This is a genomic window from Methylobacterium sp. NPDC080182, from assembly GCF_050281105.1.
In the GTDB taxonomy this organism is placed as follows: Bacteria; Pseudomonadota; Alphaproteobacteria; order Rhizobiales; family Beijerinckiaceae; genus Methylobacterium.
Genome location: NZ_JBNNWO010000013.1, coordinates 113,077 through 168,395, shown reverse-complemented (window position 1 = coordinate 168,395; position 55,319 = coordinate 113,077). Strand labels below are relative to the sequence as shown.

The following is a 55,319-nucleotide window of genomic DNA, read 5'->3' as shown; positions in this document are numbered from 1 at the left end:
TCCCCCTGAAAGCAGGCGATTCGTGCCGATCGATCGGCACAGAGCTGCTAGCACACCCGAGCTTTGGGGCGTTTGTTCGGCCGCACGTGCCGGCTTGACGTGAGGTGCTCCGCCGCACCAAACCCGGGGGCGAGCCGGAGGGCGAGCGAGAGGAGCGGCGACCGTCATGGTGACACGGGGCTTCGTCGGACGCAGGCAGCCGCCCGAGACCGGCGCGCGCCTGCCGCCGGGTCAGTATCTCACCGACGATTTCCCGATCCTCCAGATCGGCCCCAACCCGACCGTCGACATGGCCACGTGGCGCTTCACGCTGCGCGAGGGGTCCCGGCCGATCAAGGCTTGGAGCTGGGCGGAGTTCGAGGCGCTGCCCCGCACCACCTGGCGCGGCGACATCCACTGCGTCACCAAGTGGTCGAAGTTCGACACGACCTGGGAGGGCGTCAGCTTCGACGACATCCTGGCCGATGCCGGGATCACGGCACCGACCGGCTACCTCCTGGCGGAATCCCACGACGACTACACCACGAATGTGCCGGTGGCCGACCTCGTGGGCGGTCGCGCCCTGGTGGCGACGCGCTACGAGGGCCAGCCGATCCATCCGGATCACGGCGGCCCGGCGCGGCTCTTCGTGCCGCACCTCTATTTCTGGAAGAGCGCCAAGTGGGTGAAGGGCCTGCGGTTCACTCAGACCGACACGGCCGGTTTCTGGGAGCTGCGCGGCTACCACATGTACGGGGATCCCTGGCGTGAGCAGCGCTACATCGGTGACTGAGGCGGTTCCTGAAGTGGTGACTGGCGCAGTGACGGACACAGTGACGGACACAGTGACTGACCCGGCGTTCGAGCCCATCGTCTTCCGCTGGCACGAGGCGGAGATCACCGCGATCGCGCCGGTCACGCCGCACGTGAAGAGCGTCCGGCTGCGCTGCGGCCTCGCCGAGTCCTACCGGGCCGGGCAGCACGTCGATGTCCGGCTCACCGCCGAGGACGGCTACCAGGCGCAGCGCAGCTACTCCGTCGCCTCGGCGCAGGACGGCAGCGGCACCCTGGAGCTGATGATCGAGGCCCTGCCGGACGGCGAGGTGTCCGGCTGGTTCTCGCACTGCGCCGAGGTCGGCGACCGGGTCGAGCTGCGCGGGCCGATCGGCGGCTCGTTCTCCTGGGACGGGTCTGACGGCGGGCCGCTGCTCCTGGGCGGCGGTGGGTCCGGCGTGGTGCCGCTCCTGGCGATGCTGCGGCGGCGGGCGCAGCACTGGCGGGCGATCCCGGCGGCGCTGATCTACTCGGCCCGCACCCGCGCGGAGGCGATCGCGGTCGCCGAGCTGGAGCGACTCGCCGAGACGGATCCCAACTTCTCCCTGCATCTCGCCACGACCCGCGAGCCCGGCGGCAAGCGGATCGACGCGCCCCTCGTCGCCGACGCGCTGGCGCGGATCGGGGCGCCCGGGAAGGTGTTCCTCTGCGGCTCGAACCGGTTCGTGGCCGCGGCCTCGGACCTGATCCTGGCGCAGGGCGTCGCGCCGGGCCTGATCCGCACCGAGCGCTTCGGCGCCTGAACGAGGCCTGGCGCTTTCCGGTCGAGGATCTCGGCTCTGTCGTCGTTGCGAGCGGAGCGACGCAATCCGGAGTGCGCCACGTTCTCCAACGTCGCGCCGCCCCGGGTCGCTTCGCTGCGCTCGCGATGACGGAGCGGGTTGCATCGGCCGAAGCGTTCCGCCGGAAGCCGAATCAGGGGCTGAAGATCAGCACGAGGTAGACGAAGAACAGCACGAGGTGCACCGCGCCCTCCAGCACGGTGGTGCGCGAGCCCGAGAAGGTCTGGGCGCTGAGGATCAGCGTCACGGCCAGCAGGGTCATCTCGGTCGGCTTGAGGCCGAGCACCACGGTCTGGCCGGTGAGCAGCCCGATGGTCAGGATCGCCGGCACGGTGAGGCCGACCGTGGAGGTGGCCGCCCCCAGGCACAGGTTGATCGCCCGCTGGAGCTCGTTGCGGGCCACCGCCTTGAGCGCCGAGATCCCCTCCGGCGTGAACACGATGGCGGCGATCAGCACGCCGCCCAGCGCCGTCGGCGCGCCGAGCGCCGCGATGCCGTGGTCGAGGATCACCGCGAGGCTCTTGGCCAGGATCACGATCGGCAGGACGTTGGCGAGCAGCAGGCCGACATGCTTGGCGACGCTGCCGCCCGAGACCGGATCCGCGCCGTGCGGCGGCTCCGTCGCCTCGGGGATCTCCGCGTCGATGAAGAACTCGCTGTGGCGCCCGGTCTGGATCAGCAGGAACACGCCGTAGAGGGCGAGGGTGAACACCGAGAACGTGACCGCCTGAAGCGTCGTCAGGGTCCCGTCGCTGGTGGAGCTGGTGAAGTTGGGGATGATCAGCGCGATGGTGGTGAGCGGGATGATCACCGCCATGAAGGCCGAGGCGCCCTGGAGGTTGTAGCGCTGCTGGTGGTGACGCAGGCCGCCGACCAGGAGGCCCAGCCCGACCACGCCGTTCAGCACGATCATCAGCACCGCGAACATCGTGTCGCGACCGAGGGTCGGCGCGTCCTTGGCCGACAGCATCACGGCGGAGATCAGCGCCACCTCGATGATGACGATGGCCAGCGTCAGGACCAGCGTCCCGAGGGGCTCGCCGAGGCGGTGTGCCAGCTCCTCGGCCTCGTGCACCACGCCGAAGGCGGCCCAGACGATCACGGCGAGCAGCCACGCGAACAGGCCCCCCGCGAACAGGGGCTGCGACAGGTCTCCGAGCCAGTCCTTGCCGAACCACGTGAAGGCGAGAACCGTCGCCCAGGCTACCGCCACCCGCAGGGCTGCCATCATGATGAACGTGTACTCCGCTCGGTTCGCGTCGGGCCTCGACGTGCGCGATTCACGGGAGCCTTAGCAGGTCGTCGGACCAGTGTCGGCGTCGACGGCCGATCGGCCGCGGGTCCATTCGCGCGCCGATGAGGCGGGCCGGATCCCGGATCGAGCGCGCGCAACCGCCCCATGCTGCGACGGGAGTGGTCAGTCGGCCCGGTTGGCGTTACCTTCCAGGCACCCGAATAAAGTCCGGCGCCTGATTCCCCCGCCGCGCGATGGCGCGCTGCCGGGCGCGGCACGGCCGTTGAGAGTTCCCGAAGCTTGCCTTTCCCGACCCTGCCCGCCCCCCTCGCGCGGGCCCTGAGCGACCGCGGCTACGCCGACCCAACGCCGGTCCAGGCCGCCGTGCTGGAAGCCGCCGCCGGCTCCCGCGACCTCCTCGTCTCGGCCCAGACCGGGTCCGGCAAGACCGTGGCCTACGGCCTCGCCATGGCCAGCATGCTGATCGGGGAGGCCGAGCATCTGCCGCCCCCGGCGGCGCCCCTCGCCCTCGTGATCGCCCCGACCCGGGAACTCGCCCTGCAGGTCCAGCGGGAGCTGTCCTGGCTCTATGGGCCGGCCGGAGGCCGTGTCGCGGCCTGCGTCGGCGGCATGGATCCGCGCCGGGAGAGCCGGATGCTCGCGGACGGCACCCACATCGTGGTCGGGACGCCGGGCCGCCTGCGCGACCACCTCGAGCGCCGCAACCTCGACCCGACGGCGCTGCGCGCCGTGGTCCTCGACGAGGCGGACGAGATGCTCGATCTCGGCTTCCGCGAGGACATCGAGTTCATCCTCTCGGCGACGCCCGCGGAGCGGGCCACCTACCTGTTCTCCGCGACCCTGCCGAAGGCGATCGAGACGCTGGCCGAGCGCTACCAGCGCGGGGCCCTCCGGCTCGCGATCAAGGGCGAGACCAAGGGCCACGCCGACATCGCCTACCGGGCGGTGCGGATCATGCCGCGGGAGACCGAGCACGTGGTGCTCAACCTCCTGCGCGAGGCCGACGCCGCCACCGCGATCGTCTTCTGCAACACCCGCAACGCCGTCCGGCACCTCCAGGCCAGCCTGACCGAGCGGGGCTTCTCGGTGGTGGCACTCTCGGGCGAGCTGGGGCAGGGCGAGCGCAACGCCGCGCTCCAGGCCCTGCGCGATGGCCGCGCCCGCGTCTGCGTCGCCACCGACGTGGCCGCCCGCGGCATCGACCTGCCGTCGCTCAGCCTCGTCATCCACGCGGATCTCCCGCACGACGCCGAGGTGCTCCAGCACCGCAGCGGCCGCACCGGCCGTGCCGGCCGCAAGGGCACCTCGGTGCTGCTGATCCCCAATTCCCGGCGGCGCCGGGCCGAGCAGATGTTCGCCATCGCCAAGGTGAGCCCCGAATGGTCGGGGCCGCCCTCGGCCGACGAGATCCGCCGGCTCGACGGCGAGCGCATGCTGTCCGACCCGCTCTTCGCCGAGCCGCCGGCCGAGGAGGACGTCGCGCTGGCCGAGACGCTGCTCGCCGGCAAGAGCCCCGAGGAGCTCGCCGCGCTCCTGGCCCGCGTGTACCGCACCCGCCTGCCGGCCCCCGAGGAGGTCAGCGATCCGGGCGAGGGCCGCGCGCCCCGCGGCGAGCGGCCGCCCTACGACCCGATGGACCCGGAGCGGATCGCCGCCATGGGCCCGGCGGTCTGGTTCCGGCTGAACCTCGGCCGCCGCGACAACGCCGACCCGCGCCGGCTGCTGCCGATGCTGACCCGTCGGGGCGGGATCGGACGCCAGGAGATCGGCGCCATCCGGATCTTCGACCGCGAGACCAAGTTCGAGGTGCGTGGCAATGCGGCGGCGCGCTTCGCCGAATCCTTCGCCCGCAACGGCTCGCCGGAGATCCAGGTCGAGGCGCTCGCGGGCGATGGGGCGCCGGCCGAGCGCCGGGGCCCGCCCGCCGGACCGAAGGGATTCGCGAGCCCGCGGGCCGGCAAGCACCAGCGCAAGGCCGAGCGCACCGGGCCGAAGGGCGAAAAGGCCGGGCGCCAGACGGGCCGGGCCTGAGCGCCGGGCCCGATAACCGTGCGGCCCCGCTATCGGGGCCGCCGCGGCGGATCAGAAGACGTTCTTGACGGCGTCACCGAGGGCGTCGACGCTCTCCTTCAGCTTCCGCCCGGCCGGCGCCAGGGACGGGAGCTTGATGCCGAGCACCTCGGTATCCTCAGCCTCGGCGGGCTCCGCCTGGGCAACGGTCGCGGTGGCGGCGCCCTTCGCCTTGTCGGCGGTCCGCGTCGGCGCGGGTGTTTGGCGGGTCGCCGCCTTGGGCGCGGGCTTCTCGGGGCGCTCGATCTTCTCGGCGCGCTCCGTCCTATCCGATTTCCCGGAGCGCTCCGTCTTCTCGGCCCGCTCCTTCTTCTCGGGACGCTCGGCCTTTTCCGCGCGCTCCGTGCTCTCCGCCACCGGCTTCGGCGCGGCCGGCTCGACGAGCTCGCGGGCCCGGACCGTCTCGGAGGCGCGGGGCGTCTGAAGCGCGGCCGTGCGGACCGGCGCCAGAGGCGCGACTTCCCGCGCGGCCGCGACCGGCGTGACGGGCGTCGGAACCGGGATGCGCTGCGTCGGCGCGACGGGGGCGGCGGCGACCTTCGCGGGCTGCGGGGCCGCCGGCCGCGGGGTGGTGGGCGCGGGCGGCGTCGGCGCGGGCGTGATCGCCGCGAACGCCTCCGGCAGCGACACCATCCTGAGCGCCGGTGTCTCCGGCTTGGCGGGCTGCGCCGGGGCGGCCGCCGCCTGGACGGAGCCCTTGATGGCGGGCAGCCCGTCCTTCAGCTCCGGCCAGTCCGCGGCCTGCCGGGACGCGACGATCTTCACGGGGGTCGGCGCCGCGAGGCCGGCCATCACCGTCGAGGCGGCGACGCCGAAGCCGACCAGCGCGCTCGCGCCGGCCACGCTGAACAGCGCGACCTTGAGGTTCAGCGACGGCCCGGGCTTGGCCGACGGCGTCCGGTCAGGCCGGGTCTCGGACGGGTCGAGGTTGAGATCGATCATAGGCCGGGGTCTCTGACACGATACACGCCGCGCGCGACCGGGCTCCCCTTCACCGGCCGCCACGCTCCGAGGATTCGAAGGTGGTTCGACTCTGGTGGCGATAGAGGAGCTGCAATACGGCGCAATGATGTCGGTCCGAATTGCCTGCCCAGCCAGTCCTGGCGCGGCTATCCACAAGATTACGCTACGCCGCTTAAGAATCGGTGTTCGCCCCGTCCGCTGCACTGGGGGCGGGGCGGCCTGAGCGCGTCCGGGTCGCCACTCCGCCGGCCGCCCGCGGCGGGCGCCATGGACTTCGCCGGCGCGGTCGCTATGCGTCAGCGCGTGGATACCCGCCCGAACCTGTCCCCGCGTACCGAGACGGCCGAAGCGCCGGACGCTCCCCGGCTCCGCCGCTGGCCCTGGTCGGCGTGGTCCACCCGCGCGCGGCTCGTCGCGGTGGTCCTGCTGATCGACGCCTTCGCGGCCGTGATCTCCTGCGCGGTCATCGTCCTGAACGCCCGGTCGGCCGTGCGCGTCGAGACCCGCGCGTCGCTCGCGACCGTCGAGTCGCTGGTGGCCGACACGATCCGCCTGTCCGACACGGCCGCGCCCGACACGCTGCTCCAGACCCTCGACCTGCGCTTCAAGGTCCTCCGGCACGTCCGGGTCGCTGTGCTCGACGCGGACGGCGACGAGGTCGGCCGGCCGCTGCCGCCGCCGCGCGCCGACCGGGAGGCGCCGCGCTGGTTCGCCGACCTGATCATGCCGCCGATCGAGCGCCACGCCCTTCCGATCGTTGTCAACGGGCGCCGGCTCGGCACGGCGCAGATCACCACGCAGCCGATGGACGAGATCGACGAGATCTGGGGCTACGCGCGGGCGCTCTCGCTGACCACCCTGGCGATCAACGCCGCGATGCTGATCGCGCTCTACATCGCGCTGGGCCGGATCCTCGCGCCGCTGCGGCGGCTCGGCGCCGGCCTGACCCAGCTGGAGCACCACGACTACACCGCCCGCCTGGAGCCGCCCGGCGCCCGGGAGCTGGCCGTGATCGCCGAGCGGTTCAACAAGGTCGCCGAGGCCCTGGGCGAGGTCCGGGCCGCCAACGGCCGCCTCAACCGCCAGCTCCTGACCGCGCAGGACGACGAGCGCCGCCGGACGGCCCTGGAGCTGCACGACGAGTTCGGTCCGTGCCTGTTCGCCCTGGAGGCCAACGCCGCCTCGATCGGCCGCATCGCCTCCGGCACGGCCGAGCCGAGCCGCGAGAAGCTCGCCGCCCGGGCGGCCGAGATCAGCGCGATCGTCGGGCAGGTCCAGACCGTCAACCGGGAGCTCCTGAACCGCCTGCGGCCGCACGGCCTCGGGCAGGCGCCCCTGGCGACCTGCCTCGACCTGCTCCTGCGCGGCTTCGGGCAGCGCCATCCCGGCATCACCTTCGCGGGCCGCTTCGACGGGCTGGCCCGGGGCTACGGCGACCTCGTGGACCTCACGGTGTTCCGCTGCGTGCAGGAGAGCGCCACCAACGCCGTGCGGCACGGCGCCGCGACCCGGGTGGAGGCCGAGGCGACCGAGACCGGCGGCCGGATCGACCTCACCATCCGCGACAACGGCACCGGAATCCCGCCGGAACACGGCACCGGGCTCGGTCTGTCGGGGATGCGCGAGCGCGTGGAGGCCCTCGACGGCACCTTCGCCCTTGACAATGCCGGCCCCGGGGCGATCGTCCGGATCACGATCCCCGTTCCGCCTGACCGGGGCGACGAGAACAACACCGCGCCGAGCGCATGAACGCCATCGCATCCCAGATCGACGCCGCCGCCACGCGCCTGCCGGTTCTCGTCATCGATGATCACCCCATCGTCCTGCAGGGCTGTCGACGCGTGCTGGAGGATTCCGGCGTTGAGACCATCGCGGAGGCGACGACAGTCGTCGGCGGCTACCGGATCTTCCACCGGCTCCGCCCGCCGGTCGTGATCTGCGACCTGACCTTCCAGGGCAGTGGCATGGCCGGGCTCGGCCTGATCCGGCGGATCCGGGCGGTCGCGCCCGAGACGCGCATCCTGGTCTTCAGCATGCACAACGACCCGGTGATCGTCGCCCGCGCCCTCGAGGCGGGGGCCCTGGGCTACGTCCTCAAGGACCACGCCTCGGCCGAGCTGTTCGAGGCCTTCGCCAAGGTCCGCGTCGGCGAGGTCTACCTCGATCGGCGCCTCGCCACCGAGGTGGCGATGCTGCGCGCCGACGCCCGCCGCGCGCCGGAATCGCAGCTGACCCCCCGCGAGCAGCAGATCCTGGCGCGCCTCGCGCAGGGCCGCTCCTACGGAGCCATCGCGGCCGACCTGTCGGTGAGCTACAAGACCGTGACGAACGCCTGCTCGCAGATGCGCCAGAAGCTCGGCGTGCGCACCCTCGCCGAGCTGATCCACGTCGCCGTCACCCACGCGCAGCGGCAGGGCTAAGCCGTGGCATCCTTCGGACCTGACGACGCCTTCTCCCCGGAGGCCTGGGCGCGCAACGCCGCCGCCTACGAGACCATCCGGTCGATGCCGTTCAACGCCGAGCTTGCCGCCGGCACGCTGCCGCAAGACCGGTTCCGGCACTACATCGTGCAGGACGCGCACTACCTGATCGGCTTCGGCCGGGCGCTGAGCCTCGCCGCCGCGAAGGCGCCGGATCCGGACACGATCGTGCAGTTCTCCCGCGCCGCGCAGGAGGCGATCGTGGTCGAGCGCGCCCTCCACGGCGGCTTCTTCCGCGACTACGGCATCGGGCCGGACACCTTCGCGGCCACGCCCCTGACGCCGGCCTGCGACCACTACGTCAGCTACCTCACGGCCACCGCCTACGCCGAGCCCTACGCGGTCCTCTGCGCGGCCCTGCTGCCCTGCTTCTGGATCTACAAGGCGGTCGGCGACGACATCTTCGCCCGCGCGGCGCCCGACAACCCGTATCGCGCCTGGATCGACACCTACGCGGGCGACGATTTCGCCGCGGCGGTCGCGACCATGATCGCCGCCACGGACCGCGCGGCGTGGGACGCGTCGGAGGCCGAGCGCGCGCGGATGCACCGGGCGTTCACGCAGGCCACCCGGCTCGAGTGGCAGTTCTGGGACAGCGCCTACCGCGACGCGGCCTGGGCCCTGTGACCCGCCCGGCGCGCCCGTGACCGCGCCGGACGCCAGCCGCCGCGATCTCGTCGCCGCCGCGCTCGCCGCCACCCTGGTCGCGCCGCTTTGTCCGGCCCTGGCCGCCGCCGCCGGCGATCCGGCGCCGATCCCGCCGGACCGCCCCGCCCGGATCGCCATGCTGGTCTATCCGGGCCTCACCGCGCTCGATCTCGTGGGACCGCAGACCTTCCTCGCCGGCCTCGCCCCCGGCAGCCTCCACCTCGTCGGCGCGGAGCCCGGGCCGGTGACGAGCGACACCGGCCTCGTCCTGGTGGCGACCCACGGCTTCGCGACCTGCCCGGCGGACCTCGACGTCCTGTTCGTCCCCGGAGGCGACGGCACCCCCGCACAGATGGGCGACGCTGCGCTCCTCGCCTTCCTGCGCGACCGCGCCGCGCGGGCCGGCTGGATCGCCAGCGTCTGCACCGGATCGCTGATCCTCGGCGCGGCGGGCCTGCTGCGCGGCTACCGCGCGACGTCCCACTGGAGCGTGCGCGACGCGGTGCTGCCGCTCCTGGGCGCCCGTCCGGTGGCCGAGCGCGTCGTCTTCGACCGCGACCGCGTCACCGCGGCCGGGGTCTCGGCGGGGCTCGATCTCGGGCTGGCGCTCGCCGCGCGCCTGCGCGGGGATACCTACGCCCGCACCGCGCAGCTCGTCGCCGAGTACGCCCCGGCGCCGCCCTTCCGCGCCGGCACGCCCGCCGAGGCCGAGCCCGCGACCGTCCGGGCGGCCGAGGCGATCCTCGCGCCGCTGGTGACGGGGGCGGAGGCCGCAGCGCGCCGGTGAGCGCCGCGCCGGCGATGCAACCGGGCCACGGTCCGGCGCGACGTGCGGCGGCGTGCTTGACGGCGCGCCGCCGGGGCCCGAACTGTTGCGGTGCACGATCCCCCGGAGCCGCCATGTCCCTGATCGCACGCCTGCGCGCCTACGCGGCCGAGGCTCTCGGCGTCGGCACGCAGGAGACCGTGGACGAGACGCATCTCGCGGCCACCGCGCTCCTCGTCCACGTCGCCCGCGTCGACGGCATCCTGGCGCCGGCCGAGAGCGAGCGCCTCTCGCGCCTCGTGCAGGGCCACTACGCCGACGGTCCGGACGCCGCGCGGGCGCTGATCGAGCGCGCCGCCGCCATGGATTCGGAGGTGCGCGACGTGGCGAGCCTCGTGGAGATGATCCCGCACGAGGCCGACCGGTCCGAGCGCGAGGAGCTGCTGACCATGGCGTGGTCGGTCGCGGCGGCGGACGGCAACGTCGACGAGTTCGAGGAGGCGCTGGTCGAGCGCCTCGGCCGCCTGCTCGGCTTCGACGAGGCCGCCATTGCGGCGGCCCGCCGCAGCGGACAGCAGGGCGTCGCGGCCGCGTAGTCCCGGCAGCCCGCGATGATCGCCAGCCTGGCCCTGATCCTGCTCGCGCAGCTGCTGGGCGAAGCCCTCGCGCGCGGCGCGGGCGTCCCGATCCCGGGGCCGGTGATCGGCATGGGCCTGATGTTCGCGTTCCTGCTGCTGCGCGACAATGCCCGCCTCGGCCTACCGCGCGTGCTGCCGAAGCCGCTGACCGACGGGACGCTCGAGACGACCGCGCGCGGGCTGCTGATGAACCTGTCGCTCCTGTTCGTCCCCGCGGGCGTCGGCGTCGTCGGCCGCCTCGACCTGCTGCGGGCGCAAGGCGCCAAACTGGCCCTCGTGCTGGTCGTCTCGACCGCCCTGTCGCTGCTGGTCACCGTCCTGGTGTTCCGCGCCGTCGCCGCGCTGGTCGAGCGGCGCGGGACCGACGGGGAGCCCTGACGGGTGGCCGGCGAGTTCTCGCTCTGGGTCTACCTCGCCAAGACGCCGCTCCTGTGGCTGACGGTGACGCTGACCGCCTACGTCCTGGCGGACCGGATCGCCGCCGTGACCGGCCGGCACCCGATCGCCAACCCCGTGCTCATCACCGTCGTCCTGGTGGGGGCGGTCCTGGCCGTCACCGGCACGCCCTACGGGGCCTATTTCGAGGGCGCGCAGTTCGTCCACTTCCTGCTCGGGCCCGCCACCGTGGTGCTGGCGATGCCGCTCTACGAGCGGCGGGCGACCGTCCTGCGCGCCCTCGCGCCGATGCTGGCGGCCCTCGCCGCCGGCTCGGCCACCACCCTCGCCGTGGTGATCGGCCTCGCGCGCCTCCTCGACATCCCGCAGCCGATCCTCGTCTCGCTGGCCCCGAAATCCGTGACCTCTGGCGTCGCGATGGGCATCGCGGAGGCGCTCGGCGGCGACCCGACGCTCACGGCGATCCTGGTGATCCTCACCGGCATCATCGGGGCGATCCTCGTGACGCCGATGATGAACCTCCTGCGGATCCGCGACATGCGCGCCCGCGGCTTCGCCGCAGGGCTCGCGGCCCACGGCATCGGGACGGCACGCGCCTTCCAGGTCAGCGAGGTCGCCGGCACCTTCGCGGGCATCGCCATGGGGCTCAACGCCTTCCTGACGGCGATCCTCGCGCCCCTGGCGCTGCACCTGCTGTTCTGAGCACCTGCTGTTCTGTGGCCTCAGGCGTCCAGCCGGTCGGCCACCGCCTCGGCGAGCGACAGGCTGGAGGTCAGGCCGGGGCTCTCGATCCCGAACAGGTGCACGATCCCCGGCAGGCCGTGCTCGGCCGGCCCGTCGATCCGGAAGTCGGCCGCCGCCTCGCCGGGCCCGGTCAGCTTCGGCCGCAGGCCCGCGTAGTCCGGGTACAGCGCTCCGTCGGGCAGGCCGGGCCAGTAGCGCCGGATCGCGCCGTAGAAGGCCTCGGCGCGCGCGGGATCGACCCGGTAGTCGAACCCGTCGACCCACTCGACGTCAGGCCCGAAGCGGGTGCGGCCGGCGAGGTCGAGGGTGAGATGGATGCCGAGGCCGCCGTCGATCCGCGGCGCCGGGTAGATCAGCCGCGAGAAGGCCGGCTTGCCGGTGCAGCCGAAGTAGTTGCCGCGGGCGAGGCGCAGCGTCGGGACGCGCTCGGCCGGGTAGCCCTCCGTGCCGGCGGCCAGGGCCGGGGCGCCGAAGCTCGCGGCGTTGACCACCGCGTCGAAGGCCATCGTGCCGGGCTCGGCGCCGCCGAACGCGGCCTGCCACTGCCCGTCCCGCCGCGTCAGGCCCTCGACCGGGGTGCGCAGGGCGAGCGCGCCGCCGTGATCCTCGATCGCCCCGAGCAGGGCGAGCATCAGCGCGTGGCTGTCGACGACGCCGGTGCGTGGCGAGTGCAGCGCCACCGTGCAGGCGAGATTCGGCTCCAGCTGCCGGGCGGCGCGTCCGTCGAGGAGTTCGAGGCCCGGGACGCCGTTGGCCTCGCCCTGGCGTCGGATCGCCGCGATCTTCTCGGCCTCCGCGTCGTCGGAGGCGACGATCAGCTTGCCGCACGCGCGATGCGGGACGCCGTGACTCGCGCAAAAGTTGTATAGGCGCCGGGCGCCCTCGACGCAGTGGTGCGCGCGCTCGGATCCGCCCGGGTAGTACATGCCGGCGTGGATCACTTCCGAGCTGCGGGACGAGACCCCCGTTCCGAAGGCGTCCTCGGCTTCCGCCACGATGACGGCATGCCCGCGCAGCGCGAGTGCCCGCCCGATGGCGAGTCCGACGACGCCGGCTCCGACGACCAGGGCCTCCATGTCTTCGCGTTCTCCAACGCGCCCGGTTGGGCAGGTGAGTCCTCAATACCGCACTTGAGCCGGAACAACGACGCGCCCGTTGATTCGTCGTTGACCCTAAATCTCAATCCTAAGTAGAAATATCGGCGCGATAAATGCGCGGCTCGGTTGTAGCGGAGGCGGACTGGCCCATAATGAGGCCATCCGCCGCCTCCGGCCGAGGCCGAGAACGTCTCAGGGACATGCACCGGCCGTCGGCGGCGAAGAGCCCGACGGAAACCGACGAGAGCCACATCCGAAACACGTAGAATCGAGGTGACGACCATGCAGATGACATCGCCGAGCGTCGAACTCGCCGCAAAGATCCTGAGCGCCTACGTCACGCGCAACAGTGTCCCGGCGGGAACGCTGCCCGACCTGCTCTCCGAGGTACACCGCTCGATCACCGCCCTGGACCAGCCCGCGGAGCCGCAGGTCCGGCGGCCGACCGAGGCGCAGATCCGGGCCTCGATCCGGCCGGACACGCTCATCAGCTTCGAGGACGGCAAACCCTACAAGGCCCTGCGGCGTCACCTGACGATGCGCGGCCTCACGCCCGAGGCCTACAAGGCCAAGTGGGGCCTGCCCGTCGATTACCCGCTGGTCTCGGCGGTCTACAGCGCCCGCCGCTCGACGATCTCCCGCCAGATCGGCGAGGGCCAGCGCCTGCGGATGCAGCAGGCCGCGGAGTAAATGGGCGTCGGTCGCCGGCGCGCGAGCCCGGCGACCGGTCCTTACGGCCAGCCCGGGTTCTGCGCCTCGGCGGCGGCGGTCGCCACTTCCTGGATCAGCAGGGCCACGAGCCCGGACCATCCGGTCTGGTGCGACGCGCCGACCCCGCGGCCGCTGTCCCCGTGGTAGTACTCGTAGAACAGGACGAGGTCGCGGAAATGCGGATCCTCCTGCTCGATCCGGCTGTCGCCGTAGACCGGCCTGCGCCCGTCCGGGCGGCGGGTCGAGAGGCTGATCAGCCGCCGTGACAGGTGGGCGGCGATCTCCCGGAGCGCGTAGGTCCGGCCCGACCCGGTCGGCGCTTCGACCCTGAAATCCGGGCCGTAATAGTCGTGGAAGCGGTTCAGCCCGGCGATGAGCAAGTAGTTGACCGGCATCCACACCGGTCCCCGCCAGTTCGAGTTGCCGCCGAACAGCCGCGAGCGCGACTCGGCGGGCTCGTAGGCGAGCCCCAGGTCCCGCCCGTCCCAGGCGAAGCAGAACGGCTCGTCCGCGTAGACGCGGGACACGGCACGCAGCCCGTAATCCGAGAGGAACTCGTTCGGGTCGAGGGCGCGGTGGAGCAGCGCCTTCAGCCGGTGCCCGCGCAGCAGCGACAGCAGCGCCGTCTGGCCCTCGCCGGGCTCGTTCCAGCGCGAGACCAGGGTCGCGAGGTCCGGGCGGTTCTTGAGGAAGAACACCATTCGGCTGCGCAGGGACGGCAGCCGCGCGAGGTCGCACTCGTTGATCACCGCCACCGCGAAGATCGGGATCAGGCCGACCATGGTCCGGGCGCGGATCGGGAGGCGCTGTCCGTCGCGCGTCTCGATGACGTCGTAGAAGAAGCCGTCCGGCTCGTCCCACACGCCCGCGCCCGTGGCGCCGGCGATGAGGAGGAAGTGCTCGAAGAACTTCTCCGCCATGTCCTCGAAGGTCGGGTCGTCGAGCGCCAGCTCGATGGCGATCCGCATCAGGTTCAGCGCGTAGGTCGCCATCCAGGCCGTCGCGTCGGACTGGGTCAGCGTGGCGCCGTCGCCTACCGGCTTCGACCGGTCGAAGATCCCGATATTGTCGAGGCCGAGGAAGCCGCCCTGGAACAGGTTGCGGTCGTCGGAATCCTTCCGGTTCACCCACCACGTGAAGTTCAGGGTGAGCTTGTTGAAGATCCGCTTGAGGAAGGCGTGGTCCGGCTGGCCGGTGAGCGCCCGGTCCAGCTCGAACACCCGCCAGGCGGCCAGCGCGTGGACCGGCGGGTTGGCGTCCCCGAAGCCCCACTCGTAGGCCGGCAGCGCGGCGTTCGGGTGGGTGTAGGCCTCGTCGACCAGCAGCAGGAGCTGGTTCTTGGCGAAGTCCGGGTCGATGAGCCCGAACACGATCGCCTGCAGGGCGAGGTCCCAGGACGCGAACCAGGGATACTCCCAGGCATCCGGCATCGAGATGATGTCGTTGGCGCGCAGGTGCGACCAGTCGCTGTTGCGGCCGTGCCGCCGCTCCGGCGCCGGCGCGGGCTGCGCCGGGTCGCCGGCGAGCCACTCGCGCACGTCGTAATGGTAAAGCTGCTTCGACCAGAGCATGCCGGCGAGCGCCTGCCGCTGCACGAGCCGCATCTCGGGATCGGCGATCGGCGCCTGGAGCGCCCCGTAGAAGTCGTCGGCCTCGCCCTCGCGGGCGGCGAAGACGGCGTCGAAATCCGCGAAGGGTGCGCCCGGCGCGGTCTCGGCGCGCAGGCGCAGGCGCACGGTCCGCGTCTCGCCGGGGCCGAGATGCAGGTCGTAGCGGGCGGCGCACTTGGTGCCGGACAGGGCGTTGACGGCGGCCCGGTCGCCGCCCACGACGCACCGGTCGATCCCGTCCTTGTAGAAGCCCTCGGCGGGGCCGCTGCCGAACAGCCGGTGCGTGTTGGTCTCGTTCTCGGTGAACAGCAGGTCGCCCGCGCCCTCGGCGAAGAACCGGAAGGTCGGCATCTCGGGGTGGCGCGCCCAGACCGAGCCCTCCGACCCGGCCATCAGCTCCGGCTTCGGCGTGCCCTGCTTCCACGACCACGTGTTGCGGGCCCAGAGCTGCGGCAGCAGCGTCAGGGCGGCCGGGTCCGGGCCGCGGTTGGTCACGGTCACCCGCATCAGGATGTCGTCGGGGGCGGCCTTGGCGTAGGCGACCTCGACGTCGAAGTAGCGGCCCTCGTCGAACAGGCCCGTGTCGAGGAGCTCGAATTCCGGGTCGTCGAGGCCGCGCCGCGCGTTCTCCTCGACCAGGCGCCCGTACGGGAAGGCGGCCTGCGGGTACTTGTAGAGCATCCGCATGAAGGCGTGGGTCGGGATCCCGTCGAGGTAGTAGTAGAGTTCCTTGACGTCCTCGCCGTGGTTGCCCTCCTGGTTGGTCAGGCCGAACAGCCGCTCCTTCAGGATCGGGTCGCGCCCGTTCCACAGCGCCAGGGACAGGCACCAGTTCAGGTGGCGGTCGCCGAAGCCGCCGATCCCGTCCTCGCCCCAGCGATAGGCGCGGGACCGGGCGTGGTCGTGGGGCAGGTAGTCCCAGGCGTCGCCCTTCGGGCTGTAATCCTCCCGCACCGTGCCCCATTGCCGGTCGCTGAGGTACGGCCCCCAGCGGCGCCACGCCGGATCGGAGCGGGCCTCGACGAGACGGCGGCCCTCGGCGGTCTCGAAGAGGTGCGGCGGCACGCCGTCGGGCTTGGTCATACGCGCGCTGCTCCTGCCCCCGCGGATCCGTACCGGATAAAGCCGTGACGCCGGCAGGGAAAGTCAACGCCCCGCCGCGACCGGATCTCCGCGGGGGATCGCGCGACGCGTGATCACACGATGCGGATCGACAGGTCCGGCAGGCCTTCGATCGAGCCGGCGAGCACGTCCCCGCGGACGACCGGCCCGACATTCTCGGGCGTTCCCGAGAAGACGATGTCGCCCGCCTTCAGCTCGAAGGCCCGCGACAGCTCGGCGATCTGCTCGGCGACCGACCAGATCATGTCCGACAGGTCGGCGTCCTGCCGCACGGTGCCGTTCACGGCGAGCTGGATGCGGCCGCGCGCCGGATGGCCGACCCGGGCGACCGGCAGGATCGGCGTGATCGGCGCGGACTGGTCGAAGCTCTTGCCGATCTCCCAGGGCTTCTTCTGGTTGCCCATGCCGCGCTGGAGGTCCCGGCGGGTCATGTCGAGGCCGGTGGCGTAGCCGTAGACGTGGTCGAGCGCCTGCGCGGCCGGGATGTCGCGCCCGCCCGACTTCAGCACGGCCACGAGCTCGATCTCGTGGTGGTAGTTCTGGGTGAGCGACGGGTAGGGGTGGTCGGCGACGCCGCCCGCGACGACCTGCACGGCGTCCGCCGGCTTCTGGAAGAAGAAGGGCGGCTCGCGCGACGGGTCGGAGCCCATCTCGCGGGCGTGGGCCGCGTAGTTCCGGCCGATGCAGTAGATCCGGCGGACCGGGAAGACCTGCGCCTCGCCCTGGATCGGGATCGTGGCCTGCGGCAGCGGGAACAGCAGGCCCGGCTGCGCCTCGGCGGCGGCGGCGGGGCCGAGGCCCGCGGCGGCGCCGGCGGCCACCACCCCGAGAGCGCGGCGTCGACTGATCGTTGCCATGGCCGTGTCCCTTCACCTTGATCCGCGCGCCGCGCGGCGCAGGCGGGCGATACGACCGGGCGGGACCGGCCGCCAGCGGATCCGCGGCCGGGATGGAGAGGCTCAGGCGGTCCGTGTCACCCGGATTCCCTCCGGGTCCGCCGCGACGCGCAGCCCGGTGTAGTCCGCGATCGTCGGATGACCGGTCCGCACCGGCTCGTGATGGGTCGCGGTGACGACCACGACGGCCGCATCCGCGGCCTCGGCCGCCCGGATGCCGGCCGGGGCGTCCTCGAACACGAGGCAGTCCGGCGCCGCGACGCCGAGGCGCCCGGCCGCCAGGAGGAAGCAGTCCGGCGCGGGCTTGCCCCGCGCCACGTCCTCGGCGGCCACCAGAAGGTCGGGGACCAGCATTCCGGCCGCCGCGAGGCGGCGCTCCGCCAGCCGCCGGGGCGCCGAGGTGACGATCGCCCAGCGGTGGCGCGGCAGCGCCTCCAGGAAGGCCCGCGCCCCCGGGATCGCCACGATGTCGTCGACATCCGCCATCTCGGCCTCGGTGATCGCGGCCGCCTCGGCCACGGGATCGACGCTCGGCAGGTTCAGCCGCCGGATGGTCTCGACCGACTGCACGCCGTGGATCGTCGGCAGGAAGGACGCCGCGTCGAGGCCGTGCGCCTCGGCCCAGCGCGACCAGATCCGCTCCGCGGAGGCGATCGAGCTGATGATCGTCCCGTCCATGTCGAACAGGAGCGCCGCCAGGGGGCGCGACGGGAGGGCTGACTCGGGCATGGGCGAGGGCTAGGCCGGCGGCGCCGTCCCGGCAACCGGCCCGCGCGCATGGCCGCGTCTCGCGCGTGGCCGGGCCTCCGGGACGCCTTCGCCGGCGGTCGCGGCAGGCCCGCCCGCTTCACGGGCCGATGCCTTTGGTGTAGCGCGGGGGCAATCCCGGGCCGTCGGCGGCCCTGCAGAAGCGAATATCGACCGACCATGCCGAGCCGCATCGACGCCACCTTCGCCCGCGCCCGCGCGGAGAACCGGTCCGTCCTCGTCACCTACGTGATGTCCGGCGATCCCGATCCCGCGACCTCGCTCGAGGTCCTGAAGGCGCTGCCGGGCGCCGGCGCCGACATCCTGGAATTCGGCCTGCCGTTCACCGACCCGATGGCGGACGGCCCGGCGATCCAGGCGGCCGGCCTGCGGGCGCTCAAGGCGGGCCAGACGGTGTCGGGCACCCTCGACCTCGTGCGCCGCTTCCGCGCCGGCAACGACACCACGCCAATCGTGCTGATGGGGTACTACAACCCGATCCACACCTACGGCGTCGACCGCTTCCTCGACGACGCGCTGGCGGCCGGCGTCGACGGGCTGATCGTCGTCGATCTCCCGCCCGAGGAGGATTCCGAGCTGTGCCTGCCGGCCCTCGGCAAGGGCCTCGCCTTCATCCGCCTCGCCACGCCCACCACCGACGAGCGGCGCCTGCCGGCCGTCCTCGCGAACACGGCGGGCTTCGTCTACTACGTGTCGATCACCGGCATCACCGGGACGGCGACCCCGGATTTCGGCAAGGTCTCCGAGGCGGTCGCCCGCATCCGGCGCCACACCGAGCTGCCCGTCGTCGTGGGGTTCGGCGTCAAGACCGGCGCCCACGCGGCGGCGATCGCCGAAGGTGCCGACGGCGTCGTGGTCGGCTCCGCGCTCGTGGACGCCCTGGTGCGCTCCCTCGACGGCGAGGGCCGGGCGCAGGCCGGAAGCGTCGAGGCCGTGACGGAGCTGGTGCGAGAACTCGCCGCGGGCGTGCGGTCGGCGGGCGTCGGACGGGCCGCCTGACGGGCGGACCGGGCACCCCTGGCGGCGGCGCGCGCCGCACCTGATATCTGCGCGGGCTTGAAGCGGACGGACGCAAGTCGATGGTCGAACCGATGAACTGGATCTCGGAGGTGGTGCGCCCCCGGATCAAGACCTTGTTCAAGCGCGAGACGCCCGAGAACCTCTGGGTCAAGTGCCCGGACACGGGGCAGATGGTGTTCCACAAGGAGGTGGAGGCCAATCACTGGGTCATTCCCGGTTCCGAGCATCACCTGAAGATGGGCGCCCAGGCGCGCCTGAAGATGATGTTCGACGAGGGCACGTGGATCGACGTGGCCCTGCCCGAGGTCACCCCCGACCCGCTGAAGTTCCGCGACGAGAAGCGCTACGTCGACCGGCTCAAGGAGGCCCGGGCCAAGACCGGCCTGCAGGACGCGTTCAAGATCGGCTTCGGCCGGGTCGGCGGCCTTCCGATGACGCTGGCCGCGCAGGAATTCGGCTTCATGGCCGGGTCGCTCGGCATGGCGGCGGGCGAGGCCTTCGTGCGCGGCGCCGAGACGGCGCTGGAGAAGCGCACGCCCTACGTGCTGTTCGCGGCCTCCGGCGGCGCGCGCATGCAGGAGGGGATCCTGTCGCTGATGCAGATGCCGCGGACCACCGTGGCGGTGCGCCGGCTCAACGCGGCCCGGCTCCCCTACATCGTGGTGCTGACGAACCCGACCACGGGCGGCGTCACCGCCTCCTACGCGATGCTGGGCGACGTCCACCTCGCCGAGCCCGGCGCGCTGATCTGCTTCGCGGGACCGCGGGTGATCGAGCAGACGATCCGCGAGAAGCTGCCCGACGGCTTCCAGCGGGCGGAGTACCTGCGCGAGCACGGCATGGTCGATCAGGTGGTCCACCGGCACCAGCTCAAGGAGACGATCACGCGTCTCTGCAGCCTCCTGACCAACGTGTCCCAGGCCGGCGCGCCGGCCGCGGCCTCCGAGGCGGCCTGAGCCCGGCGATGGCCTCGTCCGACGCCCTGATGGCGCGCTTCCTGGCGCTCCACCCCCGCACCATCGACCTGTCGCTCGGGCGCATCGAGCGGCTGCTCGCGCGGCTCAACCATCCCGAGCGCCGCCTGCCGCCCGTGATCCACGTGGCCGGCACCAACGGCAAGGGCTCGACCATCGCGTTCATGCGGTCGATCCTGGAGGCCGGGGGCCTGGCCGCCCACGTCTACACCTCCCCGCACCTCGTCCGCTTCCACGAGCGGATGCGCATCGGCGGGATCGGCGGCGGGCACTTCGTGGACGAGGACCGCCTGGCCGACGCCTTCGCGCGCTGCGAGAGCGCCAATGCCGGCGAGCCGATCACGATGTTCGAGATCACCACGGCCGCGGCGTTCCTGCTCTTCTCGGAGAGCCCGGCCGACGTGCTGCTCCTGGAGGTCGGCCTCGGGGGCCGGCTCGACGCCACCAACGTCATCGACCGGCCGGCCTGCGCGGTGGTGACGCCGATCGGCCGCGACCATGCCGAGTATCTCGGCGACACGGTCGAGTCGGTCGCGACCGAGAAGGCCGGGATCTTCAAGCGCGGCTGCCCGGCGGTGATCGCCGCCCAGGACTACGCCGAGGCCGACGCCGTCCTCTGCCGGCGCGCGGAGGCCCTCGGGGCCGGGCCCGTGCTGGTGGGCAACCAGGACTTCTCCGTGCACGAGGAGCGCGGCCGGCTCGTCTACCAGGACGAGACCGACCTGTTCGACCTCCCGCGGCCGCGCCTCGCCGGGCGTCACCAGCTGGTCAACGCCGGAACCGCGATCACCGCGCTGCGCGCCGCCGGGTTCGGCGACATCGGGATCGCGGCCCTGGAGCGGGGCCTGACCGAGGTCGAGTGGCCGGGCCGGCTGCAGCGCCTCGGCCGCGGCCGGCTGGCCGCCCAGCTCGATCCCGGCACCGAGCTGTGGCTCGACGGCGGTCACAACATCGACGGCGGCCGGATCCTCGCAGCCGCCATGGCGGATCTCGGCGAGAAGAGCGACGTGCCGCTCGTCCTCGTGGTCGGCCTGCTCGGCACGAAGGACGCCGACGGGTTCCTGCGCAACTTCGTGGGCCTGGCCCGGGCCCTGGTGGCCGTCCCGATCACCGGGACCATGGCCGCGCGCCCGGCCGAGGAGGTGGCCCGGATCGGCGAGGATGTCGGCCTCAAGACCTACGCGGCGCCGAGCATCGAGGCGGCCCTCGCCCTCGTGCGGGACATCGCCTTCGAGCGCCCGCCGCGAATCCTGATCTGCGGATCGCTCTACTTGGCCGGCATGGTTCTCGCCGCCAACGACACGCCGCCGGTCTGAGTCGTCTCCAGTCTGGGAGCGCCGCGCGCGGCCGCTGTATCAAGTGGCCGGGAACCGGAGACCTGTGAAATCCGGATTCTGCATTCGAAAATCCGTCGAATCGCCGCAATCGCCCGGACGGACACCCGTCCACGGCCACGCTTTCCTCCCGCTGTGGCAGCTAAGCTACATCCTCGCGGGGCCCGATCGCATAGTTTCACCGGCGATCGGGCTTATGCTGGGGATCACAGTAATGAAGAAGCTTCTCACCTCTCTCGCGGCGTTCACCGCGCTCACGGCCGCCGCTTCGGCCGCCGACCTGCCGCGCCGCGCCGCGCCGCCGCCGGTGTTCACCCCCGTTCCGGTGTTCACCTGGACCGGCGCCTACTTCGGTATCAACGCCGGCTACGCGTTCGACGCCAGCAGCAACTCCACCCGCGGCTTCGTCCAGACGCCCGGCAACCCGGTCGCTCTGGTTCCGGGCGGTCTCGTCCCCTACCAGGCCCTGCTGCCGAACGGCTCGTCGCTGGTCTACAGCAACGACAGCCGCGAGGGTTTCTCGGGCGGTGGCCAGATCGGCTACAACTGGCAGCTGACCCCGGGCTCCGGCGCCGTGATCGGCTTCGAGGCTGACGCCCAGTACCTCGACTTCGGCCGTCGCGCCCGCTTCGCCACCAACGCCGTGGCGATCAACCCGGGCTTCATCCCGGTCAACGGCACGCTCAACACCATCGACTTCTTCGGCACCGTCCGCGGTCGTCTCGGCTGGGCCTTCGACCGGACCCTCGTGTACGCCACCGGCGGTTTCGCCTACGCCACCGGCACGGATGACGGCGCTCGCGTCGGCCTGCAGAACTTCGCCGGCCGCCGGAACGACTTCAAGACCGGCTGGACGGTCGGCGGCGGTGTCGAGTACGCCCTGCCCACCGACTCGTTCCTGAACTTCTTCCGCTCTTCGGCCGTCACGCTGAAGGTCGAAGGTCTGTACGTGAACCTCGACAACAACAACGGCCGCGCCCAGGCGCCGCTGGTTGGTGCTGCGATCTCCCCGGTCGGCCTCGTGCCGGTGTACTCGCTCGCCGGCGCCAGCCGGAACGAGAACGCCTTCGCCGTCGTCCGCGCCGGCCTGAACTACAAGTTCGGCTCGTACTGAGACGGAATACGGGATCCCGGGCCAAGCACCGGGATCCCGAAATAAAAAACTTGGGCTCGAAACCGAGAAAGCCCGGCCTCGCGGCCGGGCTTTCTTTTTGTCGTTCGGAACCGTGTGGCCGGTTCAGGCGGTCTGGGCGCCGATCCAGCGCGACAGGTCGCCCTTCGGTGCGGCGCCGACCTTCTGGTCCACGCGCTCGCCGTTCTTGAAGAGCAGCAGCGTCGGGATCGAGCGGATGCCGTACTGGGCGGCGATCTGCGGGTTCTCGTCGACGTTGACCTTGGCGATCTTCACCTTGCCCTGCAGGTCGGTCGCGATCTCCTCGAGGGCCGGGCCGATCTGACGGCAGGGGCCGCACCACTCCGCCCAGAAATCCACCACGACGGGCTCGGCGGACTTGAGAACGTCCTGCTCGAAGCTCGCGTCGGTTACTTTCACCGTCGCCATAACGTCACCTTTCGGAATCCGCCGCCCGTCGGGCGGCGTCGAACGGGCAGAGGCCCGCGCGGTCCGGTCAGAATTGGCGACGGCCCGGCGCCCGGTCAAGAAGTCCGGTCGCCGGCGGAGGGCGGCGGTGCCCGGGACGCACGGCTCTCTCGGTGAATCGCCGCGCCGCGACGTGCGCTGGCGCATGCGGACCGCTTCCGGGCACGCGCCCCGGGGCACGGGTCACGCCTCGATCCCGATCCGGTCCAGGGCCGTCGCGACGTCGTCGGAATCGAGGGCGCGGATCACCGGCCCCGAGGTCCAGACGAGAATCGGCCGGATCGTCCGGCCCGGGTAGATCTGCGCGAGGAGGCGCGCGTAGAGGGCGATCTGGCCGGCCTCCGCGGCGGGCAGCGGCGCGCCGGGCTCGGGCGGGCGCCCGGTCTTGAAGTCGGCGAGGTGCACCATGTCCGCCGTCACGGCGAGGCGGTCGACGCGCCCCTGGACCACCCTCTCTGTCCCGCCGGCACGGACACGCCCCGACAGCGCCACCTCCGCGCGGGCGTCCCGGGCGAAGAGCGGCGCGAGGTCGGGGGCGTCGATGATCCGGAGGACCGACCGGACGATCGCGGGCGCGGCCGCGCGCGGCAGACCGGGCGCCCGGGCCTGCACGAAGGCGCGCCCGGCCGTCTCCCGGCGGTCCGGCTCGACCCGGGGCAGGTGCTGCAGCAGGGCGTGTGTCAGGATCCCGCGGCGCCGGGCCTGCGCGTCGGCGAGGCGCGGCGGCGGCACGCGCGCGCCGTCCGCCGCCTGCAGGGCGCCGGACGGGTTCAGGGTCTCGGGGGTCGGTTCCGGCGGCACCGGGCCGCGCAGCCAGTCGGGCTCCGACCCGGCCTCCGCTCCGGCAGACGCGGCACCCGCGGCGGGGGCGGGATCCGGCGGGGCGCCGTCCTGCCAGAGGGTCGCGGGCCCGTAGGGGAGTTCCAGCGCCCGGCCGGCGCCGAGTGCCGCCTCCAGGCCGGCCTGGATCATCCGGCACCACGCCGCCTCGGTCTCGCGCTCGTGGCCGCGGAAGGGCGCCACGATCAGCCGGTCGGCCGCGCGGGTCATGGCGACGTAGAGCAGGCGGTTGTGCTCCTGGCGGGCCTTGGCGAGCAGGGCCGCCCGCGCCGCGTCGGTGGCGGCGCAGTCCTGCGTCCGCCCGCCCGACCAGACCGGCGGCAGGGCGATCTCCGTCGCCGGGAGCGGCAGGAGGGGCGGATCGTTGCGGCCGAGGGGCTCGCACCCGTCGAGGATCACCACGACCGGCGCCTCCAGGCCCTTGGCGCCGTGGACCGTCATGACCCGGACCTCGTCGCGGCCCGATTCGAGGTCGCGCTTGACCGTGTGGCCGGCCTCGGCCCCGACGTAGCGGGCGAGGAAGCCGCCCAGCGACGGCGCGTCCTCGCCGGTCTCGGCCTGGGCGGCGGCGGCGAGGAACACGTCGATCGCGTCCCCGGCCTCGCCGCCGAGGCGGGCGACCAGCTTGGCCCGGCCGCCCTGCGGCCCGAGGAGCCGGGCGTAGAAGCCGAACGGGCCGTGGAGCCCCGCCAGGGCGATCCAGCCCGACAGGGCCTCGAGCCCGCGCCGCGCGGCCGCGTCGCCCGCCGCGGCGTGGCGGTGCAGGGCATCCTCCAGGGTCTCGGCGAGGTCGCGGCGGGCGGCGATCCGCACGAGGTCCTCGTCGGTGAGCCCGACGAGCGGCGTCTTGAGGGCGGTGGCGAGGGTCAGGTCGTCGGCCGGCAGGAGGCCCGCCCGGCCGGCGGCGACCAGGTCGGCCACCGCGATGTGGGCGGAGACCTCGAGCCGGTCCTGCCCGGCGACCGGGACGCCGAGCCCCTTCAGGGCGCGGATCACCTCCTCGAAGGCCGGCCCGCGCTTCCGGACCAGGATCAGGACGTCCCCGGGGCGCCAGATCCGGCCGGTCGCGTCCCCCGCGGTGGTCCAGGCGCGCACCGCCTGCGCCACCCGGCGGGCGGTGACGATCGCGGGAGCGCTGGTCTCGGGCGCGTCCACGGGGGCGGTCCAGGCATCGGGCTCCGCGGCCGGCTCCGGCTCGGCGATCGGCCACAGCTCGACGGCGCCGGGCGCGCCCGGGCGGGCGCTGGCGTGGACGGTCGTGCGCACCGTGTCCTCGAACGACAGGCCCTCGTTGTGGGCGTCGAGGGCGAAGACCGCGTCGACGGCGCGCAGGACGAGGCCGGTCGAGCGGAACGACAGGGTGAGCGGCACGTCCTCGAAGGTCAGTCCGGCCGAGCGCGATTCCGCGATCCAGGACGCGCGGGTCAGGGCGAATTCCCGCGGCTCCGCGCCCTGGAAGCCGTAGATCGACTGCTTGGGGTCGCCCACCGCGAAGCGCGTGCGGCTGCCGGACCGCGCGCCCTCGCCGGCGGCGAATTCCTGCGTGATCGCCCGCAGGATCGCCCACTGCTCCGGGTTCGTGTCCTGCGCCTCGTCGACGAGGACGTGGTCGATGCCGCGGTCGAGCTTGTACAGGACCCAGCCGGCGCCGACGCGGCCGAGCAGGTCCAGCGCCTTGTGGATCAGGTCGTCGAAGTCGAGGGCGCCGAGGCGCGCCTTCTGAGCCTCGACGCGGCGGTGGATCTCGGCGGCGATCTGGAACAGCGCCTGGGTGCGGGCGTGGGCCCGGGCGGCGCGCAGGCGGTCGAACAGCGGATCCAGCCGGTCCCGCTCGGCGAGCAGCGCCGCCTTGGCGCCGGCCGGCACGCCCTTGGTCCCGAGGCTGCTGTCGGCCTTGGGCTCGTCCTTCTGGGTGAAGAAGACCGCGCGGTAGAGGGCGAGCGCCTCGGCCCGGTCGGGAAGGTCCGCCGCGCGGAGCCGCTCGGCCTCGGCGGCTTCGAGCGCGTCGGCGAGCTTCTCGTCGTTGGCCTTGCCGGTGCGCAGCGCCGCGACCAGCGCGGCGCGCTCCTCCGGGCGGCACCCGGGACCGCCCTCGAGGATCCCGGCCTCGATCCGCTCGGCGGATTCCTCGGCCGCCAGTCCCAGCGCCCCGTGCAGCCGCCCGAAGGCCCGCTCCAGGCCGGCGGCGTCGCCGATGAAGCTCCGCGCCCGCATGGCCGCCCGGATCGCCGCCCGCAGGGTGTCGCCCGTGGCTTCCGGCGTGACCCGCGCGAGGGCCGCGCTGAGCGGCGTGTCGCCGTTCGCGACGGCGTCGGCCAGGACGTTGGCCATCTCGATGTCGAACAGTTCCCGGGCCTTGGCCTCGTCGAGCACCACGAAGCGGGCCGGCACGTTCGCCTCGAAGGGGAACATGTGGAGCAGCCGCTCGCACAGGGCGTGCAGCGTCTCGATCTTGAGGCCGCCCGGCGTCTCGACCGCCCGGGCGAAGAGGCGGCGCGCCAGGCGCAGGCGCTCGGGCCCGGCGCGCTCACCGGTGAGCTCGGCGAGTTCGGCGGCGAGGGTCTCGTCGTCCAGCGTGACCCAGCGGCCGAGCAGCCGGAAGACGCGGATCGCCATGTTGGCCGCGGCGGCCTTGGTGAAGGTCAGGCAGAGGATCCGGCCGGGCGGCGCCTCGTCGAGGAGCAGCCGGACCACCCGGTCGGTGAGGACCTTGGTCTTGCCCGCGCCGGCGTTGGCCGAGACCCAGGCCGAGGCGCGCGGGTCGGCCGCCCGACGCTGGTTGGCGCGGGTCAGGTCGTCGACGACGAAGGGGGCGGGGGCGTGCGGGGTGGCGCTGCTCAACGGTCCGGTCCGGCTCGGCTGCCGGCTCTCTCTACAACAGAAACGCGCCCGCGGGCCCGCCAAGGCGTCACACCGGCCCTCGCGGGATTGCCCCCGGCGCGGCGCCGTCCCATGGATGCAGACGATCCCTTCCGCGCACACCGAACACGCCCGTGACCCAGCCGACATCCGAGCCGGCGCGCCCGCCGATCCGCTTCCGCGGCCGCTCCTTCATGGCCACCGTCCTGGCGCCGATCCCCCCGGTCGCCGACTGGTTCGGCGACCTCGACGCCCTCAACCGCCGTGCCCCGAACTTCTTCGCCGGCCGGCCGGTGATCCTCGACCTGTCCGGATTGCGGCTCAACCGCGAGGATCTCGACGGTCTGCTCGCCGAGCTGGCCGCCCGCAACATCCCGATCCTGGGGATCGAGGGCGCGGCGCCGTCGCTCCTGGATTCCGCGACCCCGCCGGCCCTGTCGGGCGGGCGCCCCGCGGGGGAGATCGCCGCCCCGGACGAGTCGGCCGCGGACGCGCCCGCGCCGGCCGAGCCGCAGGCCCGGGAGACGGCCCGCTCGCTGATCCTCGACGCGCCCGTGCGCTCCGGCCAGACCGTCCTGCACCTCGAGGGCGACGTCACGGTGCTGGGCGCCGTGGCGTCGGGCGCCGAGGTCATCGCGGGCGGCTCGATCCACGTCTACGGCGCCCTGCGCGGCCGCGCGATCGCGGGCGCCGCCGGCAACCCGACGGCGCGGATCTGGTGCCGGCGGTTCGAGCCGGAGCTGGTCGCGATCGACGGTCTCTACCGCGCCGCCGACGACCTCGACCCGGCCTTCCGGGGGCAGGCCGTGGAGGTGCGGCTGCTGGAGGACGCGATCAAGCTGAACCTGTTCGAGCGAGGTTGAGAGGCTTCGCAGCTCCGGCGTTCGGGCCGTCGGTTAACGGCCTTTCCGCCCGCGCAGAACCCACGGAGACTGGGGCCGAGCCCCCCGCGACGCGCGCCCGAGGGCGTGAGACCATCCTCCGCTGCCCCGATACAAGGATCCCGGCAGAATTTGCCGACCGGATCAGAAACTTAACCCTTCGGTAACCATACCCGCCGTCAATGGTCCGGTAAGGACTCTTAACGGGCGGACATGAGCGACACCCTCCCCGAGCCGATCGACCCGGAGACCGCCACAGCGGCGGCTCCTTCCGCGCCCCGGCCGCTCAGCCTGCGCGGGCGGGCCTTCAAGGCCCTGGCCCTCTCCCCCGAGCCGCCGCTCCCCGAGTGGCTCGCGGGCCTCGACGCGGCGCTCAAGCGCTCGCCGACCCTGCTGAAAGGCCGGGCCGTCATCCTGGACTGCGCCCAGCTCAAGCCCGAGCCGGACGCGCTCGAGACGCTCATGAACGAGCTCAAGGCCCGCGGCATCGCGGTCCTGGGCATCGAGGGGGCCGACGCGGTGGTGGACGGCCTGCCGCCGCTGCTGGTCAAGGGGCACCCGTCCGAGACGATCGAGATCCCGAGCGTCCCGGCCGAGCCGGAGCCGCAGGTGGTCACCTCGATCACCGTCGAGGGCTCGGTCCGCTCCGGACAGAGCGTCATCAACCCGACCGGCGACGTGACCGTGATGGGGTCCGTCTCCTCCGGGGCCGAGATCCTGGCCGGCGGCTCCATCCACGTCTACGGCGCCCTGCGCGGTCGCGCGATCGCCGGAGCCGCGCGTAACCCGCGCGCACGAATCTACTGCCGCAAATTCGAACCCGAGTTGCTGGGGATCGACCGCCTCGTGCGGACGGCGGAGGACATGGGCACGGCCCTGCGCGGCAAGGCCGCCCAGGTCTGGCTCGATGGCGGCAACATCCGAATGGCAAGCCTGGATTAAGGGAGATCGACGCGTGGCAAAGGTTCTCGTCGTCACATCGGGCAAGGGCGGCGTCGGCAAGACGACGACGACCGCAGCCCTCGGAGCGGCCCTGGCCCAGGGCGGGCAGAGCGTGTGCGTCGTCGACTTCGACGTCGGCCTGCGCAACCTCGACCTCGTCATGGGCGCCGAGCGCCGGGTCGTCTACGACCTCATCAACGTGGTCAACGGCGACGCCAAGCTCCCGCAGGCGCTGATTAAGGACAAGCGGCTCGAGACCCTGCACCTGCTGCCGGCCTCGCAGACCCGCGACAAGGACGCGCTCACCGACGAGGGCGTGGCCCGGGTGATGGACGAGCTGCGCGCGAAGTTCGACTGGGTGATCTGCGACTCCCCCGCCGGCATCGAGCGCGGCGCCCAACTCGCCATGCACCACGCCGACGTGGCGGTGGTCGTGACCAACCCCGAGGTCTCCTCGGTGCGCGACTCCGACCGGATCATCGGCCTCCTCGATTCCAAGACCGCCAAGGCGGAGAAGGGCGAGGACATCGAGAAGCACCTGATCCTCACCCGCTACGACCCGATGCGGGCCGACCGCGGCGACATGCTCAAGACCGAGGACGTGCTCGACATCCTGTCGATCCCGCTGCTCGCGATCATCCCGGAGAGCCAGGAGGTGCTGCGCGCCTCGAACCTCGGCTGCCCGGTGACGCTGAACAACCCGCTCTGCGCCCCGGCGCGGGCCTATGCCGACGCGGCCCGCCGGCTCAAGGGCGAGTCCGTGCCGATGAGCCTGCCGGTCGAGCGCAAGTCCTTCCTCGACAAGCTGTTCATGCGGAGGGCGGCGTGAGCATCCTGGGACTGTTCCAGAAGCGCAGCTCCGGCGCGGTCGCCCGCGACCGCCTGCAGCTGATCCTCGCCCACGAGCGCGCGGAGTCGGGTCGCCCCGACCTCGTGATCCAGCTCCGGGAGGAGATCCTGGCGGTGATCGCCAACCACGTCGCGGTGGAGCCCGACAAGGTGAAGGTCACCCTGGAGCGCGGCGAGGGTGTCTCGACCCTCGGCCTCGACATCGAGCTTCCGCTCGGTGCCTCGGGCAAGCTCGACGCCAAGCTGGCCGCGAAGCTCGCCGAGGTCGCCGCCAAGAAGGGGGCCGCCAAGCCGGCCTCCTCCAAGAAGGCCGCTTGAGCCGGGCGGGGAGCGTCCCCGCCGGCACGGAGATCCACGCGCCGCGCCCGGTCCGCCGGGTGCGGCTTCGTCGTTCCTTCCACGAACTCCGGTCCCGACTCTCGACCGGGCGCCCCGTCGCGCCATCTCGGAAACCCGGGGGAGGCCGATGAGAGGATCGCCATGCCGAGCGCCACGACTGACGACGGGATACGGCTCCACTACGAGGAGAGCGGCCAGGGGACGCCGCTGATCTTCGTCCACGAGTTCGCCGGCGATCACCGCAGCTACGAGGCGCAGCTGCGCCATTTCGGCCGGCGCTACCGCGCGGTCGCGTTCAACGCCCGGGGCTACCCGCCCTCCGACGTTCCGGAGGCCGTCTCGGCCTACGCGCAGGCGCGCGCCGCCGACGACATCCTGGCCGTCCTTGACCATCTCGGCGCGCCGAAGGCCCACGTCGCCGGCATCTCCATGGGTGCCTTCGCGACCCTGCATTTCGGCCTGCGGCACCCCGACCGCGCGCTGTCGCTGTGCCTCGGCGGCTGCGGCTACGGCGCGGAGCCCGAGCGGCAGGCGCTGTTCCGCGCCGAGGCGGACGCCACCGCCGCGATGCTCCTCCGCGACGGCATGGCGGCCTTCGCGGAGCGCTACGCCGTCGGGCCGACGCGGGTGCAGTTCGAGACCAAGGACCCGCGCGGGCACGCCGAGTTCAGGCGGATGCTCGCCGAGCATTCGGCCCTCGGCTCGGCCAACACCCAGGCCGGCGTGCAGAAGGGGCGGCCGTCGCTCTACGATCTCACGGACGAGCTGGGGCGCATGACCGTCCCGACCCTGATCGTTGCCGGCGACGAGGACTGGCCCTGCCTCACCCCGAGCCTGATGCTCAAGCGGGTCATCCCCTCCGCCGCCCTCGCCATGCTGCCCAATACCGGCCACGCCCTCTCGGTCGAGGAGCCCGACGCCTACAACCGCCTGCTGGACGACTTCCTGGCGCAGGTGGAGAGCGGCCGCTGGCCGATGCGCGACCCCCGGGCGATCTCGGCGACGATCACCGGGATCAGGGGCTGACCGGCGCGCGGGGAATCAGCCGGAAGCGCGCCGGGCGATCGGGCTGGGTCGTCACGACCGCCTGGGGCAGCACCGGCTCGCGCTCGTCGAGCACCAGCCGGAACCGCTGGAGCACCCGCGCCAGGGAGAGGACGGCCTCGCTCAGGGCGAACTGCGCGCCGATGCAGACCCGCGGGCCGGCCCCGAAGGGCAGGTAGGCGAAGCGCCGCGGGGCCTGGGCGCCGGGCAGGAAGCGGCCCGGATCGAACGCGTCCGGGTCCGGCCAGAGCGACCGGTGGCGGTGCAGCACCCAGGGGCTCACCATAACGATGTCGCTCGCCTTCACGGCGTGGCCCGCCACTGTGTCCGGGCCCAGCGCCCGCCGGACGACCACGAAGGCCGCCGGGTACAGGCGCAGGGTCTCGTCGATCACCGCGCGGGTGAGCGGCAGCCGCCCGTCGCTCTGGCAGCCGGTGGGGTCGGCGAGGTCGGCGGCCCGCGCCTCGGCGGCGACCCGCTCCTGCACCTCCGGCGCGAGGGCCAGCAGGTAGGCCGCCCAGAACAGCGTGCCGGCCGTGGTCTCGTGGCCCGCCAGGATCATGGTGGCGACCTGGTCGCGCAGCTCGTCGGGCGTGAAGGCGGCGCCGGTATCGGGATTGCGCGCGGCCGCGAGCAGGTCGAGCAAATCGCCCGAGCGGGACCTGTCCCCCTCGACCGCCCGGCGCGCCGCGATGATCCGGTCGAGGAAGGGGATCCACCGGCGCCGGAACCGGCGGCGCGACCAGTCGAGGGGCACCGGCCAGCCCGGGGGGGTAACGATGTCGAGGAGGTGCGGCCGCCCCATCCGCTCGGCGTATTCGGCGATGAACTGGCGCAGCTCGGCGCCGTGCTGGTCCATCCCCACCGAGAACATGGCGCGCCCGGCGATCTCGAGGGCGAGCCGGTAGAAGGACGTGAACAGGTCGACCGGCCCCGCCGCGGCCTCGGCGGCGATGCGCTCCATCCCGTCGGTCACGGCGGCGGCGATGTGGGGCACGAGGCCGTCGATCGCCCGCGGCGTGAAGGCCGGCGCCAGGGTGCGCCGCTGGTGCCGCCACGCCGAGCCCTCGCTGATCAGGAGCCCGTCGCCGAGGATCGGGCGCAGGATGCGGGTCGTCCCGGTGGTGCGGGCGTAGTTCGCCTGATTCTCGACGAGCACCCGGCGGATCGCCTCGGGGTCGTTCAGCACGAAGCTCGACCGCCCGAGCAGGCCCCGGCGGGTGACCGGCTCCTCGAAGGCGCGCCGGGGGAAGCCCGCGAGCGCGTTGTCGCGGATCGACCGCAGGTAGGCGGGCAGCGGCAGCTCGCGCTCGGGCGGGGCGCGGTGCGGCGGCACCACGCGCGGCGTCCCGGCGAGGCTCGGGATCGTCCGGTCCGGGGTCGCGGTGGCGTCCGAGAATGTTGGCATGGGGTGCCATCCTGTGCCGGAGACGGGCAGCCCTGTAAACCGCCGGCCGCGCCCCGCGCGGACCGGTCACGCTTACGTCATTCCGCCGCCGCGCGCAGGCGCGCTTCGGCACTCCGGTCGGCACTCTGGATCGGCAGGCGCGCGGGGAACCGGGCCGGATCGGATTCCGGCGACAGGCTCGCCACGAGGCTCGCCCGGGGCAGGGCGGTCTCGGTCACGTCGAGCAGCGTGTCGACGCCCCGCTCCAGGTGCTCGTCCACCCGGTCGACCACGAGGATCTCCGGCTCGCGCAGGATCGCCCGCGCGAGGCCGACCCGCACTCGCACGCGCTCGGCGAGCGCCTGCCCGCGGTTGCCGACCTCCTTCTCGAGGCCGCGCCGCTGGATCGGCCGCTCCAGGTCGAACTCCCGGAACACCGCGCGGGCCTCCTTCTGGATCAGCGCCTCGCCGTGCATCCGCGCCGTGTCGATGCGGCCGAACAGCAGGTTGTCGAGGACGGTGCTGCGCGGGTTGATCCGGTTGGGGTCGTAGGATTCGACGTCGCAGCCGTCGTCGCCGTGCATGAAGCCCTGCACGACCGCCCGCGCGCCGACCATGCGCTTGGCCAGGGTCTCGTCGAGCAGCCCGAAGCGCATCCGCGGCTCGACATAGGCGAGGGCCAGCGCCAGGAAGGCCACGCTGTCGGTCTCGCTCAGCCGCCCGTCCTCGGGCAGGCGCGCGAGCCGGCGCAGGTAGTCGGGCAGCGCGTCCGGGGTGATCAGCGAGAACCGCCGGAACAGCGGGTGACCCGGCGGCACGTCGGCGAAGATGTCCTTGAGGTTGCTGGCGATGGCGACGCCCATCCGGTCGAGCTCGTCGAGGAGCTTCACCTTCTCCAGCGCGTCGCGGAACAGGGGGACGCCGGCGAGGCGGCGCGGATCCGTCAGCGTCGGGTCGCGGGGGACGCCGAACAGCAGGTTCTCCCCGACGGTGGCCTGCTCGTTGTAGTGGCCCCGGGCGAAGGGGATCACGAGGTCGGCGAGACCCTTCTGGGCGAAATGCTCGCGCAGGTGCTCCCGCGCCGCGATCATGCGCTGGCCCACCGGCGTGTCGTGGGCGACCGAACTCAGGGCGCCGAGCCCGAACCGGTAGAGCTCGTCGCCGAGGTCGAGCCGGCCGAGCAGGTCCAGCAGGCGCTCGTCGAGCTCGTCGGCATCCCGGACGCCGAGGCGCTTGAAGTCGATCCAGGGGTCCTCGACGCTGTCGCAGGGGTTGCCGGTCTTCACCGCCTCGTTGATCCGCGCCTTGCTGAGGTCGAGGCTCTTGGTGCGCAGCGGGTGCACGCGCAGCCCGTAGAGGACGTTGTCGCGCAGCGTCCCGGGGAACAGCACGGGCTGGACGCCCGCGTAGGCGATGCGCCGCGCGTGGTCGCGGCGCGGCAGCGTCGAGAGGTCGTGCTCGCCGATCCGGATCGTGCCCCCGGGCGGCGACTGGAGCCCGGCGAGCACGCGGACGAATTCCTGCGCGATCGCCCCGGGCGGGACCAGGGCGACCTGCCCGGGGAGGCGCACCTCCACGTCGCCGACCTCGATCAGGGAGCCGCCCTGCGGATCGCGCAGCTGCAGGCCCTCCAGCCGCAGCGGCCCGCCGAGCCGGGGCGCCGCGCGCTCGGATTCGTGCTCGGCCGGCAGGAGGCGCTGCGGGCCGAAATGCGCCGCCACGGTCTCGTACTTGACCTCGACGTCGAGGCGCTGCTGATCCCAGTCGATCAGCTCCTTGAGGGGCGGCGGCAGGTCCCGGTAGGCGGCCAGGACCGCCACGAGCTGGCCGATGTCGAGCTGGCCCTTCAGGGCGAAGTAGCCGCCGATCGCGTAGAACAGGAACGGCGTCACCTGCGCCAGCAGGTTGTTGAGGTATTTGACCGCGAACTTGCGGCGGTAGATCCGCAGGCGCAGGTCGTAGAGCCGGTAGAGGCGGCCGCCGATCTCCGCGCGTTCCCAGCGGCCGGTGTCGTTCAGCGTCACCGCCTGCAGGCCGTCGAGCACCTCGGCGACGCGCCCGGCCAGGGCGCGGGACGCGATCTGACGCTGGCGGCTGAGACGGATGATCTCTCGCCGCAGCCGCGGGATCACGGTCATCTGCACGGCGACCATGCCGCCGGCCGCGATGCCGAGCCAGATGTTCTGCATCATGATGAAGGCCAGCGCCGTCGCGGCCTGCGTGCCCAGGAACACCGGCACCACGATCGCGTCGCCGATGAAGGAGCCGATCGGCTCGACCTCGTCCCGGATGATCGTCGCGGTCTCGGAGGATTTCACCTCCCGCTGCGTCTCCGGGGAGAAGCGCAGCATCAGCGAGAACAGCTGGAACCGCAGGCGGCGCAGCATCCGCTCGCCGAGAATGCCCTTCTGGAGGTTGATCCAGAACTTGAACGCGCCGTTGATCAGGACGAGGCTGAGGAACAGCGTCGACAGGCTGAGCAGCAGCTCGAACCGGTCGAGCTGGAACCCCTCGAACAGGTGCGTCTTGCCGCCGCCCAGGAAGGCGGGCCACTCGACGGTGAGCTCGAGGAACGGCGCGGTCGCCTCGCCGTGCGCGTAGGCCTTCCCCGTGATCGCGTCGTTGACGATGCGCTTCGGCAGGTCGAGCGAGGCGAAATAGAACGGGAGCGACGCCAGCACGACGGCGCAGATCCGGAGCTGCGCGACCTTGGAGTAGCGCCAGATATACGGGAACAGCCGCGGCTCAAGCGCGCGCATCGTGTCCTTCCGACGAAAGCCCGCCCTGGCGGCCCGACGGCCGAATCGCCGCAGCCGGACGCCTGATCCTGGTCGATACGCTACCCGAGGGATCCGGTTTCATCCAATACAGCCCGATAGGCGCGGATTCCCGCCGGCCGCGGTGTCATCGCGCCGTCATATAGGGCACTCGGCGCCGGATCCCGACGCCGATCTTCCCCCAGCAATCCCGGTCACGCGAGGCCCCCATGACTTCAGCGGCCTTGCCCAAGCGCGCGCGTCCTTATATTGCGACGCAACCACCACGACTCCGTACCTGAACCGGCGCGGACGGCCGCGCCGCGCGGCCGCCAGGGAGCCGGCACAACCCGTTTCGGGCCGCCATGAAACTGCGCAACATCGCCATCATCGCTCACGTCGACCACGGCAAGACGACCCTCGTCGACAAGCTGCTGGCCCAGTCCGGCACCTTCCGCGAGAATCAGCGGGTCGAGGAGCGGGCGATGGACTCGAACGACCTCGAGAAGGAGCGTGGCATCACGATCCTCGCCAAGGCGACCTCGGTCGTCTGGAAGGACACCCGCGTCAACATCGTCGACACCCCCGGCCACGCCGATTTCGGCGGTGAGGTCGAGCGCATCCTGTCGATGGTCGACGGCGTGATCGTGCTGGTGGACGCCGCCGAGGGGCCGATGCCCCAGACCAAGTTCGTGGTCGGCAAGGCGCTCAAGATCGGCCTGCGCCCGATCGTGGCGATCAACAAGGTCGACCGTCCGGACGCGCGGATCAACGAGGTCGTGAACGAGGTGTTCGACCTGTTCGCCGCCCTCGACGCCACCGACGAGCAGCTCGACTTCCCGATCCTCTACGGGTCGGGCCGCAACGGCTGGATGGCCGACAGCCCGGACGCGGACCCGTCGGTCGGCCTCGAGCCGCTGTTCGACCTCGTGCTCAAGCACGTGCCGCCGGCCCGGACCGAGGAGGGGCCGTTCCGGATGCTCGGCACCCTGCTCGAGGCCAACCCGTTCCTCGGCCGCATCATCACCGGCCGGATCGCCGCGGGCTCGGTGAAGCCGAACCAACAGATCAAGGTGCTCGACCGTCACGGCAAGGTCGTCGAGACCGGCCGCGTGTCGAAGATCCTCGCCTTCCGCGGCCTGGAGCGCGCGCCGATCGACATCGGCGAGGCGGGTGACATCGTGTCGATCGCCGGTCTGATCAAGGGCACCGTCGCCGACACCTTCTGCGACCCGCAGGTCGAGACCCCGATCCAGGCGCAGCCGATCGACCCGCCGACCGTGACGATGTCGTTCATCGTCAACGACAGCCCGCTCGCCGGCACCGAGGGCGACAAGGTCACGAGCCGCATGATCCGCGACCGCCTGTTCAAGGAGGCCGAGGGCAACGTCACGCTCAAGATCGAGGAGGCGGCCGACAAGGACAGCTTCTACGTCTCGGGCCGCGGCGAGCTGCAGCTCTCGATCCTGATCGAGACCATGCGCCGCGAGGGCTTCGAGATCGCCGTGTCGCGGCCGCGGGTCGTGTACGAGCGCGACGAGGCCGGCGGCCTGCTGGAGCCGATCGAGGAGGTCGTGATCGACGTCGACGAGGAACATTCCGGCGTCGTCGTCCAGAAGATGTCCGAGCGGAAGGCCGAGATGCTGGAGATGCGGCCCTCCGGCGGCAACCGCCTGCGCCTCGTCTTCCACGCCCCGACCCGCGGCCTGATCGGCTACCAGGGCGAGCTGCTCACCGACACCCGCGGCACCGCGATCATGAACCGGCTGTTCAAGGCGTACGAGCCCTACAAGGGCGAGATGCCGGGCCGTCGCAACGGCGTGCTGATCTCCAACGACCAGGGCGAGGCCGTGGCCTACGCTATGTGGAACCTGGAGGATCGCGGCCCGATGATGATCGAGCCGGGCTGGAAGGTGTACCAGGGCATGATCGTCGGCGAGCACAACCGCGAGAACGATCTCGAGGTGAACGTGCTCAAGGGCAAGAAGCTCACCAACATCCGCACCACGTCGAAGGACGAGGCCGTCCGCCTCACCCCGCCGATCCGGATGACCCTGGAGCGCTCGCTGGCCTGGATCCAGGACGACGAGCTCGTCGAGGTGACGCCGAAGTCGATCCGCCTGCGTAAGGCGATCCTCGACCCGAACGACCGCAAGCGGGCCGAGCGGTCGAAGGAGAACGCCGCCTGAGGCGCGCGACCGTCACCGAACGTGAACGACGGGCAACCGGGCGCTCAGGCCCGGTTGCTGATGTGGCCCTTATTCCTGGCCGCTCTCGGACCCATCGAACCCTTATGCCGGGGGCAATACTTCGATGGGGCGGACCCGAGAGGCCCGCGTGAACCCCGTGACACCGATGCCCGTCGCGCTGAACCCGCTTCCGTCGCTCGCGCAGGCCGCCGCCGCGCCGCCCTCATACCTCGTCGGCCAGGACGGCGAGGGTCACTGGGTCGCCGTCGAGACCGGTGGGCGTGCCGGAGGCATCTTCCGCAGCCGCCAGGACGCGATCCGCTACGCCTGCGTCGAGACCGGCTGCCGTCCCGGCGACGTCCCGCTGGCTTCCGGGCCGATCCCCTTCCGTCTCTCCTGAGCCGCTCGCCGCCGCGCGGGGGATGTCGCGCGGCGGCATCCCGGTCGCGTCAGCTGCCCCCGGGATCGGTCTCGTCGTTCTGCGTTCCGCCGGCGGGCGTCCCCTGGCCGGGCTTGCCCTCCGTCTTCTCGTTCGGGTCCTTGACCGCGTCGGGGGCGACGTTCTTCGGCTTGTCCGGCTGCGCGCCGGTCTCGCGACGCTCGGTCATTCCCGATTCTCCCGCTCCGCCCGGTAGTGCCCGCCCGCGACCTTCGTGTCGGCGGCCGGACCCCGCGAAGCCTTCTGGTCCGAGTGGCCGCCCGAGGAGCCGCCGACCGCCGGCGGCGCGCGCCCGGGCTCTCCGGCCGCGCCCCATCCCTCCTTCGGTTCGGTCCGCGGCGCCTCGCCGGAGCCCATGTCGGTGATCGCCGCCTGATCGGCCGTCTGATGGCCGCCCCCGGCGGGCGGGCTCCCGCGCGAACCGACCTTGTCGTCGGGCTTGCGGGTGACCGTGCCGGATTCGCTCGTCGGCCTGACCATCAGCGCTTCCCGTCGTCCTGGCCGACGGCGGCGGTGGCGCGGTCGATCGCCTCGCCGAGATCCGTGTCGGACCGCGCCTTGTCCTCCATCTGGCCGAGCTTCTCGCGCGGCGTCTCAGTCTTCGCGGCCACCGGGGCCTCGGCCCCCTCCCGCGCGGGTCGTCCGGTCTGGTCTGTCATGGCTCGCCTCTCTGCCTCTTCGGAGGACAACGGAGGCGGCCGGGGAGGGTTGCGCGGACCGGGCGACCGGAGGCGGTCGGTTCAGGTCTCCGGCCCGACGATCCGGGGCAGGACGGCCTGCATGAGGCGCCGCGCCGCATCCTCCGCGGCCCCGCGATCCGATGCCCGGGCCTCGATCGTCAGCAGATCGCCGTCCCGGAGGATGACCGCGGTGGCACCCGCGCCGCCGTCCAGCGCGTACACGCTCAACCAGCCGATCGCCGGGCCGGCGGGCAGGGCCGAGAGCCGGCAATCCGGATTGCGCCGCACGCAGAGCGCCTCGAGCGCCGCGAGGGTCGTCCTGCCGGAGCGGACCCGGGCCTCGGTCCCGTCCGTCAGGCGCCCGATCCGCAGCTCGATCGTCGGGGCGCCCGCGCAGGCGGCGCAGTGCAGGCCGAGACGTTGGGCCTCCGCCTGCGCGGTGGCTGCCGGTCCCAGCGCCAGTCTGGCGGCCTCGGCCAGCCCGGTCAGGTCGTGGACAGCGAAGCCCAGGGCCATCGCCGACTGAGCCCAGAGGCCGAACACGAGAAGCAGGAGGCCGCGCATGAGAGAATCGCTGTCCGTTCGCCGATCGGCGTTAGCGGAGAGTTTTTCTGGCGTCCAGGCACGGGAGATCGCAGTGTTGATCCGAAATTTTCGCCCAAAACTCAGTATTGTGCTGCGAATAAGTTTTGAAAGAGACAGATACTGATCAAGAAAAAATAATTGTATGACTGTGATAAAATGAAAAATTCCGTGGGTCGCGACGATCGTGTCCGTCCCCGGCGGACCGGAAGCGCGCGCGGATCCACATCGCCGCGATCCGCGCCGGTGCGATTCGATCGGTGCTCCGTAGGGGAGCGGCCCGAAGGCCGCTCCGATGCCGGGTTCAGCCGATCCCGTCGAACAGCGCCGAGGAGATGTAGCGCTCGGCGAACGAGCAGGCGACCGTCACGATCCGCTTGCCCTGGAACTCGGGGCGCTTGGCCAGCTCCAGCGCCGCCGCGACGTTGCCGCCGGTGGAGATGCCGCCGGGGATGCCCTCCAGCCGGGCGAGCGCCCGGGAGGTCTCGAACGCCGCCTGGTTGGTGACCTTCAGGACGCCGTCGAGGATGTTGGTGTGCAGGTTGTCGGGGATGAACCCGGCGCCGATGCCCTGGATCTTGTGCGGGCCGGGCTGGCCGCCGGAGATCACCGGGCTGTCCTCCGGCTCCACCGCGAAGACCTTCAGGTTCGGCAGGCGCGGCTTCAGCACCTCGCCGACGCCCGTCACGGTGCCGCCGGTGCCGACGCCGGCCACGAACGCGTCGAGCTGGCCGCCCGTGTCGCTCCAGATCTCCTCGGCGGTGGTCTTCCGGTGGATCTCCGGGTTGGCCGGGTTGGAGAATTGCTGCGGCATGACCGAGCCCGGGATCTCCTTCAGGAGCTCCTCGGCCTTGGCGATCGCGCCCTTCATGCCCTGCGCGCCCGGCGTGAGCGCCAGCTCCGCGCCCAGGAAGGCGAGCATCTTGCGCCGCTCCAGCGACATCGTCTCGGGCATCACCAAGATGAGCCGGTAGCCGCGGGCCGCCGCCGTGAAGGCGAGGGCGATGCCGGTGTTGCCCGAGGTCGGCTCGACCAGCGTGCCGCCGGGCTGGAGCTTCCCGGAGGCCTCCAGGGCGTCGATCATGTTGACGCCGATGCGGTCCTTCACGCTCGCGATCGGGTTGAAGAACTCGAGCTTCAGCAGAATCTCGGCGTCGACGCCGTGCTCCTTGGGCAGCCGGTTCAGGCGCACCAGAGGGGTGTTGCCGATCGTCTCGGTGATCGAGCCGTAGACACGGCCGTGGCCGACCTTCGCCGGTGCGTTGAGGGTATCGGCCATCGCGGAACTCCTGCTCGTGGTGACGGATCGGACAGATGTCGTATCCGGGAGAGGCCCCGCCAAGGGATCGCCCTCGCGTGGGGAGGCTTGACCGGCCCGGACGGGAGGCTGCGATATCGCGTTGCCGCGGCCGGAGCAATCGGGCTAAGTGCCGTTGCCGAAAGTTCTTTCCGGAATTGGGCGAACTTTCGCGGCGGGGTGGAAGACCTTTATTGAGCGGCCCGTTCCTGATGGAATTCTATTCTCCAGCCCGTCCGGCCGCGGCCGGCGCTGCCCAGCCCTCCTGCCCGACGGGCGGACGGGACCTCACCCTTCGGCCGACTCGTCGGGCCGCTCTTCTGGCGGGCCTCGGGCTGGTCCTGGCGCGGCCGGCACAGGCCGCCGAGGCGCTCCGCGTCGTGCTCGCCACCGCGACGCCGGGCGGCGGCTTCCCGGCTTTCGGGGAGGCCTTCGCCGGCGCGGTCGCGGCCGCGGACCCGGCCCTGACCGTCGAGCGGCGCGCCACCGGCGGGTCGTCCGAGAATGTCGGCCTCCTCCGCGCCGGCCGCGTCGATCTCGGCCTCGTGCAGGGCGAGTACGCCTACCCGGCCCTCGCCGAGGGCGGCAGCCTGACCGTCCTGGCGCCGATGTACCCGACGCCGGGCCTGTTCGTGGTGCCGGCGACCAGCGCGATCCGCTCGGTGGCGGACCTGCGCGGGCGCAGGGTCGTGCTCGGCACGCACAAGTCCGGGCTGACCGTCATGGGCCGCAGCGTCCTCGGCGCCTCGGGCCTCGATCCCGAGCGCGACATCAGTCCGATCCTCCTCGACCGGGCCGGCGACGGCCCGGCCCTGGTGCGGGAGGGCCGCGCCGACGCGCTCTGGGGCGGCGGCCTCGATTGGCCGGGCTTCCACGCGCTGGCCGCGGATCCGGGCGGGGCCCGCTTCTTCGGACCGTCCGAGGCGGCCATCGCGCGCCTCGCGCAGCCCGGCGCGGCGACGCGGCGCCTCACGGTTCCGGCCGGCAGCTTCGCCGGGCAGGCGGAGCCGATCGCGACGGTGGGGTCCTGGAGCTTCGTGATCGCGCGGCCCGGCCTCGACGAGGAGACGGCCTACCGGATCGTCCGGGCGCTGGCGCGGACGGAGCTCACCGAAGCGCAGCCGAGGCACCTCGTCGGCCTCGTCCCGGCGGACCAGGTCAATCCCGGGACCGCCCGCGTCCTGCGCGAAGCCGGCGTCACGCTGCGCTGACGGCGCGGCGGCTCAGCGGAACGAGGCGACGCGGCGATCGCGCTTCCGCTCGGCGGCGGGCTGGTAGGCGATCTCGGCGTGGTGGGTGCAGTACGGCAGGCCGGTGATGGAGCGGGCGCCGCAGAAGCGGAATTCCGGCGTCGTCGGGTCGCCGAGGGGCCAGCGGCACATGGATTCCCGGAGGTCCATGATGGTGACGCGCTCCGACACCGCGAGGGCCACGGGCGCGGGCGCCGCGGGCGCCGGGAAGTCCGGGGCCGGACGGTGGGCCAGGATCGCGACCGGCTCGGGCGCCTGCGTCTCGACCACCGCGATGGCGGTCTCGATCTCGACCGTCTTCGACGGCGGGACGGCGGTGGCGGCTTCCTCGCCGCCGCGGGCGCGACCGGCCAGACCGAGGCGGTGGACCTTGCCGATCACCGCGTTGCGGGTGACGCCGCCGAGTTGCGCCGCGATCTTGCTGGCGCTCTGCCCGTCTTCCCACAGGCGGCGCAGCAGCGCCACGCGATCGTCCGTCCAGCCGAGACCCGCTTCCATCATCCCCTCCGCCCCCTGCGGCTCGGCCGCGTTCCCGAAGGCCAGTCCGCGTCTTTCAGGCAGACAGAAGCCGTTATCCCGGCCGACCGTGTCGCCGCGCAGACCGCGCCCCCGCACACCGGCTGCCGCATCGCGTGCGACACCCTGTCTCGCCAGGCCACGGGGGAACCCTAGCGCGGCGCTCGCGAACGTTGCAAGGGCGGCCGGTCACCGGGCACGGGCCGCCGCGACGCCTGTCCACCGGCAATGACCCGGGTTGGCCGGGTCCGGCGCGATCCTGCGCGGCCCCGGCGCGGTCCCGCCGGTGTCCGGTACGGCGCCGCACCGTCCGGGCCGTCGGCCGCAGCGGCCACGCTTGCGCCCCGATCGCGTGGGATCGTGACCCCACCGCAACAGCGCGGCCTTATCGTTCCTCCGAAGCCGGCTAAGACGGAACAGGCGATACGGCCAAGCTCGTTCCGTGTGGCAGAGTGGGCGCGTTTCGCGGTTCGAGGAAGTGACGATGGGTGTTCGTCAGGTCAGCCTGCGCATGGCGGTGGCGTTCGGGCTGGCGGGTCAGGTCGCGGCCTGCGGCAGCGTTCCGCGGACCCCCTACAGTGCCGAGCAGGCGGCCTTCGCCACCGTGCCGGGCATCCCCGGCGCGCGCGTCTTCGCGGACGCGTCGGTGGACACGATCGCGGCGCTCGCCGCCAATCCGGAGCGGCGCCTCAAGGGCTTCACCTACCTGGCCCTGTCGGGCGGCGGCGGCGACGGCGCCTACGGGGCGGGCGTGCTCAACGGCTGGACGGCATCCGGCAAGCGGCCCGAATTCACCCTGGTCTCCGGCGTCTCGACGGGCGCGCTGATCGCGCCCTTCGCCTTCCTGGGCCCGGCCTACGACCCCTACCTGACCGAGTTCTACACGAGCGGCGTCGCCAGCGAGCTGGTGGCCTCGCCGAACCTGGCCAACGTGCTGTTCGGCTCGGGCCTGTTCGGCGACGGGCGCCTGCGCAACCTCATCGACCGCTACGTCACGGACGATCTCCTCAAGGCCGTGGCCGAGGAGCACGCGAAGGGCCGGCGCCTGCTGGTCGTCACGACGAACCTCGATTCCCAGCGCGCGGTGATCTGGAACATGGGCGCCATCGCGGCGAGCGGGGTGCCCAACGCCCGCCAGCTGTTCCGCGACGTGCTGGCGGCCTCGGCCAGCATCCCGGCGGTGTTCCCGCCCCAGTTCATCGACGTCTCGGCCGGCGACGCGCGCTTCCAGGAGATGCATGTCGACGGCTCGGTGGTGACCCCCGTCTTCACCCTGCCGCAAACCCTGCTGCTGCGCGACGGGCGGATCCGCACCGGCGGCAAGGCCGAGATCTACGTGGTGATCAACGGCCGCCTGGAGCCGGAATTCGAGGTCACGAAGGACAACACGCTCTCGATCGTCGAGCGCTCCTTCACTACCGCGAGCCGCGCCCGCTCCCGCGCGACGCTGACGGCGACCTACGCGCTGGCCCGCACCAACGGCATCGGCTTCAATCTCACCTACATCGACGAGAACGGCCCCAAGGCGTCCGCCGCGAAGGGCTTCGACACCGCCTACATGCGGGCCCTGTACGACGCCGGTTACGAGAAGGGCCGGACCGGCACCTTCTGGCAGCACTCGATCCCGGCGGCGCCGGTGCTCAAGGCGACCGCCAGCGCCGTCGCGAACTGACCGCCTAACGGTCCGCCGCGCGCCCGGCTCGGGCGCGCGGCGAATGGCGCGGGCGGACGACGCGGCTACTTGCCCAGGATCTTCGTCACGAGGCGGCCGAGCGGCGTCGCCGTGCTGGCGTTCCGGTCGTCCCGGTCGACGGGGCGGTTCTCGTTGCCGAGGATCTTGGTGACGATGCGTCCGATCAGGTTCATGGGTCGGCCCTCCGGTATCGCGCCCAAATGGCGCAGCTTCCCCAACAACGGGTCAGGCGCGGGCCGCGTTCCAGCCCGGCGCCCGATCGGGCGCCTCAGACCTGCATCAGGCGGATGTTGTTGGTGTTGCCCGCCGTGTGGAACGGGATGCCGGCGGTGACCACGATGACGTCGTTCGGCCGCGCGAAGCCCTCGTCCTGGGCATGGTGGCAAGCCTTCGAGGTCATCTCCTCGTAGCTGTCGACGTCCTCCGTCAGGACGCTGTGCGCCCCCCAGAGCAGGCTCAGCCGCCGCGAGGTCGCGACGTTGGGCGTCAGGGCCAGGATCGAGGCCGCGGGCCGCTTGCGCGCGACCCGCGCGGCCGTCGTCCCGCTCGCCGTATAGGCGACGATGGCCGCCGCGCGCACCGCCTCGGCGAGGTCGGCCGTGGCGGTCGCCACAGCGTGGGGCGGCGTCTCCTCCTCGCCCGGCTCCGAGGCCGCGACGATCGAATGGTAGAGCTTGTGGCCCTCCACGCTCCGGATGATCCGGTCCATCATCGCCACCGCTTCGACCGGGTAGCGGCCGGTCGCGGATTCCGCCGAGAGCATCACGGCGTCGGCGCCGTCGTAGATGGCGGTGGCGACGTCCGACGCCTCCGCCCGGGTGGGCGCCGGGGCATTGACCATCGAGTCGAGCATCTGGGTCGCCACCACCACGGGCTTCACGGCGAGCCGGCAGGCCCGGATCAGCTCCTTCTGCCGCCCCGGCACGTCCTCGTGCGGGATCTCGACGCCGAGATCGCCGCGGGCGACCATCACGGCGTCGGAGAGCCGGATGATGTCGGCGATCCGCTCCAGCGCCTGGGGCTTCTCGATCTTCGACATGATGCCGGCGCGGTCGCCGATGATCCCCCGCGCCTCGATGACGTCGGACGGCTTCTGGACGAACGACAGGGCGACCCAGTCGACGCCGAGATCGAGCCCGAAGGCGAGGTCCGCCCGGTCCTTCTCGGTCAGCGGCGACAGGTCCAGCAGCGTGCCCGGCAGATTCACGCCCTTGCGGTTCGAGATCGGACCGCCGGTGACGACCTCGGCGGTGATGGAGGTCCGCTCGGGCCCGGTGACCCGTACCCGAACCCGCCCGTCGTCGATGAGGAGCTCCTGGCCCGGCACGACGGCGTCGAAGATCTCCGGGTGGTGCAGCGGGATCGCCTGCTTGTCGCCGTCCGCGCCGTCGAGGACGAAGCGCACCGTCTCGCCGGCCTGGAGATCGAGCCGGCCGCCCTGGAGCGTGCCGATGCGGATCTTCGGCCCCTGGAGATCCTGCAGGATGCCGATCGGCCGGCCGACTTCCTTCTCGAGGGCGCGGATGGCCGCGTGGACCTTGGCGTGATCCGCCTGGAGGCCGTGGCTGAAATTGAGCCGGAACGTGTCGACGCCGGCGAGGAACAGGGCGCGGAGCTGGTCCGGGGCGGAGCTGGCGGGACCGACGGTGGCGACGATCTTGGCGTGGCGGTGACGGCGCATGCGGGTCTCGGCCTCCTGAGGCTGCCTCTGGGAATCGAGCCGGGCGCTCGGTCGCGCCGACGGCGCTCACATCGGTCCGCGACGGCCCCGCGGCGAGGCCTCGCGGCGCTCGGCAGGCGATTTTTCGCGCGGCGGGCCGATTTGGCAGGGGGCTATCTGGCCGCCTCCCGGGCGATCCCGGCAAGCCCGGCGTCGAACACGCCCGTGATGTCGGCCACGGCGTCGGCGTCGCTCATGCCCTCGGCGTCGAAGGTCGCGCTCCAGATCACCGTGGAGCCCGCGCCGTCGCGACGGACCGCCAGCGTCGCGTTGTAGGCGCGCACCGGCAGGGGCCCCTGGATGAAGCTGTAGCTGTAGCTCATGCCGGTCTCGTCGCGCGCGGTCTCGACCTCGGCGATCGTGCCCTTGCCGCCCTTCACCACGAGGCCGCGGATCTGCGCGCGGATGCCGTCATCCTCGTCCTCGCCCGACAGGATGCAGCGCTGGACCTGCGGGTGCCAGTTCTGGATCGCGCAGAAATCGCCGACCAGCGCCCAGACCGCGGCGGGCGGGGCCGGGATGTCGCGGCTGCGGGTGACCTCCAGGGCGCTGGCCGGTCCGGCGGCCAAGAGGGCCGCGCCGATCGCCGTCAGGGAAGCGGGATGCATCACGGGTCGGTCTCCGGGCCGCCGGGCTGATGTGACGCGACTTGGGGCGCCGCCCGGCCGCGGCGAGCCCCGGGGCCGCGACGGACCGCGTCTCGAAGGTGTCGCTGCCGGCGCGGTATGCTACGCCGCGCCCGTCAGGATCACCGGAGATGCCCATGGACGATCGCGCCGCGCCGAAGCGGCCCGCGACCCGGAGCGGCGCCGCGCGCGCGGCCCTGACGACCGGCGCCGCGCTCGTCATCGGCACGGCCATGCCGGCGCTCGCCGCGGGGCCGGACCCGTCGCCGCCGGCCGCGCCGCAGGCCTTCGAGGCCTGCCGGGCCGACCTGATCGCCTGGGTCACGGCCCGCGCCGTGCCGCAGGGCCTCGCCGAGGCGCAGCTCGCCCACCTCATGCCCGACCCGGACGTGGTCGCCGCGACCCAGAGTCAGGGCGAGTTCGTTCGGCCGATCTGGGACTACATCGAGGCCAGCGTCACGCCGGCCCGCGTCGAGGCCGGTCTGCGCAAGCTCGCCGAGCACGCCGACACGCTCGCCGCCATCGAGGCCAGGTACGGGGTCGACCGCCACATCCTGGTGGCGTTCTGGGGCGTCGAATCGAGCTACGGCGCCGTGCTCGACAACCCGGCGGTGGTGAAGCCGGTCGTCCGCTCGCTCGCGACGCTCGGCTGCAGCGATCCCGCCCGGGCGACGTACTGGCGCGACGAGCTGGCGGCGGCGCTCCAGATCCTGGCCTGGAACCAGGCGCCCCTCGACCGGATGCCGGCGGGGCTGACCGGGTCCTGGGCTGGTGCCATGGGGCACACGCAGTTCATGCCCAGCGTCTACCAGCGCGAGGCGGTCGATTTCGACGGCGACGGCCGGCGCGACATCTGGACCTCGGTGCCGGACGCCCTCGCGTCGACGGCGAACTACCTGCGCAGCCACGGCTGGAAGCCCGGCGCGGGATGGGGCAGCGAGGCGGTTCTGCCCGAGACCTTCGACGCGGCGCTCGCCGACGAGACGACGGTCCGCACTGTCGCGGCGTGGCGGGCGCTCGGCGTGAGGCCCGCCCGCGACCGCGCCCTGCCGGACACGGCCGAGGCGACCCTGATCCTGCCCGCCGGGATCCGCGGCCCCGCCTTCCTGCTGCAGCCGAACTTCGCGGTGATCCTCCGCTACAACACGGCGCTCGCCTACGCGCTGACCGTCGCGCTCCTGTCGGACCGCCTGCGCGGCGACCCGGGCCTGGTGCACGACTGGCCACGGGGCGACCGGCCCCTCACCGGCGACGAGCGGCGCGACCTGCAGACCCGCCTGACGGAGCGCGGCTTCGCCACCGGCGGGGTCGACGGCAAGATCGGCCCGAAGACGCGGGCGGCGCTGCGCGCCTTCCAGGGGTCGGTCGGCCTGCCGCCGGACGGTTACGCCGACGCCGTGCTGCTGGACCGGGTCCGGGCCGCGCCCTGACGGACGCTCACGCCAGGAAGGCGGGCTCGTCCCGGGCGAGCACCCGCTTGACGCTCTCCAGGTGGAGGCGGGCGCTCTCGGCGCGCCCGGCCGCCTCCTGGGCCGCCACGCGCTTCACGATCGCCTCGGGCACGGCCTTGAGCGCGCGCCCCGTGCTCATGGCCAGGACCTGCGCCTGTGCGGCGCGCTCCAGGTAGTAGAGGTCGTCCCAGGCCTCCGCGATCGTCTCGCCCAGCACCATCACGCCGTGGTTCTTCAGGAACACGACGTCCGCCTCGCCGGCGCTCTCGGCGATCCGCCGGCCCTCGGACGAATCGAGTGCGAGACCGTTGTAATCCTCGTCCACCGCGATCCGGCCGTAGAAGCGCAGCGCCGTCTGGCCCGCCCACATCAGGGGCTCGCCCTCCAGCATGGCCAGGGCCGTGGAATAGGGCATGTGGGTGTGGAACGCGGCCCGGGCGCGGGGCTTCAGCCGGTGCAGCTCGGCGTGGATGTGGAAGGCGGTGGCCTCGGGCTGGCCGTCGCCCTCGAGGACGTTGCCGTGGAAGTCGCAGAGCAGCAGGCTCGACGCGGTGACCTCCGCGAAGGCGAGGCCGTAGGGATTGACCAGGAACAGGTCGGGCCGCTCCGGCAGCACCGCCGAGAAATGGTTGCAGATGCCCTCTTCGAGGCCGTTGCGCGCGGCCCAGCGCAGGCAGGCGGCGAGGTCGATCCGGGCGCGGCGCACGCTGTCGGCGTTCAGGGGCTCGTTGCTGCGGGCGGGCGGGGTTCCCGGGGCGGTAACGGCGTGCGCCATGCGTGCGGGCTTTCCTGTGTCGGGGTTCGGGCCGGGGACTCGACCGGTCCAGCACTCTAGACGCTCGCTCGCCCCTGCGCAGCCGCTCCGCGCTCAGGCGCGGCCGTCGGTGACGCCGCCGACGAGGTTGAGGCCGAGCAGGAAGTCCGACGCGAAATCCGTGCGGATGACCGGCTCGCGCGGGATCGCCTCGCGCAGGAGATCGCGCTCGGCGCGGCGCGCCGCGACCGCCTCCGCCACCGTGACGCGCCGGAACGACAGGCTCGCCCCGCCCCGGACCTGCGCCAGCCGCCCGAGATCCGGCCCGATCACCGTGGCGATCTTCGGGTAGCCGCCGGTGGATTGCCGGTCGGCCATCAGGATGATCGGCAGGCCGTTGCCGGGCACCTGGATCGCCCCCATGGCGACGCCGTCGGAGACGATGTCGTGCCCCTTGGCGTGCCTCAGCGGCGTGCCGTCGACGAAGCAGGCCATCCGGTCGCCCCGCGGCGAGACCGTCCAGGGACCGGCCAGGAAGGCCTCGATCTGGTCGGGCGCGAAGTAGTCGTCCTGCGGGCCCAGCACGACCCGGATCTCCCGGCCGTCCCGGGCGAGCCAGGGCGCGACGAGCCGCTGCGGCGCTCCGTCCGACGTCCGGCCCTCGGCGACGGGGAGGCGGTCGCCCGCGGCGAGGCCGCGCCCGTCGAGGCCGCCGAGCCCCGAGCGGGTATGGGTCGCCGCCGAGCCGAGGACCGGCGCCACGTCGAGCCGCCCGGCGACCGCGAGGTAGCCCCAGGCGCCGGCATCGCCCGCGCGCACGACGAGGGTCTGGCCGGGCTCCAGCGTGAGCGCGACCGTGTCGGGCAGGGGCAGCCCGTCCAGCGCGACGCGGAAGCCCGGCGCCAGCAGGGCGAGCCCGACGGCGCCGTCCTCCGCCGAGACGGTGACGCCGCCGGTGGAGATCTCGATGGCGGTGGCGTCGAGGCCGTTCGACGCCGCCCGGTTGGCGGCGGCGTGCATCAGCGGGTCCATCGGGCCCGCGGCCGTGATGCCGTAGCGCAGGTAGCCGTGCCGGCCCCCGTCCTGCAGGGTGATGCCGGGCCCGGCGGAGTCGATGACGAGAGCGGGCATCAGCGCGTCTCCTCGCGGCGGGCCACCGGCTCGCCCGCGGCCTCGCGCGCCGTGAGGGCGTCGAAGGTCGCGGCATCCACGGGCTCGAAGCGGATCAGGTCGCCGGCGCCGACGAAGAAGCTCGGGTCGCGCTCCGGCGCGTAGAGGCGGGACGGCGTCGCGCCGATCACGTACCAGCCGGTCGGCATCGGCACGGTCGCGACCGCGGCGAGGCCGCCGCCGATCATGATGGCGTTGCGCGGGTGCGGCGGCCGCGGGCTCGCCCGCCGGGGCACCGCCAGGGGCTGCGGCAGGCCGCCGAGATAGGCGAAGCCCGGCGCGAAGCCGTACATGTAGACCCGGAAGGTCGTGGCCGCGTGGGTCGACACCACCGCCTCCGGGGTCAGGCCGCTCCGCTCGGCGACCTGCGCGACGTCCTCTCCGTGGGGCGCGTCGTAGCAGCAGGGCAGGGTCCACAGGGTCGGGCGGGCCGCCCGCGCGGTCGCGCCGGCCACCAGCACCCGGACCCGTTCGGCGAGCGTCCCGCGGTCGAGCACCAGCGGGTCGTAGTGCAGCATCAGGGAGCGGTAGGTCGGCACGCGCTCGCGCAGCCCCTCGGGCGGGTCCGCCCCGAGTGCGTCGTCGAGGGCCAGGACCCGGTCGCTGATCGCGGGGTCGACGGTGCTGCCGAACTCGACCACGAGGGCCGCCTCGCCGGCGTCGAGGAGGCGGGGCTCGTCCAGCGCCGCGCTCACGGCCGGAACGGCGCCAGCGTGACGCCCGCGCCCTCCAGCCGGGTCCGCACCGCCCGCGCCGTGGCAACGGCGTGGTCCGAATCGCCGTGGACGCAGATCGAGCGGATCGGCGTCGGCAGCGTTTGACCGTCGGCCGTGAGGATCGCGCCCGCCTCGACCATGCGCAGGACGCGGTCGGCCGCCTCGCCGGCATCGGTGATCATCGCGCCGGGCTGGCTGCGGGGGATCAAGAGGCCGGTCGGCGTGTAGCCGCGATCGGCGAAGATCTCCTGGTGAACCTCGAGGCCGCAGGCCTCGCCCGCCGGCACCTGGGCGGTCAGCGCGATGGCGAGCAGCGCGAGCTCCCGGTCCACCGCGCGGACCGCGCGGGCGATGGCGTCGGCTACCGGCCGCTCCTCGGCGGCGACGTTGGCCAGCGCCCCGTGCGCCTTCACGTAGGTGATGCGGTGGCCGGCATAGGCGGCGAGCGCCTGCGCGGCGCCGATCTGGTAGGCGACGAGCCGCTCGATCTCGGCGGGGCTGTAGGGCATCCGCCGCCGCCCGAAGCCCCAGAGATCCGGGAAGCCCGGATGGGCGCCGACCGCGACGCCGCGCTCCTTCGCCAGCGCGAAGGTCCGGGCCATGATCTCGGGGTCGCCGGCGTGGAGGCCGCAGGCGACGTTGGCCGAGGTGACGATCCCGAGGATCGCCGCGTCGTCGCCGCAGGCGTAGGCGCCGTAGCCCTCGCCGAGGTCGGAATTCAGGTCCACGCTGGTCATCGCCGCCGCTCCGCGTGCCGATCGGGTCTCATAGGGCCGCAACGGGTTCCGGCTCGGCCGGATCCGCGCTGCGAGAATCGAGCGCGCGGCCCGCCGTCTCCGGCAAGAGAAGCGCCGCGACGATCACGAGGCAATAGGCGCCCGCCGCCACGACGCCGATGGCGATGCCGAGTGTCAGCGAGCCGCTGAGGTGGCCCACCACGGCCGGGCAGATCGCGCCGGTGGCGCGGCCGAAATTGTAGCAGAAGCCCTGCGCGGAGCCGCGGATCCGGCTCGGGAACAGCTCGCTCAGGAAGGCGCCCATCCCGGAGAAGACGCCGGAGAGGAAGAAGCCTAGCGGGAAGCCGAGGATCAGCATCACCGGGTCGGTGATCGGGATCAGCGTGTAGGCCAGGACGAGGATTCCGGCGCAGAAGCCGAACAGGACGAAGCCCAGGCGACGCCCGATCCGGTCGGAGAGCCAGGCGCTGGTCAGGTACCCGACGAACGACCCGAAGATCAGCATCAGCAGGTAGCCGCTGGTGTTCAGGACCGAGAGGTTGCGCTCGGTCTTCAGGTAGGTCGGGAGCCACGTGGTCACCGCGTAGTAGCCGCCCTGCATGCCGGTCGCCAGCAGGCTCGCCAGCACGGTCCGGCCGATCAGCGGCCGGGAGAAGATGTCGAGGAAGCTGCCGGTGTCGCCGACGTCCCGCATGGCGGCGCGGGTCTGCCGGTAGACTTCCGGGTCCTCGATGTTGCGGCGGATCCAGAAGATCAGCACCGAGGGGAGGGCGCCGAGCCAGAACAGGATCCGCCACGCCACCGCCGGCTCCGCCAGGGCGAACACGGCCCAGAAGGCGATCGCCGCGCAGGCCCAGCCGACCGCCCAGCTCGACTGGACGAGCCCCACCGCCTTGCCGCGGTAGCGGGCCTGGATCGTCTCGGCGATCAGCACCGAGCCCACCGACCACTCGCCGCCGAAGCCGAAGCCCTGCAGCGCGCGGGTCACGAGCAGCTGCTCGTAGGACTGGGTGAAGCCGCTGAGCACCGTGAACAGGGTGAACCACGCGACGGTGCCCTGCAGGACGACGACCCGGCCGTAGCGGTCGGCGAGGATCCCGGCCGCCCAGCCGCCGATCGCCGAGGTCACCAGCGCGGCGGTGGCGATGTTGCCGGCCTCGACCTTGGTCAGGCCCCAGACCACGACCAGGGTCGGGATCAGGAACGTGTAGATCATGTAGTCGAACGCATCGACGCCGTAGCCCGCGAAGGCCGCGCCCAGGACCCGGCGCTCCGCCGGACTCGTGTCTCTCACCCACATGGCGCAACTCCTTTGCGGAATGGCCGCCGCGCGGCCGGGATGGTCACAGGAACGGCAGGTCGCGGTTGAGGAGGTCGGTGATCAGCATGTGACCGGGCGCGTGGGTGATGCAGAGCGGCAGCCGCGCCGCCATCGCCACCGCCTGGGGGGTGACCCCGCAGGCCCAGAAGACCGGGATCTCGTCCGGCTCGATCGGCACGGGGTCGCCGAAATCCGGCCGCGCGAGGTCGCGGATGCCGATCAGGCCCGGGTCGCCGAGATGGATCGGCGCCCCGTGGACCGCCGGCATCCGGGCCGTCACCTGCACGGCCTTGATGGCGTCCGCCGCCTTCATCGGCCGCATGGAGACGACGAGCGGACCGTGGAACGGGCCCGACGGCTGGGTGGCGATGGAGGTCCGGTACATCGCGACGTTGCGGCCGAGGGCGACGTGCCGGAGCGGGATGCCCGCCTCGATCAGGCCGGCCTCGAACGAGAAGGAGCAGCCGAGGACGAAGGTGACGAGGTCGTCCCGCCACACGCCGGTCAGGTCGGGCAGCTCCGCCACGAGCGCGCCGCCCTCGTAGACGCGGTAGCCGGGGACGTCTGTGGCGAGGTCGAGATCGGTCCCCAGCGTCGGCAGTGCGCGGTCGCCGGGCTGCGAGACGCCGAGGATCGGGCAGGGCTTCGGGTTCTGCTGGCAGAAGCGGTGGAAATCCTCCGCCATGGCCCGCGGCAGGATCATCAGGTTGCCCTGCGCGTGGGCGGGGACGAGACCCGAGGTGTGGCCCCGGAACCGACCCGCGCGGATCGCGCGCCGCGCGTCCGCCGCGTCGGCGAAGACAGGTGGCGCGCCGTCGGCGCCCGCGTGCTGGCTCACCGCGTTGATCTCCCTGGCTGGTCGTCGCGCGCCGGCGCGGCCGCGTCGGCCGTCCGTATTCCGCGAGATCCCGATCGCTTCAGCGATTCATTTCCTGCGGCAACGATCCCATCGCGCCGCGGAGCAGGCCAATCGTGATTGCGAATGGGGCGCGATAAACCGGACTTATCGGCCGGCGGCCCAGGTCTCGGCGGCCCAGGTCTCGGCGACGTCCTGGGCGAGGCGGGCCGCGTCCGCCACGAAGTGGTGGGCCGGCCGCTTGGTGTGCATCGCCGTGAAGGTCAGGTCCGAGAGCTGCGGCTCGGCCGGCAGGACGCGCAGGGTGCCGGCACGCAGTTCGGCATCGACCACGGCCGGGGGGATCACGCAGATCCCGAGGCCCTCGACGCCCATCTTCACGATGGTGGCCAGGGAGGCGCTCGTGTGGATCTGGCTCGGCAGGAGGTTCTCCTGGAGGACGAGGTCGCGCAGCTCGACGTAGGGGCTGGTGTTGCGCGGGTAGGTGATGAGCGGGTGGTGCAGCAGCGCGCCGAGGCTCAGGGGCTCGTCGCCCGGCAGCAGGCCGGGCGCGGCGATCCAGGCCACGGGGGTGCTGAACAGGGGCCGGTTGGCGAAGCTCGGCAGGGTGATCGGGCCGACGAGGAGGGCGAGGTCGATCTCGTCGGCGACGAGGGCGGCCTGCATGTTCGGCGAGATGTCGACCGTGATGTCGACGCCGATCCCGGGATGGGTGGCGCGCATGCGCTCGATGAAGCGCGACAGCCAGAGGTGGACGATGGTCTCGGACACGCCGAGCCGCAGGGTGCCCCGCGTCCGGCCGGTCTCGTGCAGGGCCGCGCTCATCTCGGTCTGGAGCGCCAGGAACCGCTCCGCGAAGCCGAGGAGCAGGCGTCCCCGCTCCGTCAGCGCGACGTCCCGGCTGCGGCGCTCGAACAGCGTCCCGTACTCGTGCTCCAGGGCCGCGATGCGCTGGGAGACCGCCGGCTGCGTGGTGTTCACCTTCTCACTGGCGCGGCGAAAGCTCGAGAGTTTCGCGACCCAGTAGAACACCTCCAAGCTGCGGAAATCCGCCATCCCGCGATCGTCCCGCCTCGCCGTCGTGCTCGGTCATATCGCGCCCGGATGCGCGCGAGCGCAAGCGCGCGGCCGCCGCTCGCCGCTAGAGGTTCGACACGCTCGTGGCCGGACGGGCCGGGCGCATGTGCGCGAGCAGCAGGCGCGCTTCCGCGACGAGGGGATGGTCCAGGTACCAGAGGCCGCAGGCCCAGCCGGCGATCCCGGCGGCGATCGCGGCCGCGAGGCTCGGGAGCGGCGTCTCGGCCGACCAGCCCCAGGCCGACATCACCAGGACGGCGGGCGCGACGGCGATGCCGGTCAGGACGGCGGCGTGGAGGTAGATGGGGGCGTAGTCGCGCCGGAACGTGTCGGTCATCCGCTCGAGATGCGGCCGGTAGAGGCCCACGGCCAGGAGCGCCTCGCCGACCCGTGCCGCGCCCGCGCCGCCGAGTCCGAACAGGCAGCCGATGCTGAACATCACGAGGCCGGCGCCGTGGCGCAGGAACTCGAACCGCGCCTGCAGGGCGGTCTGGTCCCGGATCAGGAACACCTCCCAGGTCATGCTGAGCGAACTCAGCACGATCGCCGCCAGGGACAGCAGGCAGAAGGGCAGCGCCGCGCCGTCCCAGCCCGGACCGAGCAGGACGCGCATGATCGGCCCAGCCAGGACGGCCGCGCCCGCGAAGGCCGGCCAGAGCAGCACGGTGATCATCCGCAGCGTGTGGAGGTAGCAGGTGCGCAGGGACTGCCCGTTCCGCTGCTGGTTCGCGAGGTCCACGAAGGTGATGCGCGTGATCACCACGTGCAGGTGGTCCCACATCAGAGTGTTTAGGCTCGCCGCGCGGGAGTACAGGCCGAGGGCGCTGAGCCCGAGCATCCGCCCGAGGACGAGGTCGCCCATCCGGCCGGCGATTCCCGCAACCCCCGCGATGGCGAAGAGCCGGCCGCCGTAGGTCAGGATCTCGCGCCAGCCCGCGAGGCCCATGCGCAGCGACACGTAGCGCAGGCCGAGGCCGTTCGCCGCCAGCGCCGCCGCGACGGCGCCCGCTGCCTGCCCGTAGGCCTGGCTCATGTAGCTGAAGCCGAGGAGCGCCAGCGCCAGCATCGCGCCGCTGGCGACGAGACCGCGCAGCATGTTGACGAGGGCCACGCCGCGGAAATTGCCGTGCCGCTCGATCATGGCGGCCGGGCGGAACTCCAGCGCGCCGACCAGCGGCACGACGGCGAGGATGGCCAGGGCGCGCTGGACCTCCGGCTCGCCCAGGAGGACGCTGCCGAACACGCTGAAGGCCAGGATCAGGATCGCCGCCGCGCCCGACAGGATCAGGTTCACCGTGAACACGCTCGCCAGCAGGGCCCCGTCCACCCGGTCCGCCCGGACGATGTAGCTCGACAGGCCGCAGGAGCGCAGCGTGGACAGCAGGCCCGCGATCGCGGCGGCGAGGCTGAAGATGCCGGTCTCGTGGGGCGTCAGCAGCCGCGCGAGGGCCAGCGAGGTGCCGAACTGTGCCAGGAACAACCCGCCCTGGCAGAATCCCATCCAGGCCAGGCTCCGGCGCTTCGAGAACGCGGGCGGCGCCGTCGCTTCCGGCCCCTCTCGGAGTTCTGCCATGGGATCCTTCGGACGCGACAGGGTGGCGGCCGCGCTGGCGGCGGCCAGGGCGCGATCGGTCGGGACGGCTTAACAGTGCCCGGTGGAC

52 protein-coding genes are annotated in these 55,319 nt (G+C 72.7%); 25 read left to right on the top strand and 27 right to left on the bottom strand.

Annotated features, from left to right (window positions below; translation table 11 throughout):
• The first annotated feature begins 166 nt into the window (after nucleotides 1-166).
• Together ACQKQD_RS22585 and ACQKQD_RS22580 are read left to right on the top strand one after the other, a co-directional pair.
• On the top strand, nucleotides 167-772 hold the full coding sequence (locus ACQKQD_RS22585; RefSeq protein ID WP_020093023.1) for a sulfite oxidase-like oxidoreductase: 606 nt from the start codon (nucleotides 167-169) through the stop codon (nucleotides 770-772).
• Nucleotides 773-824: 52 nt separating this feature from the next.
• Nucleotides 825-1,556, top strand: coding sequence for an FAD-binding oxidoreductase (locus tag ACQKQD_RS22580; protein ID WP_427509615.1), 732 nt, complete (start codon nucleotides 825-827; stop codon nucleotides 1,554-1,556).
• A 172-nt stretch (nucleotides 1,557-1,728) separates the two neighbouring features.
• On the opposite strand, the gene ACQKQD_RS22575 is transcribed toward ACQKQD_RS22580, so the two are convergent.
• Nucleotides 1,729-2,826 (bottom strand): calcium:proton antiporter, encoded by a 1,098-nt coding sequence (locus ACQKQD_RS22575; RefSeq protein WP_042671759.1) that lies wholly within the window; start codon nucleotides 2,824-2,826, stop codon nucleotides 1,729-1,731.
• 303 nt (nucleotides 2,827-3,129) lie between these two features.
• On the opposite strand from ACQKQD_RS22575, the gene ACQKQD_RS22570 reads away from it, so the two are divergent.
• Entirely contained in the window at nucleotides 3,130-4,881 is a 1,752-nt protein-coding gene (locus ACQKQD_RS22570; protein WP_427509614.1) for a DEAD/DEAH box helicase, read from the top strand.
• Nucleotides 4,882-4,932: 51 nt separating this feature from the next.
• On the opposite strand, the gene ACQKQD_RS22565 is transcribed toward ACQKQD_RS22570, so the two are convergent.
• Nucleotides 4,933-5,862: a hypothetical protein gene (locus ACQKQD_RS22565; RefSeq protein WP_427509613.1), complete on the bottom strand. Its 930-nt coding sequence runs from the start codon at nucleotides 5,860-5,862 to the stop codon at nucleotides 4,933-4,935.
• A gap of 288 nt (nucleotides 5,863-6,150) precedes the next feature.
• Between ACQKQD_RS22565 and ACQKQD_RS22560 the strand changes: the two genes are divergently transcribed.
• From ACQKQD_RS22560 to ACQKQD_RS22530, 7 genes are all read left to right on the top strand, one after another.
• Complete coding sequence (locus tag ACQKQD_RS22560) at nucleotides 6,151-7,632, top strand: ATP-binding protein (protein ID WP_427509612.1); 1,482 nt, start codon at nucleotides 6,151-6,153, stop codon at nucleotides 7,630-7,632.
• Nucleotides 7,629-8,303 (top strand): response regulator, encoded by a 675-nt coding sequence (locus tag ACQKQD_RS22555; RefSeq protein ID WP_012320334.1) that lies wholly within the window; start codon nucleotides 7,629-7,631, stop codon nucleotides 8,301-8,303. Before ACQKQD_RS22560 ends, ACQKQD_RS22555 begins: the two co-directional genes overlap by 4 nt.
• A 3-nt stretch (nucleotides 8,304-8,306) precedes the next feature.
• Nucleotides 8,307-8,990 (top strand): thiaminase II, encoded by a 684-nt coding sequence (gene tenA / locus ACQKQD_RS22550; RefSeq protein ID WP_427509611.1) that lies wholly within the window; start codon nucleotides 8,307-8,309, stop codon nucleotides 8,988-8,990.
• A gap of 16 nt (nucleotides 8,991-9,006) precedes the next feature.
• A complete protein-coding gene (locus ACQKQD_RS22545; protein WP_427509610.1) occupies nucleotides 9,007-9,798 on the top strand; it encodes a DJ-1/PfpI family protein in 792 nt (263 codons plus the stop codon).
• 113 nt (nucleotides 9,799-9,911) lie between these two features.
• Complete coding sequence (locus tag ACQKQD_RS22540) at nucleotides 9,912-10,373, top strand: TerB family tellurite resistance protein (protein WP_020093031.1); 462 nt, start codon at nucleotides 9,912-9,914, stop codon at nucleotides 10,371-10,373.
• A gap of 15 nt (nucleotides 10,374-10,388) precedes the next feature.
• On the top strand, nucleotides 10,389-10,793 hold the full coding sequence (locus ACQKQD_RS22535) for a CidA/LrgA family protein (protein ID WP_020093032.1): 405 nt from the start codon (nucleotides 10,389-10,391) through the stop codon (nucleotides 10,791-10,793).
• A 3-nt stretch (nucleotides 10,794-10,796) separates the two neighbouring features.
• Entirely contained in the window at nucleotides 10,797-11,513 is a 717-nt protein-coding gene (locus ACQKQD_RS22530; protein WP_331297748.1) for an LrgB family protein, read from the top strand.
• 20 nt (nucleotides 11,514-11,533) lie between these two features.
• Here ACQKQD_RS22530 and ACQKQD_RS22525 read toward each other — a convergent pair whose 3' ends face one another.
• Nucleotides 11,534-12,631, bottom strand: coding sequence for an NAD(P)/FAD-dependent oxidoreductase (locus ACQKQD_RS22525; RefSeq protein WP_427509609.1), 1,098 nt, complete (start codon nucleotides 12,629-12,631; stop codon nucleotides 11,534-11,536).
• A 303-nt stretch (nucleotides 12,632-12,934) separates the two neighbouring features.
• Between ACQKQD_RS22525 and ACQKQD_RS22520 the strand changes: the two genes are divergently transcribed.
• Nucleotides 12,935-13,342: a MucR family transcriptional regulator gene (locus ACQKQD_RS22520; protein ID WP_026604910.1), complete on the top strand. Its 408-nt coding sequence runs from the start codon at nucleotides 12,935-12,937 to the stop codon at nucleotides 13,340-13,342.
• Nucleotides 13,343-13,383: 41 nt separating this feature from the next.
• On the opposite strand, the gene ACQKQD_RS22515 is transcribed toward ACQKQD_RS22520, so the two are convergent.
• From ACQKQD_RS22515 to ACQKQD_RS22505, 3 genes are all read right to left on the bottom strand, one after another.
• Nucleotides 13,384-16,056, bottom strand: coding sequence for an MGH1-like glycoside hydrolase domain-containing protein (locus ACQKQD_RS22515; RefSeq protein ID WP_427509608.1), 2,673 nt, complete (start codon nucleotides 16,054-16,056; stop codon nucleotides 13,384-13,386).
• Nucleotides 16,057-16,169: 113 nt separating this feature from the next.
• On the bottom strand, nucleotides 16,170-16,952 hold the full coding sequence (locus ACQKQD_RS22510) for a fumarylacetoacetate hydrolase family protein (protein WP_427509607.1): 783 nt from the start codon (nucleotides 16,950-16,952) through the stop codon (nucleotides 16,170-16,172).
• A gap of 102 nt (nucleotides 16,953-17,054) precedes the next feature.
• Nucleotides 17,055-17,720: an HAD-IA family hydrolase gene (locus ACQKQD_RS22505; RefSeq protein ID WP_427509606.1), complete on the bottom strand. Its 666-nt coding sequence runs from the start codon at nucleotides 17,718-17,720 to the stop codon at nucleotides 17,055-17,057.
• A gap of 198 nt (nucleotides 17,721-17,918) precedes the next feature.
• Here ACQKQD_RS22505 and trpA point away from each other — a divergent pair, with 198 nt between their 5' ends.
• From trpA to ACQKQD_RS22485, 4 genes are all read left to right on the top strand, one after another.
• A complete protein-coding gene (trpA, locus tag ACQKQD_RS22500) occupies nucleotides 17,919-18,758 on the top strand; it encodes a tryptophan synthase subunit alpha (protein WP_091927169.1) in 840 nt (279 codons plus the stop codon).
• 80 nt (nucleotides 18,759-18,838) lie between these two features.
• Nucleotides 18,839-19,735: an acetyl-CoA carboxylase, carboxyltransferase subunit beta gene (accD, locus tag ACQKQD_RS22495; protein WP_056533173.1), complete on the top strand. Its 897-nt coding sequence runs from the start codon at nucleotides 18,839-18,841 to the stop codon at nucleotides 19,733-19,735.
• Nucleotides 19,736-19,743: 8 nt separating this feature from the next.
• Nucleotides 19,744-21,069: a bifunctional folylpolyglutamate synthase/dihydrofolate synthase gene (locus ACQKQD_RS22490; protein ID WP_091978186.1), complete on the top strand. Its 1,326-nt coding sequence runs from the start codon at nucleotides 19,744-19,746 to the stop codon at nucleotides 21,067-21,069.
• A 232-nt stretch (nucleotides 21,070-21,301) separates the two neighbouring features.
• Nucleotides 21,302-22,201: an outer membrane protein gene (locus tag ACQKQD_RS22485; RefSeq protein WP_020093042.1), complete on the top strand. Its 900-nt coding sequence runs from the start codon at nucleotides 21,302-21,304 to the stop codon at nucleotides 22,199-22,201.
• A gap of 123 nt (nucleotides 22,202-22,324) precedes the next feature.
• On the opposite strand, the gene trxA is transcribed toward ACQKQD_RS22485, so the two are convergent.
• Both trxA and addA read right to left on the bottom strand, forming a co-directional pair.
• Entirely contained in the window at nucleotides 22,325-22,648 is a 324-nt protein-coding gene (trxA, locus tag ACQKQD_RS22480; protein WP_010682902.1) for a thioredoxin, read from the bottom strand.
• Nucleotides 22,649-22,870: 222 nt separating this feature from the next.
• Nucleotides 22,871-26,368, bottom strand: coding sequence for a double-strand break repair helicase AddA (gene addA, locus ACQKQD_RS22475; RefSeq protein ID WP_427509605.1), 3,498 nt, complete (start codon nucleotides 26,366-26,368; stop codon nucleotides 22,871-22,873).
• Between the two features lie 212 nt (nucleotides 26,369-26,580).
• On the opposite strand from addA, the gene minC (ACQKQD_RS22470) reads away from it, so the two are divergent.
• The 5 genes from minC (ACQKQD_RS22470) (at nucleotide 26,581) to ACQKQD_RS22450 (ending at nucleotide 30,423) form a co-directional block, all read left to right on the top strand.
• Complete coding sequence (gene minC / locus ACQKQD_RS22470) at nucleotides 26,581-27,249, top strand: septum site-determining protein MinC (RefSeq protein ID WP_056533382.1); 669 nt, start codon at nucleotides 26,581-26,583, stop codon at nucleotides 27,247-27,249.
• Between the two features lie 231 nt (nucleotides 27,250-27,480).
• Complete coding sequence (gene minC / locus ACQKQD_RS22465; protein ID WP_020093045.1) at nucleotides 27,481-28,209, top strand: septum site-determining protein MinC; 729 nt, start codon at nucleotides 27,481-27,483, stop codon at nucleotides 28,207-28,209.
• A 13-nt stretch (nucleotides 28,210-28,222) separates the two neighbouring features.
• Entirely contained in the window at nucleotides 28,223-29,038 is an 816-nt protein-coding gene (gene minD / locus ACQKQD_RS22460; protein WP_020093046.1) for a septum site-determining protein MinD, read from the top strand.
• Nucleotides 29,035-29,376 carry a cell division topological specificity factor MinE gene (gene minE / locus ACQKQD_RS22455; RefSeq protein ID WP_042672278.1) on the top strand — a complete coding sequence of 114 codons (342 nt, stop codon included), beginning with the start codon at nucleotides 29,035-29,037 and terminating at the stop codon, nucleotides 29,374-29,376. The genes minD and minE overlap by 4 nt, the downstream gene beginning before the upstream one ends.
• 162 nt (nucleotides 29,377-29,538) lie before the next feature.
• Nucleotides 29,539-30,423, top strand: a complete 885-nt coding sequence (locus ACQKQD_RS22450; protein WP_091927166.1) for an alpha/beta fold hydrolase — start codon at nucleotides 29,539-29,541, stop codon at nucleotides 30,421-30,423.
• On the opposite strand, the gene ACQKQD_RS22445 is transcribed toward ACQKQD_RS22450, so the two are convergent.
• Together ACQKQD_RS22445 and ACQKQD_RS22440 are read right to left on the bottom strand one after the other, a co-directional pair.
• Nucleotides 30,413-31,849 (bottom strand): cytochrome P450, encoded by a 1,437-nt coding sequence (locus ACQKQD_RS22445; protein WP_103985236.1) that lies wholly within the window; start codon nucleotides 31,847-31,849, stop codon nucleotides 30,413-30,415. The genes ACQKQD_RS22450 and ACQKQD_RS22445 overlap by 11 nt on opposite strands.
• 77 nt (nucleotides 31,850-31,926) lie before the next feature.
• A complete protein-coding gene (locus ACQKQD_RS22440) occupies nucleotides 31,927-34,587 on the bottom strand; it encodes an ABC transporter transmembrane domain-containing protein (protein ID WP_427509604.1) in 2,661 nt (886 codons plus the stop codon).
• Between the two features lie 362 nt (nucleotides 34,588-34,949).
• Here ACQKQD_RS22440 and typA point away from each other — a divergent pair, with 362 nt between their 5' ends.
• Nucleotides 34,950-36,773, top strand: a complete 1,824-nt coding sequence (gene typA, locus ACQKQD_RS22435) for a translational GTPase TypA (protein WP_020093051.1) — start codon at nucleotides 34,950-34,952, stop codon at nucleotides 36,771-36,773.
• Nucleotides 36,774-36,921: 148 nt separating this feature from the next.
• Entirely contained in the window at nucleotides 36,922-37,173 is a 252-nt protein-coding gene (locus ACQKQD_RS22430) for an RAG2 PHD domain containing protein (protein WP_419544807.1), read from the top strand.
• Between the two features lie 49 nt (nucleotides 37,174-37,222).
• On the opposite strand, the gene ACQKQD_RS22425 is transcribed toward ACQKQD_RS22430, so the two are convergent.
• The 5 genes from ACQKQD_RS22425 to cysK form a co-directional block, all read right to left on the bottom strand.
• Entirely contained in the window at nucleotides 37,223-37,381 is a 159-nt protein-coding gene (locus ACQKQD_RS22425) for a hypothetical protein (RefSeq protein ID WP_020093053.1), read from the bottom strand.
• Nucleotides 37,378-37,692 (bottom strand): hypothetical protein, encoded by a 315-nt coding sequence (locus ACQKQD_RS22420; protein WP_020093054.1) that lies wholly within the window; start codon nucleotides 37,690-37,692, stop codon nucleotides 37,378-37,380. The genes ACQKQD_RS22425 and ACQKQD_RS22420 overlap by 4 nt, the downstream gene beginning before the upstream one ends.
• The gene (locus ACQKQD_RS22415; protein ID WP_020093055.1) at nucleotides 37,692-37,871 is read right to left on the bottom strand and encodes a hypothetical protein; all 180 of its coding nucleotides are present in this window, start codon (nucleotides 37,869-37,871) and stop codon (nucleotides 37,692-37,694) included. Before ACQKQD_RS22415 ends, ACQKQD_RS22420 begins: the two co-directional genes overlap by 1 nt.
• Nucleotides 37,872-37,952: 81 nt before the next feature.
• Nucleotides 37,953-38,456 carry a hypothetical protein gene (locus ACQKQD_RS22410; protein ID WP_427509603.1) on the bottom strand — a complete coding sequence of 168 codons (504 nt, stop codon included), beginning with the start codon at nucleotides 38,454-38,456 and terminating at the stop codon, nucleotides 37,953-37,955.
• 322 nt (nucleotides 38,457-38,778) lie between these two features.
• A complete protein-coding gene (gene cysK / locus ACQKQD_RS22405) occupies nucleotides 38,779-39,753 on the bottom strand; it encodes a cysteine synthase A (RefSeq protein WP_070999936.1) in 975 nt (324 codons plus the stop codon).
• Between the two features lie 230 nt (nucleotides 39,754-39,983).
• Here cysK and ACQKQD_RS22400 point away from each other — a divergent pair, with 230 nt between their 5' ends.
• Complete coding sequence (locus tag ACQKQD_RS22400; RefSeq protein WP_427509657.1) at nucleotides 39,984-40,982, top strand: TAXI family TRAP transporter solute-binding subunit; 999 nt, start codon at nucleotides 39,984-39,986, stop codon at nucleotides 40,980-40,982.
• 12 nt (nucleotides 40,983-40,994) lie between these two features.
• On the opposite strand, the gene ACQKQD_RS22395 is transcribed toward ACQKQD_RS22400, so the two are convergent.
• Complete coding sequence (locus ACQKQD_RS22395) at nucleotides 40,995-41,522, bottom strand: GcrA family cell cycle regulator (protein WP_427509602.1); 528 nt, start codon at nucleotides 41,520-41,522, stop codon at nucleotides 40,995-40,997.
• Between the two features lie 499 nt (nucleotides 41,523-42,021).
• Between ACQKQD_RS22395 and ACQKQD_RS22390 the strand changes: the two genes are divergently transcribed.
• Nucleotides 42,022-43,209: a patatin-like phospholipase family protein gene (locus tag ACQKQD_RS22390; protein ID WP_170855161.1), complete on the top strand. Its 1,188-nt coding sequence runs from the start codon at nucleotides 42,022-42,024 to the stop codon at nucleotides 43,207-43,209.
• Nucleotides 43,210-43,274: 65 nt separating this feature from the next.
• Here ACQKQD_RS22390 and ACQKQD_RS22385 read toward each other — a convergent pair whose 3' ends face one another.
• The 3 genes from ACQKQD_RS22385 to ACQKQD_RS22375 all read right to left on the bottom strand — a co-directional run bounded on the left by ACQKQD_RS22385 (nucleotide 43,275) and on the right by ACQKQD_RS22375 (nucleotide 45,558).
• Nucleotides 43,275-43,403 (bottom strand): hypothetical protein, encoded by a 129-nt coding sequence (locus tag ACQKQD_RS22385; RefSeq protein WP_012320301.1) that lies wholly within the window; start codon nucleotides 43,401-43,403, stop codon nucleotides 43,275-43,277.
• 95 nt (nucleotides 43,404-43,498) lie between these two features.
• Complete coding sequence (gene pyk, locus ACQKQD_RS22380) at nucleotides 43,499-44,911, bottom strand: pyruvate kinase (protein ID WP_427509601.1); 1,413 nt, start codon at nucleotides 44,909-44,911, stop codon at nucleotides 43,499-43,501.
• Between the two features lie 152 nt (nucleotides 44,912-45,063).
• Complete coding sequence (locus ACQKQD_RS22375) at nucleotides 45,064-45,558, bottom strand: SRPBCC family protein (protein ID WP_331298702.1); 495 nt, start codon at nucleotides 45,556-45,558, stop codon at nucleotides 45,064-45,066.
• A gap of 155 nt (nucleotides 45,559-45,713) precedes the next feature.
• Here ACQKQD_RS22375 and ACQKQD_RS22370 point away from each other — a divergent pair, with 155 nt between their 5' ends.
• Nucleotides 45,714-47,006: a lytic murein transglycosylase gene (locus tag ACQKQD_RS22370; protein ID WP_427509600.1), complete on the top strand. Its 1,293-nt coding sequence runs from the start codon at nucleotides 45,714-45,716 to the stop codon at nucleotides 47,004-47,006.
• 7 nt (nucleotides 47,007-47,013) lie between these two features.
• On the opposite strand, the gene ACQKQD_RS22365 is transcribed toward ACQKQD_RS22370, so the two are convergent.
• From ACQKQD_RS22365 to ACQKQD_RS22330, 8 genes are all read right to left on the bottom strand, one after another.
• Nucleotides 47,014-47,802 (bottom strand): aldolase, encoded by a 789-nt coding sequence (locus tag ACQKQD_RS22365; protein ID WP_100251874.1) that lies wholly within the window; start codon nucleotides 47,800-47,802, stop codon nucleotides 47,014-47,016.
• Nucleotides 47,803-47,895: 93 nt separating this feature from the next.
• Nucleotides 47,896-48,912: a biotin-dependent carboxyltransferase family protein gene (locus ACQKQD_RS22360; protein ID WP_427509599.1), complete on the bottom strand. Its 1,017-nt coding sequence runs from the start codon at nucleotides 48,910-48,912 to the stop codon at nucleotides 47,896-47,898.
• Nucleotides 48,912-49,646 (bottom strand): 5-oxoprolinase subunit B family protein, encoded by a 735-nt coding sequence (locus tag ACQKQD_RS22355; RefSeq protein WP_427509598.1) that lies wholly within the window; start codon nucleotides 49,644-49,646, stop codon nucleotides 48,912-48,914. Before ACQKQD_RS22355 ends, ACQKQD_RS22360 begins: the two co-directional genes overlap by 1 nt.
• A complete protein-coding gene (locus ACQKQD_RS22350; protein ID WP_427509597.1) occupies nucleotides 49,643-50,404 on the bottom strand; it encodes a 5-oxoprolinase subunit PxpA in 762 nt (253 codons plus the stop codon). The genes ACQKQD_RS22355 and ACQKQD_RS22350 overlap by 4 nt, the downstream gene beginning before the upstream one ends.
• Nucleotides 50,405-50,432: 28 nt before the next feature.
• Nucleotides 50,433-51,704: an MFS transporter gene (locus tag ACQKQD_RS22345; RefSeq protein WP_091680544.1), complete on the bottom strand. Its 1,272-nt coding sequence runs from the start codon at nucleotides 51,702-51,704 to the stop codon at nucleotides 50,433-50,435.
• Between the two features lie 43 nt (nucleotides 51,705-51,747).
• Nucleotides 51,748-52,563, bottom strand: coding sequence for a putative hydro-lyase (locus ACQKQD_RS22340; RefSeq protein ID WP_132368385.1), 816 nt, complete (start codon nucleotides 52,561-52,563; stop codon nucleotides 51,748-51,750).
• 165 nt (nucleotides 52,564-52,728) lie between these two features.
• Nucleotides 52,729-53,637, bottom strand: coding sequence for a LysR family transcriptional regulator (locus ACQKQD_RS22335; protein WP_427509596.1), 909 nt, complete (start codon nucleotides 53,635-53,637; stop codon nucleotides 52,729-52,731).
• 85 nt (nucleotides 53,638-53,722) lie between these two features.
• Nucleotides 53,723-55,231 carry an oligosaccharide flippase family protein gene (locus tag ACQKQD_RS22330; protein WP_244492281.1) on the bottom strand — a complete coding sequence of 503 codons (1,509 nt, stop codon included), beginning with the start codon at nucleotides 55,229-55,231 and terminating at the stop codon, nucleotides 53,723-53,725.
• Nucleotides 55,232-55,319: the final 88 nt, after the last annotated feature.

Excerpts from the sequence above, each read along its gene's own strand:
- trpA (WP_091927169.1), top strand. The coding sequence starts at position 17,919 with ATGCCGAGCCGCATCGACGCCACCTTCGCCCGCGCCCGCGCGGAGAAC.
- ACQKQD_RS22515 (WP_427509608.1), bottom strand. The coding sequence starts at position 16,056 with ATGACCAAGCCCGACGGCGTGCCGCCGCACCTCTTCGAGACCGCCGAG.
- minC (WP_056533382.1), top strand. The coding sequence starts at position 26,581 with ATGGCCACCGTCCTGGCGCCGATCCCCCCGGTCGCCGACTGGTTCGGC.
- ACQKQD_RS22575 (WP_042671759.1), bottom strand. The coding sequence starts at position 2,826 with ATGATGGCAGCCCTGCGGGTGGCGGTAGCCTGGGCGACGGTTCTCGCC.
- ACQKQD_RS22540 (WP_020093031.1), top strand. The coding sequence starts at position 9,912 with ATGTCCCTGATCGCACGCCTGCGCGCCTACGCGGCCGAGGCTCTCGGC.
- accD (WP_056533173.1), top strand. The coding sequence starts at position 18,839 with ATGGTCGAACCGATGAACTGGATCTCGGAGGTGGTGCGCCCCCGGATC.
- cysK (WP_070999936.1), bottom strand. The coding sequence starts at position 39,753 with ATGGCCGATACCCTCAACGCACCGGCGAAGGTCGGCCACGGCCGTGTC.
- ACQKQD_RS22425 (WP_020093053.1), bottom strand. The coding sequence starts at position 37,381 with ATGACCGAGCGTCGCGAGACCGGCGCGCAGCCGGACAAGCCGAAGAAC.
- ACQKQD_RS22485 (WP_020093042.1), top strand. The coding sequence starts at position 21,302 with ATGAAGAAGCTTCTCACCTCTCTCGCGGCGTTCACCGCGCTCACGGCC.
- ACQKQD_RS22450 (WP_091927166.1), top strand. The coding sequence starts at position 29,539 with ATGCCGAGCGCCACGACTGACGACGGGATACGGCTCCACTACGAGGAG.
- trxA (WP_010682902.1), bottom strand. The coding sequence starts at position 22,648 with ATGGCGACGGTGAAAGTAACCGACGCGAGCTTCGAGCAGGACGTTCTC.
- ACQKQD_RS22375 (WP_331298702.1), bottom strand. The coding sequence starts at position 45,558 with ATGCATCCCGCTTCCCTGACGGCGATCGGCGCGGCCCTCTTGGCCGCC.
- minC (WP_020093045.1), top strand. The coding sequence starts at position 27,481 with ATGAGCGACACCCTCCCCGAGCCGATCGACCCGGAGACCGCCACAGCG.
- ACQKQD_RS22585 (WP_020093023.1), top strand. The coding sequence starts at position 167 with ATGGTGACACGGGGCTTCGTCGGACGCAGGCAGCCGCCCGAGACCGGC.
- ACQKQD_RS22335 (WP_427509596.1), bottom strand. The coding sequence starts at position 53,637 with ATGGCGGATTTCCGCAGCTTGGAGGTGTTCTACTGGGTCGCGAAACTC.
- ACQKQD_RS22415 (WP_020093055.1), bottom strand. The coding sequence starts at position 37,871 with ATGACAGACCAGACCGGACGACCCGCGCGGGAGGGGGCCGAGGCCCCG.
- ACQKQD_RS22490 (WP_091978186.1), top strand. The coding sequence starts at position 19,744 with ATGGCCTCGTCCGACGCCCTGATGGCGCGCTTCCTGGCGCTCCACCCC.
- pyk (WP_427509601.1), bottom strand. The coding sequence starts at position 44,911 with ATGCGCCGTCACCGCCACGCCAAGATCGTCGCCACCGTCGGTCCCGCC.
- ACQKQD_RS22410 (WP_427509603.1), bottom strand. The coding sequence starts at position 38,456 with ATGCGCGGCCTCCTGCTTCTCGTGTTCGGCCTCTGGGCTCAGTCGGCG.
- ACQKQD_RS22385 (WP_012320301.1), bottom strand. The coding sequence starts at position 43,403 with ATGAACCTGATCGGACGCATCGTCACCAAGATCCTCGGCAACGAGAAC.
- ACQKQD_RS22395 (WP_427509602.1), bottom strand. The coding sequence starts at position 41,522 with ATGATGGAAGCGGGTCTCGGCTGGACGGACGATCGCGTGGCGCTGCTG.
- ACQKQD_RS22390 (WP_170855161.1), top strand. The coding sequence starts at position 42,022 with ATGGGTGTTCGTCAGGTCAGCCTGCGCATGGCGGTGGCGTTCGGGCTG.
- ACQKQD_RS22365 (WP_100251874.1), bottom strand. The coding sequence starts at position 47,802 with ATGGCGCACGCCGTTACCGCCCCGGGAACCCCGCCCGCCCGCAGCAAC.
- ACQKQD_RS22440 (WP_427509604.1), bottom strand. The coding sequence starts at position 34,587 with ATGCGCGCGCTTGAGCCGCGGCTGTTCCCGTATATCTGGCGCTACTCC.
- ACQKQD_RS22330 (WP_244492281.1), bottom strand. The coding sequence starts at position 55,231 with ATGGCAGAACTCCGAGAGGGGCCGGAAGCGACGGCGCCGCCCGCGTTC.
- ACQKQD_RS22370 (WP_427509600.1), top strand. The coding sequence starts at position 45,714 with ATGGACGATCGCGCCGCGCCGAAGCGGCCCGCGACCCGGAGCGGCGCC.
- ACQKQD_RS22555 (WP_012320334.1), top strand. The coding sequence starts at position 7,629 with ATGAACGCCATCGCATCCCAGATCGACGCCGCCGCCACGCGCCTGCCG.
- typA (WP_020093051.1), top strand. The coding sequence starts at position 34,950 with ATGAAACTGCGCAACATCGCCATCATCGCTCACGTCGACCACGGCAAG.
- ACQKQD_RS22565 (WP_427509613.1), bottom strand. The coding sequence starts at position 5,862 with ATGATCGATCTCAACCTCGACCCGTCCGAGACCCGGCCTGACCGGACG.
- ACQKQD_RS22535 (WP_020093032.1), top strand. The coding sequence starts at position 10,389 with ATGATCGCCAGCCTGGCCCTGATCCTGCTCGCGCAGCTGCTGGGCGAA.
- ACQKQD_RS22400 (WP_427509657.1), top strand. The coding sequence starts at position 39,984 with ATGGAATTCTATTCTCCAGCCCGTCCGGCCGCGGCCGGCGCTGCCCAG.
- ACQKQD_RS22560 (WP_427509612.1), top strand. The coding sequence starts at position 6,151 with ATGGACTTCGCCGGCGCGGTCGCTATGCGTCAGCGCGTGGATACCCGC.
- ACQKQD_RS22520 (WP_026604910.1), top strand. The coding sequence starts at position 12,935 with ATGCAGATGACATCGCCGAGCGTCGAACTCGCCGCAAAGATCCTGAGC.
- ACQKQD_RS22345 (WP_091680544.1), bottom strand. The coding sequence starts at position 51,704 with ATGTGGGTGAGAGACACGAGTCCGGCGGAGCGCCGGGTCCTGGGCGCG.
- ACQKQD_RS22360 (WP_427509599.1), bottom strand. The coding sequence starts at position 48,912 with ATGCCCGCTCTCGTCATCGACTCCGCCGGGCCCGGCATCACCCTGCAG.
- ACQKQD_RS22510 (WP_427509607.1), bottom strand. The coding sequence starts at position 16,952 with ATGGCAACGATCAGTCGACGCCGCGCTCTCGGGGTGGTGGCCGCCGGC.
- ACQKQD_RS22505 (WP_427509606.1), bottom strand. The coding sequence starts at position 17,720 with ATGCCCGAGTCAGCCCTCCCGTCGCGCCCCCTGGCGGCGCTCCTGTTC.
- ACQKQD_RS22350 (WP_427509597.1), bottom strand. The coding sequence starts at position 50,404 with ATGACCAGCGTGGACCTGAATTCCGACCTCGGCGAGGGCTACGGCGCC.
- ACQKQD_RS22420 (WP_020093054.1), bottom strand. The coding sequence starts at position 37,692 with ATGGTCAGGCCGACGAGCGAATCCGGCACGGTCACCCGCAAGCCCGAC.
- ACQKQD_RS22445 (WP_103985236.1), bottom strand. The coding sequence starts at position 31,849 with ATGCCAACATTCTCGGACGCCACCGCGACCCCGGACCGGACGATCCCG.
- ACQKQD_RS22525 (WP_427509609.1), bottom strand. The coding sequence starts at position 12,631 with ATGGAGGCCCTGGTCGTCGGAGCCGGCGTCGTCGGACTCGCCATCGGG.